Here is a 57,001-nt window from a genome sequence, read left to right on the forward strand (position 1 = left end):
CCTGCGGCGCGCCGGCCGATTCCAGCCGCACCGTGCCTTCGGTGACCACCACGCGCAGCGCATCGGCCTCGCGGCGCACCGCGAAGCGCGTGCCCACCGCCACCACCCGGCGCGCGCCGCTGTCGACCACGAACGGCCGGCCCGGGTCCTTGCTCACCGCGAAGAACGCCTCGCCGCGCTGCAGGTCGATGCGCCGCTGCGCGCGCGACAGCGCCACCGCGATGCGGCTGTCGCTGCTCAGCGTGGCCTGCGAGCCATCGGCCAGGGCCACCGGGCGCAGCTGGCCGGTGACGCTGGCGTAGGCGGTGGGGACCGGTTCGACGGCATGCCGCCAGAGCAGGGACAGCACCGCGACACCCAACAATGCCGCTGCCAGTACGGCCGGCCAGCGCCGTCGCCGTTGCGTGCGCGGACGCGGAGCGAAGCGCAGCCCGCGCAGGTCCGGCGCGGCCGAGGCCGCCGGCGCGACTGCGCGGCCGCCCAGGCCCTGCCAGCGGCCGCGTTCGGGGATCTGCCCATCGCGCTGGCCTGCGCCCAGCGCCTGCAGGCGCCCGCTCTCCTGCCAGGCGGCCTGCAGGCGCAGGAACGCCACCCGGTGCGCGGTGGCCGCGGCCAGCCACGCATCCAGGCGCGCCTGCCGTGCGTCGGTCCAGTCGCCGCGGTCGCGCCGCGCCAGCCAGGCCGCCGCACGCGCCTCAATCCACCTGCTGTCCATCGCGTGCCCGCGCCTGCAACGGCCTCGCCGGCGCGGCCGCGCCCTCGTCGCCATGGAAATGATCGGCCAGCAGGCGCATGCCGCGGGCCACCTGCTTCTCCACGCTCTTCTCGCTGATTCCCAGGCGCACGGCCACCTCCTTCTGCGGCAGTTCCTCGACCCGCCGCAGCCAGACCACGCTGCGGCAGCGGTCCGGCAACCGGTCGAAGGCCGCCGCCAGCCGACCCAGCACCTGCCGTCCGCCGCACCAGCGTTCCGGCGACAGCTCGTCTATCAGGACGTGCATCGACTCCAGATCCCCCACCGCCTCGATCGACACCACCCGGTTGCGGCGCAGCCGGTCGGTCATCAGGTGTCGCGCGGTGGCGAACAGGAACGACTTGGGCAGGCTCGGCCGCGCCTTGCCGGCGGCCTCGTAGACGCGCACGTAGATCTCCTGGCGCAGGTCGTGCCACTCCTCGCGATGCGGCCAGCAGCGGCGCAGGTAGCCGCTGAGCGCCTGCTCGTGGACGAGGATTTCTTGGACGAACCAATCGTCGAGGGAAGCGGACATGGATCCCACATTAGCCGATCGCCGGCGCATGCGGGCAAGTGCCGCGCGCGCCGACGTGGGAGGGTGGGGCGGCGGGGGGAAACCGCGCCGCCGTTCGTCCCCTCTCAGCAACGAGCCGCACGCTCGCCTGCCCGCCCCGTTCCCGAGGAGATCCGCATGACCCGTTCCGTCGGCATGTTCCGGCCCTGGCTATCGCTGCTGCTGGGCCTGTGCCTGGCCACGCCCGCCGTCGCGCGCGATTACCGCCAGTACCTGGTCGGCGATCCGGCCGCGCCCACACCCGGCCCGGTGTCGCCCGGCCTGCTGCTGATGGGCGGCGGCGACCGCAACTACGACGCGCTGCGCTGGTTCATGGCCAAGGCCGGGCATGGCCACGTGGTGGTGCTGCGCGCCTCGCAGGCGGGCGAGGTGGGCGAGGAGTTCTACCGCAAGGTCGGCGGCGTGGCCTCGGTAGAGACCTTCGTGTTCAGCGGCCGCGGCGCGTCCAACGATCCGGCGCTGCTGCGCGCGCTGGCCCGCGCCGATGGCATCTTCATCGCCGGCGGCGACCAGTCGCGCTACGTGCGCTACTGGAAGAACACCCCGGTGGCCGACGCGCTGGACGCGCACGTGCGCGCCGGCAAGCCGCTGGGCGGCACCAGCGCCGGCCTGGCGATGCTGGGCGAGTACCTGTACGGCTCCATGGACGGCGGCAGCATCACCAGCCCGGCGGCGCTGGCCGATCCGCTGGGGCCGGCGGTCACCATCGAGACCGACTTCCTGCACCTGGACCTGCTCAAGCGGGTCATCACCGACACCCACTTCCGCGAGCGCGACCGCCTCGGCCGCCTGTTCGCGTTCCGCGCCAAGGCCGCCACGCTGGCACCCAAGGGGGAACCGCTGATCGGCCTGGGCGTGGACGAGAGCGCCGCGGTGGCGGTGGAGGGCGACGGCACCGCGCGCGTCTATGCCACCGATCCGCAGGCCGTGGCCACCGTGGTCGCCGGGCCGCTGCAACCGTCCACCCCGGCCGGGCAGCCGCTGCAGGCCGCCCGCATCGAGACCGTCGGCGTCGGCCCCGGCTCGACCCTGCACCTGCCCGATGGCCGCGTCGAGGCGCCGGTGTTCCATCGCTACTACGCGGTGCAGGACGGGCGCATGCGCGAGATCCCGGCCACCACCCTGGTGATCCATGGCGGCGCCGGCGTCGAGCGCGCCAGCAGCAGCGCCGCCGACCTGGCCGAGGCGCGCGCGGCGATGGAACAGGCGCTGCGCACCGGGCAGGCGCTGCTGGCGCAGGGCAAGCCGGCGGTGGATGCGGTCGCCGCGGCGATCGCCGTGCTGGAGGACTCGCCGCAGTTCAACGCCGGCAAGGGCGCGGTGTTCACCCACGACGGCCGCAACGAACTGGACGCGGCGATCATGGATGGCCGCACCGGCAAGGCCGGCGCGGTGGCCGGCGTGCACCGGGTCAAGAACCCGATCGCACTGGCGCGCGCGGTGATGGACCAGTCCGAGCACGTGATGCTGGTCGGCGATGGCGCCGAGGTCTTCGCAAAGCAACACGGGATCACCCTGGTCGCGCCGTCCTACTTTCGTACCGAGAAGCGCTGGCAGCAACTGCAGCAGGCGCTGAAGGAAGAGGCCAACAAGCAGGCGCACGCCGATCTGGAAACCGCCAAGCACTTCGGCACGGTCGGTGCGCTGGCGCTGGACCTGCAGGGCAACCTGGCCGCCGGCACCTCCACCGGCGGCATGACCAACAAGCGCTACGGCCGCGTCGGCGACTCGCCGATCATCGGCGCCGGCACCTTCGCCGACAGCCGCTGCGCGGTGTCCGGCACCGGCTGGGGCGAGTTCTACATCCGCGCGGTGGCCGCCTACGACATCTGCGCGCGGGTGAAGTACGCCGGGCAGAGCCTGGCCCAGGCCGCCGACGCGGTGATCGACCAGCAGATCCCCAAGGCCGGCGGCGACGGCGGCGCGATCGCGCTGGGTGCCGACGGCAGCGTGGCCTTCCCGTTCAACACCGAGGGCATGTACCGCGGCTGGATCGGCGCCGATGGCGTGCCGCACGTGGCCATCTTCAAGGACGAGGCGTTGCCGCTGCCAGGCGGGCAGTGAGTCCGGCGCGCCGGCGCTCCCTGCGGGGCGCCGGCCGTGCAACCCGTCGCGCGGTCGGCACCGTGATCGGGACGCCGGCGCCATGCCGCGCCCGGCGATCTGTACGCCGGCTGGCTGCCACGCCGGGCCGAGCCAATGGCACATGCCGCTGCCATGCAAACCCGGTAACGTGGGCGGCTGTCTTGGCCCCAAGGTCCTCCCAGGAGTTCCACCTCATGTCGCGTAACGTCGTTCTGGCCGCTGCCATCAGCCTGGCGCTGGCCGCCTGTTCCGGTAAGGAGTCCACCCCCGTGCCCGCCGCCCCCGCTGCTCCGGCCGCCGCGCAGCCCGCCGCCGCCGCCAACCCGCTGCTGACCCCGAGCACGCTGCCGTTCCAGGCGCCGCCGTTCGACAAGATCAAGGACAGCGACTACCTGCCGGCCTTCGAAGAGGGCATGAAGCAGCACCTGGCCGAGATCCGCAAGATCGCCGACAACCCGGAACCGGCCACCTTCGCCAACACCCTGGAAGCGATGGAGCGCAGCGGCGAGACCCTGACCCGCGTGTCGCGCATCTTCTTCGGCCTGGTCCAGGCCGACACCAACGATGCCCGCCAGAAGATCCAGGAAGAGATCGCGCCCAAGCTGGCCGCGCACCAGGACGAGATCAGCCTGGATCCCAAGTTGTTCGCGCGCATCAAGAGCCTGTACGACCAGCGCGACACGCTGACCCTGGACCCGGAGCAGAAGCGCCTGGTCGAGTACGAATACCAGGAGTTCGTGCGTGCCGGCGCGCAGTTGTCCGACGCCGACAAGGCCACCCTGCGCAAGCTCAACGTCGAAGAGACCACCCTGGCCACGCAGTTCCACACCAAGCTGGTCGCGGCCACCGCCGCCGGTGCGGTGGTGGTGGACGACAAGGCCAAGCTCGACGGCATGTCCGATGGCGACATCGCCTCGGCCGCGCAGGACGCCACCGCGCGCAAGCTCGACGGCAAGTACCTGCTGGCCCTGCAGAACACCACCCAGCAGCCGGTGCTGGCCTCGCTGAAGGACCGCGACCTGCGCCAGCAGGTGATGGCCGCCTCGCAGTCGCGCGCCGAGAAGGGCGATGCCAACGACACCCGCCAGACCGTGCAGCGCCTGGCGCAACTGCGCGCGCAGAAGGCCAAGCTGCTCGGCTTCGACAGCTACGCCGCCTACAGCCTCAGCGACCAGATGGCCAAGACCCCGGATGCGGCGCTGAAGCTGCTCACCGACACCGTGCCCGCCGCCACCGCCAAGGCGCGCAGCGAAGCGGCCGAGATGCAGAAGGTGATCGACGCCCAGAAGGGCGGCTTCAAGCTCACCGCCGCCGACTGGGACTTCTACGCCGAGCAGGTGCGCAAGGCCAAGTACGATCTCGACGAGTCGCAGATCAAGCCGTACTTCGAACTGGACAACGTGCTGCAGAACGGCGTCTTCTACGCCGCCAACCAGCTCTACGGCCTCACCTTCAAGGAACGCACCGACATCCCCACCTACCACGACGGGATGAAGGTCTATGAAGTGTTCGACAAGGACGGCAAGTCGCTGGCGCTGTTCTACACCGACTACTTCAAGCGCGACAGCAAGTCCGGCGGCGCCTGGATGGACGAGTTCGTCGGCCAGAACGGCCTGACCGGCACCAAGCCGGTGGTCTACAACGTCTGCAACTTCACCAAGCCCGCCCCGGGCCAGCCGGCGCTGCTGAGCTTCGACGACGTCACCACCATGTTCCACGAGTTCGGCCATGCGCTGCACGGCATGTTCTCCAACGTGAAGTACCCGACCCTGGCCGGCACCTCCACCTCGCGCGACTTCGTCGAGTTCCCCTCGCAGTTCAACGAGCACTGGGCGTCGGATCCGAAGGTGTTCGCGCACTACGCCAAGCACTACCAGACCGGCGAGGCGATGCCGGCCGACCTGGTGGAGAAGATCAAGAAGTCGCGCACCTTCAACCAGGGCTACGCCACCACCGAGTACCTGTCGGCGGCGCTGCTCGACCTGTCCTGGCACACCCTGCCGGCCGACGCGCCGCTGCAGGACGTGGACAAGTACGAGGCCGACTCGCTGAAGAAGTACAAGGTGGACCTGGCCGAAGTGCCGCCGCGCTACCGCACCACCTATTTCGACCACATCTGGGGCGGCGGCTACTCGGCCGGCTACTACGCCTATTTCTGGTCGGAAGTGCTCGACGACGACGCGTTCCAGTGGTTCAAGGAAAACGGCGGCCTGTCGCGCAAGAACGGCGACATCTTCCGCGCCAAGATCCTCTCGCGCGGCAACACCGTCGACCTGGCCACCCTGTACCGCGACTTCCGCGGCAAGGACCCCAGCGTCGAACCGCTGCTGGAAAACCGCGGTTTGAAGAACTGATCGGCGCTGCGCCGATCGGGTGTGTGGAGAACGGGATGGCCTTGCGGCCATCCCGTTTTTCGTTGGGGTGATCTGGACGTGCCTTTGCGGCGCAGGTATTGACTCACTTCAAGGCAACGAGGAAGCCGGATGTCATCGCCGTGGCGACGTGCTGGCTAGCGTCGAAACTCGACCATCCATTCCGCTGGGGTGGTAATAGCGAATATGCGTCGTCCTCTTGTACATGTTCGCGCGTCCTGCCATGGAAGGCGCAATCCTCAATGCAGGCGGACTTCTCAGCCGCGCCAGTAGCGAAGACCTGAAATTTTTGTCTACGAGCATGGACGGTTCGAAATCAACTTTTTATCGATCCAAACCTGTCAGACCTTAGGCTTTAAATCTCTCACGGCGCAGCAGGGTTCGCATTGATGGATTCCAAGACCTGCGTAAGAGTTGCAGCGACGGATCGCCTATGTACCATCAGGGCGTGGTCCGAAGAGTCAACCAAATCCACCACGAGGAGAGGACGATGAAAGGAAACTGGATTGTGAGCGTCGCGATGCTGGGCGCTTGCTTTACGGCATCTGCTGCAGGACAGCTGGACATTCGGCTGGAGCATGCGCAGGTTGCCAGAGCTAGCGCTGGCGGAGCGGTCATTACGATGACCTTGACTAATGCGGGGAATCAACCTATCGCGGTGCCTGATGCTTATGTTCCCGCGGTAAGCCGCGCTGGGGTAATGCAAGCGAATCTGTTCCGGGTACTGCAGGAAGATGGAAGCCCGGTGGACTACCGCGGCATTTACGTAAGCAAACTGCCAGGTTCGACGCCTGACGTCATCCTGCGTCCGGGTGAGTCGAAATCCGTGACGGTGGATCTGTCCCTGAGCTACCAGATCATGCCTGGCCGCCACTACTCTGTAACAGTGCAGCCTCTTTTGCGGTACCGCGAGCTTTCGACAGCCGCTGCAGCGAACGCTTCCGATCAACCGAGTCAACTCAAGGCCGCCACATCCAACCGTATCGAGGTCACACCGCAGGCATCGGCCGAGCCTCAATCCGATGCTCGAACCCTTGAGGCCGCACAGGCTGTTGCCTGTAGCGCCGAACAGCAAAGCGCGATTCAGGAGGCGGTACTCAACGCCGGCGACCTCGCCCTTGCAACCTCGAACTACACGCAGTCGCTTCTTCAATCCGACGGGAACGGAAACCTCACCTTCAACCAGACTCCGCGTTACACGAAGTGGTACGGGCAGTACGGCGACCCGAACGACATGTCCAGCCCGAATGGCACGGTCAACGGAAAGATCGCGTGGAGGATCCACGTCAATGCAATACGCCTTGGGAAGGAAGAGAACCAATTGCCGAACCCACCTACGTTGTCCACGCAATGCAATTGCGAAAAGCAGGGTAAGGTCGATCCGGCGAACACGGTCGCATGGGTGAACCCTTCTGAGCCCTACGCCATCAACATCTGTCCGCTGTTCTTCTCCCTTCCGGCCATCAGCAACGCGCAGAACACGTATTCCAAGGCGGGGACGATCCTGCACGAGATCTCGCACTTCAACGATGGGTACACGACGGGCACGGACGATCTTGGTAACCCCAATCAGCCTGTCGAGGACGCGAAGCTTCTGGCCGAATCCGCAAGAGATTTGGCGGCCGACGCCGCGAATAACATCGAGTTCTACAGCGTCAATCTGGAAGGCGATCAGTAGCAGTTGCAGACTGCTGGGCTTGCGATGCAAGGTTGTCGTGACATGAATGCGGACTTCGTAGGCTGATCCGTCGAAGCCAGCTACTCGTGGCGACTTGGGGCAAAAGCCGCACAACCTGACAACCTGTTTACCGCTGCTCCTTATGCTCGCATACGGGTGCGTGGTGTAGCCCGGGCCGACCCGCAATGCGAGGCCAGCCCTCACCGGCGAAACATCCTGCCTCACCCAACCCTGCCGGGATCAATGCAGTCGCCCACCTTTCGCAGGCAGCGCATAGACCGCCCGATCCTCGCGTACGCCCTTGGGCGTTGGCGCGCGCAGCGGCTGGCGCACGATCTGCAGCAGCAACGCCCTCATCGCGTTCGCTGCATCGCAGAGCGTGTCGGCCTCCGGTAACGCTTGGCCGGCCCGTTCTGTCGTATCGCCGACTGGCGCTGCGCGGGTATGCGTTGAGACGGTCTCGGTCAACAGCGTGAGCCGGTCGACCTGCTCACGCGTCACCCGGAACGCGCCGCTTTCGACGTCCGGGCCCATCTCGGTGGCGGCATAGCGCCGAGCGCCACAGGTCGTATCGGTCCGCTGAGCAGGATAGGACAGCGCGTCCAGCACCAGGTCCACCTGGTCGGCCAATAGCTCCAGACACAGCGCCAATTCGCCCATGCGCACCTTGGGTTCGGCGGCACGCTCTTCGTGCTGCGTCCGTGGCTGCGCCAGCCGGGTCAGGAACCGCACGTGATCGCGCAGCTTCGCCAGCCGGAACTGGCTGTCCTCCGGCAAAAAATAGCCGGGCATGTCTTCGTCGTCCAAACGATCGTGCGACATCGTTGCCTCCTCGTTCCATCAAGGGGTACGCCCGCCACGCATGGCGGACGGGAAGTCGGGAGGTTCGAAACCGCACGTAGCCGGCGGGCATATTTCCCCGAAGGGTGTTGTATTAGCCGCCCTCCCGACGCAGGCATCGCGTCGGCTTGCGCTTGCAAAGCATGCAGGCACAAAAAACCCACCGGTTTGTCGGAGGTGGGTACCGCTACGTGAGGAGTTTCGACGCTCCTTGGGTCAAGAGTGCGACTGCCTAGCGTGCGTGTCAATAGCGGAAGTGAGAGATTTTCGCTAGTGACATCTACCATTTCGCTGTGCCTTGGTTGCCATCATCTTTGAGCTGCCTACACGGCAGTGAACTTGCCGGATGTCTTGGAACAGCAGTTCTTCGTTTTCTGAGCTGCCCACACGGCAGTGAACGGTGCTCATTGCACACCGCCTACGCGAGCCAGTTTCTGAGCTGCCTACACGGCAGTGAACACCGGCAAAGCTGCGCTGGTCCTGCGGAACAATTTCTGATCTGCCTACACGGCAGTGAACCGGCGCGCCCTGGATCGGTTCGTGGGCTACATTTTCTGAGCTGCCTACACGGCAGTGAACACGGAACGGTCGAGGTGTCGGCCGGTGCCTACTTTCTGAGCTGCCTCCACGGCAGTGAACCCCGCGACTGGACGGATGCGCAGCATCCCAGTTTTCTGAGCTGCCTACACGGCAGTGAACGCATCCGGCTGCTGCTCCCACACACGGTTCTTTTTCTGAGCTGCCTACACGGCGGTGAACTCTCGGTCATAGCTCGGCCTCGGCCACCCACTTTTCTGAGCTGCCTACACGGCAGTGAACGGATCAACTCAACAGCCTGCGCGAGTGGTACATTTCTGAGCTGCCTACACGGCAGTGAACGAAGATGTCCTTGCGCCGCTCGAACACGATCCTTTCTGAGCTGCCTACACGGCAGTGAACCTTGTGCAGCGTCGCGCCGCCCCGGGCCGGGATTTCTGAGCTGCCTACACGGCAGTGAACGTGCCCCATCAAGGCAATCAAGCGCTGTTCTGTTTCTGAGCTGCCTACACGGCAGTGAACGAAGCCGGCCCGGCGCTGCTCAGGCGCCCGCGTTTCTGAGCTGCCTACACGGCAGTGAACCTCCTGTGGAATGCGGGGCGGTGGTGGGTTAATCTCTGAGCTGCCTACACGGCAGTGAACGAGATCCCGAACGTCTCCGCAAAATCCGTGGCTTTCTGAGCTGCCTACACGGCAGTGAACGGTGACAGGTCCCCCGGCGGTAATCCTTTCCATTTCTGAGCTGCCTACACGGCAGTGAACACGCGGATCAGGTAACGCGGTTCGTTCGACATTTTCTGAGCTGCCTACACGGCAGTGAACGCGTAGGTAGTAGCTGAGCCGCGCGGCCTTTTTTTCTGAGCTGCCTACGCGGCAGTGAACGTCATGGCGCAGGCCGTTGAGGTGACCTGTCTATTTCTGAGCTGCCTACACGGCAGTGAACTGTTCATCGGCCTGGAAATCAAATCTCAGACCTTTCTGAGCTGCCTACACGGCAGTGAACGATGCGGCGATGGTCTTCATCACGCCGCTTGCTTTCTGAGCTGCCTACACGGCAGTGAACGCTGCGGAAGGCGTCGGCGGTCCAGCGCTGCATTTCTGAGCTGCCTACACGGCAGTGAACTTCGCAGCCGAAGCGCAGCGCGCGGCCGTCATTTTCTGAGCGCCTACACGGCAGTGAACACCAAGCGCCACCGCCTCCTGCCCCACCGGCTTTTCTGAGCTGCCTACACGGCAGTGAACTTCCTCTTCGCTGGCGTCTTCGGTCGACTTCATTTCTGAGCTGCCTACACGGCAGTGAACGTTGCTGATGCTTACGGCCTGACGGGCACGTGTTTCTGAGCTGCCTACACGGCAGTGAACCGTTCGCGCGATGCACCAGTGAATCCACGTAATTTCTGAGCTGCCTACACGGCAGTGAACGACACGGGGCCTTGGTGTATCCCTATCTCTTGTTTCTGAGCTGCCTACACGGCAGTGAACACGAGTGGCGCGCTCAAGCGACGGCAGGTAGTTTTCTGAGCTGCCTACACGGCAGTGAACATCGGAATCATTAATCCCCTCCCGGCGGCTCATTTCTGAGCTGCCTACACGGCAGTGAACAGCCAGTAGCTGGGAGAACGACGTGACAGCCATTTCTGAGCTGCCTACACGGCAGTGAACCATTCACGTCGTTCTCCTTGTCGATGGGTGGATTTCTGAGCTGCCTACACGGCAGTGAACAAGTAACTGCCGCACAGTTGCCTTGCCGAGTGTTTCTGAGCTGCCTACACGGCAGTGAACGCGCGACGCCGCGGACGACCACGGCGACTTCTTTTCTGAGCTGCCTACACGGCAGTGAACCGCGTGCGCAGAGATTCGTGCCACTGCGGACGTTTCTGAGCTGCCTACACGGCAGTGAACGTCAACAACGAGGACGCGTCTTCCGATGCGAATTTCTGAGCTGCCTACACGGCAGTGAACCGCATCGCAGCCTTCTGCTGCGTCCTGCAGGTTTTCTGAGCTGCCTACACGGCAGTGAACGATGATCAGAAGCGCCAGGCACAGCGCCAGAATTTCTGAGCTGCCTACACGGCAGTGAACGCCACGCCGGCGTTGGACCGAGGCGGTGACGCTTTCTGAGCTGCCTACACGGCAGTGAACTCGGAGCGCGGACCTTGACCAAGGCGTGTAGCTTTCTGAGCTGCCTACACGGCAGTGAACGTGGATGGCCTTGTGGAGATCAAATGCCCATCTTTCTGAGCTGCCTACACGGCAGTGAACAGCGTGATGCTGGTAGCTGAGGTGGACGGCCATTTCTGAGCTGCCTACACGGCAGTGAACGCCAACGTCGAACTTGATGGTCTGCGGGTTGATTTCTGAGCTGCCTACACGGCAGTGAACGGCCTGGAAATCGAATATGTGCGCGCCGACCTTTTCTGAGCTGCCTACACGGCAGTGAACTAGCCGCACCATTCTCCAAGCCTTTGACGGAGAAAGGAAACCTGCAAAGAAAAGCAGCCGACCCCTTTGCTGGAGCCGGCTGCCAAGTGTTTGATTTCAATGGAGCGTTCGAAGCACCAAGGAAAAAGGGTCAGAACCAGGGAATGGTGGCCCCAGTACTGAGTCCATAACTGTTGAACGTGCCTGCTATCGGTTCCTGCAGGAAGGGCCCATGGCGCACGAAGAGCGGGAACGCGGCCTGGCCGGTGCTGCGGCTACCCAGCACCACGAACGGCAGCCGCAATCGTTCGGCCGCGGTGTCCGGAATGCGTTCGGCTGCCGCGTCGGCGCTCAAGCCGTGCCGACGCATGGCGCGTCGGCGCAGGCGTTCGGGGCTGCTCTTGGCCTGGACGCGCGTCACCTGCCGATACTGTGCCGTGGCGGGCACCTCGGCGATCTCGGCAATGTGCAGGTGATCGTGCATGCCCCGCAGCCAGGCCGTCGCCATCAGGCTGCGCAGTGCGCTGTCGTTGCCGTGCAGGCGCAGCTGCGTCCCCAGGCTTGGCAGTGCGTCGTCATGCGTCGGGAAGCTGACGCCGATGCCGCTACTGGGCAGTTCCACCAGGGCGCGGTGCAGGCGTGCGTACAGCGCGCCCAGCAGTTGGTGCGGTGCCAGATCCGGATCGGGCCGAAGGCGGAGATCGAGATAGTGCTGCATGGCCGTGCCTCAGTTCGAGTCGCCGAACACGCCGCCGCGGATCAGCGTGGCGATGACGAAGTGCTGTTGCTCCACGCTCGGGACTTTGTCCTTGATCACCCAGGCGTCGAGCAGGGTGTAGAAGTCCTGCTTGTCCTTGGGCTGCCGGTAGGCCTTGCCTTGGGTGGTGACCGAACCATACGGCTCGACGGCGATCGCGCCGTTTTCTTCCACGCCGGGGTACCAGGTGTCGATGGTGCGCAAGGCATTGCCGATCTTTTGCGAGTGGATGGCGGCCACGGCCTTGTCGCCTTCGCCAACGGCGTAGAGGGTCTTGCTCTTGTCGCCGCGGCCGCGCTCCAGGATCAGTTCCTGCGAGGGGAACACTTCCTGGCCGGCGCCGATCCGCACGAAGGCGGTGACCTGCAGCAGCACATGCGCGGTGCCGGCCAGGCCATCGGCGATGGTGGAGGCGAGAGTGTCGAGGTGCTCGGAAGCGTTGGCCGGCGCGGCCAGGTCGCGCAGGCCATGGTCGTGCGCATGGAAGGTCCATTGTGCGCTCGGCTCGCCGTTGCGCAGGTGGGTGACGTGGATCTCCACCTGCTCGGCACCTACACGGTTGCGCCACAGGAAGCGGCCGTTGGCGAGATTGGCCGCGTAGCGGCGCGCCAGTTCGCCGAAACCGTGCTGGTGGCGGTAAGCCTCGACGGTGGCGCGGAGTTTGGCGCGGTAGTCGGCATCGTTGCAGGCGGACGGCGCGCCGGTGCCCCCGAGCACGCGCAAGGTGAACTGGACCTTCAGGGTGTCGGCGTCCAACGGCAGCGCGGCCACGTCCACGGTCTGCAGGTTGGGGTTCTGGATGGCGGCATCCAGCTTGGTGGGGTCGGATTGTTCCTTGCTCTTGTCCTTGAGCCGATTGGAGATGGTGCCGCGCACCGATTTCTCGCGGACGCGGACCGGTTGCCAGTCGCCGGCCGCATCGCGTGCGGACCAGGCGCCGGCGAAGAACAGCGCATCGGAGGGGTCCAGCTTGCGCTCGAAGGCGAGGACGGAGGCGGTCTTGAGGGTGTCGTTGGCCATGATGGAATTCCTTGTCGTGATGGGCGATCAATCGAAATCGTCAGCCGTCGGGATGACGGCGGGGCGGTAGTCGTTGCGGCAGCGGTACAGTCCGGTGTCGGGTTGGCTGTCGACGTACCAGAGCAGGTGCTGCGGCGTCGGTAGGCGGTGCGGGCTGATCCACTCGCCCACCGAGTACAGGCTTTCGACGAAGCGGAACGGTATCTCGGCGTCGCGGGCGTTGGCGACGCTGCCAGGCGCATGTACCTCGCCGAGCGCGCCGTAGCCGACCGGGATCGGCACGATCCAGCCGCGGCCGCTGCGGTCGTTTTGCCACTCGCCCTTGCCATCGGCCGCGTCCACGTAGCGCCAGTTGATGCGCGACAGCGAGAGCCACGCATCCAGGTTGGTCGCATCGGGTGTGTGCTGCCGCAGCTCGGTCCGCCGGGCATCGAGCAGGTCGTCGCGTGCCACCAGGGCAAAGCCCGGCAGCAGTCGCAGTTGCAGGTTGCGGAACAGCGCCTGCTGGTCGGTGGTCGTACCGGTGAAGGGGATCACCTGCGGCTGGTGGCGGGGGCGTGCACGTTGCTGCATCGGCAGCAGGCTACCGCCGGCGATGCGCATGCCGGCGAGCAGGTCGGTCACCACGGCCAGATCCGCCGCGTGGCTCGCCGGGTCGCGCAACCAGCGTTCGCTATGCACCGCGAAGACCAGGCTCAGCTCAAGGTGGATGCGGCCTTCCTCGACGATGGCCGCGGTCTTGCCGTCCCTGTCCACCGGGTTGCGGGTCAGCCGGAACGCCTTGACGAAGCCGCCCTCGGTGACCTGTTCCTGGTGGTCGTGGCAGATCACGCCGACGGCATTGAAGGCCAGATCCAACCCGGCTTTGCGTGTCTTGCGTTCCAGCGCCCACATCAGCCCGAGGAAGGCGGTGATCGACGGGAAACCATGCGTGAGCGGGCTGGACACGGCATTGGCGTTCTGCACGTGCAGGTGCGGGATTACCAGCAGGTGGTCGAAGGGAGGACAGTCGCTCATGCCGTGCCTCCCGCCTGTGCGAGCCGTTGCATCGGCACCGGCCAGGCGGCGTCGACGATGGCCACCCCTACCCAATGTCGCCATTGGTCGTCGCCCAGGCCGACGATGCCGGTGTCGCGCAGGCGGTCCTTGATCCAGGTCGCGAACTGCCCGGCGATCTCGTTCGGCCAATCGGCAACGTCATAGGCCTTGATGAAGTCGCGATCCTGCTGTTCCCATTGGGGATGTTCGGGGTCCACCCGGACTGGCAGCGCCACGCGCTCCGGATCCAGCCAGAGTTGTTGGCACTGCGGCAGCACGCAGTCCGGATCGCGGCTCCAGCCCGGTTCGAACCGCACCGTGGTCTCGGCGGCGAACAACACCAGCTTGTCGACCAGGTCATATTCCATTTCCTCGCGGATCTTCCGGGTCGCCATGGTCTGGGGTGGATCGGTAGCCAGGAAATCGGCCAGCGCCTTGATCAGCTTCGGGACGCCCTCGAAATAGGCGAACCGTTCCAGCGCCGAGTCCAGCCGCAACAAGGTGCGCGGGCGCTCGCCGGTCCAGCGCGGCGGCAACGAGGCCAGCAGGTAGTTGATGCCGCCGCGCTCGCTGTTGAGCTGGCTGATGTTCTGCGGTTTGGTACCGCCCAGCTTGCGGGCCACGAGGTTGCGGTAGTCGCGGTAGTCGCCGTCGAATGCTTGTTTGGCGCGGAAGGCCTGCCGTGCCTGCGTGTTGCGCTCGCCGAAGCGCGCCTCGCGGATGTCTTCATGCACGGCGTGGGCCAGGCTGCTGGAGAACAGCGGCTGCAACAACTGGTAGTGGCTGTCGTCCTCCGGTTCCTCGCCGACCAGCCAGTAGACCTGTTTGGCGGCTTCGTGCGAGGACGGCTGCGCGTCGTGGCGGACCAGATTACGGAAGGCGCCCATCCAGCGGCTGGCGACCTCGGCATCGGCATGCAACGCCGCGCGCAGGTCGTCGTCACCGTCCTTCATCCAGTCGAGCAGGCGTCGGCCATCGACCTCCAGTTTGAGGAACTTGAACACATCCAGCGCCGCGGCGTTACCGACCACGTCTTCGGCGAAGCCGGGACGGAGCAGATGGCTGCCGACCTCGGGGTGCGCCGGCAAGTCGGCGGGATCGACGTGTAGGCTGCTGCCGCGTGCGTCGGGGTGAGTGGCCTTGAGCACATGGGTCACGGCCTGGATCTGACCGACCCGCCGGGCCGCGTCCGCCAGCCAGGTTTCGTAGTCGTACTTGGATGCCGTCCCGGCATCGTCCTCCTTGCTCTTCAGCTTGGCCTCGCGCCGCCCGTCGATGAAGGCGGCGATGGCCGAGCGGAAGCGTTCGGAGCGTTTTGCAGGTTCCGATTCTTCTGTCATTGCGAGTCCTTTCGTTCGTTGAAGTGAACGTGCATATAGAATCCCCACGGCAGCACGAACCGTGGGGTGTGTAAGGGGTCTCCCCTTCAGCCGACTCTTCTGAAGAAGCGTCGTTTACAGAGCACTTCCTGCATCCACCTTCGCACAGCAGTCCTTTGTGCGTAGGTACCGGGGTCCAACCGGCGTTGCTGCATCTAGGCCCGTTCCTGTTCTCAGCAGGAACGGGCCTTCTCATCGTCCGAAATTTTCATCCAGTTGTATGAGAGAAGAATGGATTTTTTGAATGCTGCTACTCTATCCGAAGCGGTGTCAAACGCAACTCTGCTGGTTTCACTGCCGCGCAGGCAGCTCAGAAAAGCTGGATGAGTGAAGACATCGCGTCACTGCCGCGTAGGCAGCGCTCGGACATGGATGTCCTCATTCCTTGGACTTGAAGCCCAGCAATGGATGCCATCCCCATTGCTTCCCCTTTTGCCGCTCCCGCACGTTCACCGTCATCAACCGCTCCGCGCAGTCCCGCAGCGTCAGGTCGAGTTGCCCGGCCTGCTCGGCGAGCAGAGCCATCAGGTCGAACGCGCCCCACGGGCTGACGCCCAGTCCGTGTTCGAGTGAGATGCGGACGTACTCGCTCTGTTCCACGGCCGTGTACAGCGGGGCGCCGCGCCGCGCGTCGTCGCGTTCGATGCGATGCAGGACCAGGCGTTCCTCGTCCTCGTCCGGTAGCAGCACCAGGGTGACCTTCCCCATGGTGTCGTGGCGGAACGGCTGCTGTTGCGACATGACGCCGGTGAGCATGGCCTGCGGGGTCTGCCAGGCGGAGGCGGCATTGAGCACGAACGGCGCCGCACTGCGCCGCGACTTCTGCGTCGGGGAGTGCGGTTTGCACTGCATCGCCTCGAGTAGCCGGGCATGTTCCAGATCGCAAAGGCGTTCGCGCGGAAGCAAGGGGGGTTCCGGCACCTGGATGCGCGGCAGCGCGGTCAGCACGCGGTACTCGTCCTCGCGCAGCAGCTTGCCGAGCCTGTGGGTCTGCAGGCGGAAGCGGTCGGTGGGGTGGCCGCTGGCGTCCTGCTGCTCGAACCCGGGGCGCACGTAGGCCAAGGTGTCGCTGCCGTTGCCGCGGTAGTGGCGCAGATTGGTATCGAAGATCAGCAGGTTCGGCGCAGTGCCGGGCATGCGTCGATGGCGTTGCACGCGACCGCCCAACTGGATCAGCGAGCGCAGCGAAGATGGCTCTGCCACGGCCCAGTCCGCGTCCCAGTCGCGGCCTACCTCGCACACCGGCGAGGCGAGGACCATGAACACCTGCTCCGGCTCCGGGTGCGCGTCGATCGCCCTGCGGATCGCTGGTGCGCGATACACCGCGTCCGGCTGACGCCGGTCGAACGCGGTATCGAGCAGGTGCTCGATCGCCGAGCGCTGCAGCAGCGGAAAGCGCGCGTGGTAGACGCACAGATGCAGCCTGACGCCAGGCGGAGCGCCAAGCCGGGACAGCGCACGCGCCACGTCGATCAGCGGGTCGATGTTGGCCATTCGCACCAAACCGAAGCTGACGCGATTGCCGCTGACCGGGTCGGACTGCGCATGCGCGCTGTGCAGTTGCAGGATCGCCTCGCGCACGTGCTGGGCGAACTCGGCGGCGATCTGCTCCGGTTGCCGGCCCTGGATCCGCAGTGCGATCAATTCGCCGCGGCGCAGTGGCGCCGCTTGGCGCAACTTGCCCGCACGCCTGGCGACGAACTGGGCATGCTGGGCGGCAAAGGCGGCCGTATCGGCGCAGGGGCCACCGTGCGTGCCGAACTCGTCGGCCCACAGGCAAGGGACCTCGATCGGCGCATCGGCGCTGCCCCCATCCGCACCGCGGTTGCGCCGGTAGTGCGCACGCCCGGCGCGGTAGGCGGCGTACATGCCTTCGACCAGAGCCGGCGGCAGCGTGGCCGACGACAGCAGCACGCGGCTGCCGAGCATGCCGGCCCAGTGCACGAGCCGCCCGAGCGCAGGCAGGTCGTCGATGTCGTAATCGTCCAGTTCGTCGAGGATCAGGTCGGCGCTCATCAATCGCAGCATCGGCGCGATCTGACGGCCACCGCGCAGCGATTCGGTGGCCGGCACCATGTGGTCGACGGTGCAGACCAGCATCGGCGCGGACAGCAGCTTGCGCATCTTCGGGTCGTGCAGTGCCCGAGACAGCAGCGGGTGCTGGGTTACCGCGCCTTCGTAGACGAGGTGGCTGCCTTCCTCCAGCAACGACTGCGCCGAGGCAGAGCCGGTGGCCGCGGCCTGCCGTGCGTGATGATCGAACAACGGTGTGCTGGCGGTGCCGCCGATCAGCATCGCCAATTCGTCGTCGCTCAGATGCAGGTCGGTGCGATAGCTGTCGGCGGTCTGCCGGGTGAGCGTGCGCAGGCCAAGCGCGTAGGTCATGCGCAGGCCCAATTGCGGGTCCGCCAAAGCGTAGAGAATGCGCGCGTTGGCCAGGGTCTTGCCGCAACCCGTCGAGGCCATGTTGACGATGAAGGCGCCATGCGCGCGTGCAGGCTCGCGCAGCGCCGTTGCATGATCGGCCGCCTTGTCCTGCCAGGCGAAGCGGGGATCGGCACTGCGCTTGCGCAGGCCGCGGTGCTGCGCCAGCCGCGGCAGATGCCGTTCGACGCCGGGCAGTGCATGCGCGATCAACCCCGCTGTATGGGCGACGCCGAGTAGATGCTCGTCCAGGGACTGGTTGCGCACGATGGTGCCGGCCCGGTTGCGGGTGGTGTTGGCAGCCAGCACGGCCCCTTGCTGCAGATGTCGCGTCCGTTCGGCGACGGGCTGGTCGTTGCGGTCCAAGCCCAGGCGGGAATAGCTGTGGTCGGCGAGCATCAGGCTGAGTCGCGCCAGGTGCATGACGTAGGGGTTGTCGAGCCAGCCTTCGGGGCGGCGCACGCGTAGGGCGTCCAGACGCCTGACCAGGCGCGCCGCTTGCGTGCGCCATGCCGGTGTGGCGACCGGCAGGGGACTGGCGAGCATCCAGTATGTCGCCACGTGGGCGCGATCGGCCTGGTCGCGCTGCTCGTTCCAGTCGTGCTCGACAAGCGAAAGCGGCAGATCCAGCCAGGTCGGCGTGGCGACCGGCACCCGCCGGCCAAGCCGCTCCTGGCTGCCGTCCGTTCTGAAGAGCGGCGCCAGCGGCAGGCGGTGATGGGTCAGGATCAGCCAAGCGACGGCGGCAGCCAGGGGCGGCAGCTCGCGGAAAGGGTAGCCAGGAGCCTCATCCAGCCCGTCGCGCCGGTAGCGTCCTTCGGCTGTCCAGAGAGGCGCGTGATCGACCTCGGCATCGGCCAGGCGCCGCAACCAGCCAGCATCGTCGTCCTCGCCGACGAAGGCCTGGAACAGCCGCAGTGACACCCATTCGTGGCGATACAGGTTGCGCTCCTGCAGTGCGCCGCGCAGCCGCGCCTGGAACGCGATGCTGGCCTTGCCCAGGTCGTGCAACAGCGCCGCAAGTTGCGCCAGCAGACGGATGTCCTCGGCGCAGTGCCAGTCGTTCTCGTCTTCGCGGCGCAGGATGTTGCGCTCGGTGCGGTTGGTGGGCACTGCGCCGTAGAGATTGAAACGGCTGGCGTCGCCGACTACCCACAGCAGTTCGCTATGGTCCAGGCCGCGAATCCAGTGGCAGGCCACCGCGGTGTTCTTGCGCGCGGTGCGGCGCAGCAGCTTGCGTAAGGTATCCAGGCCGGCGCGGGTGATCGGCGTCTGCCAGGTGCGGTCGCCACGCCGTTCGGCGAACTGGTCCAGGATGCGGCGGCTTTCCTTGAGGGCGCGCTTGTCGCACTGGGAGACCAGCAGGACGTTCATTGCGCCTGCCCGTGTTGCAGCGCCTGGGTTGCCAGTGCCACGTTCTTCAGTGTGTCGATCATGAAGTCCAGCGACTCGCTGCGCGCGAGCGCTTCGATGCAGTGTTGCCGGAACTCCTGCTCGTCGTCGCCGCGCATGGCGGAGAGGAAGGCCTGCGGCAGGATGCTGGCATCCTTGACCAGGTCGGCAGCATCGAACACCAAGCCGCCGCGTCGGGTCTTGCCGTGGAGCACGGCCAGACCGTGCGGCAGACCGAGGACCCAGGTCGCGCTCGCCGCCAATCCATAGGCCAGGTAGTTGCCGTGATCGAGGAAGCGATTGGCCGCATCGGTGCCGGTTCCGCGCTTGGCGCGGGTGAAATCACCGTAGCGGACGGTGTCGACGGCCAGCTTGAACAAGGCTTTGGTCAACCGCGCTTCCTCGGTGAGCAGGGCCGTATTGTCCTGTGCGAGGTCGATGGCGCCGGTCGAGCGCGCCAACAGCGTCTGCAGCCGCGCCGGCTCGGGGGCGAATCCGGCATCTTTCAACGCACGCTGCTGCCACTGCTCACCGATGCGCTGCGCACGTGCGCGCTGGAACGCCTTGGCCGCGCTCAGGCGCAGCTCGTCGTCGAACCAGAATCCGACCCATGCCTGCAGATATTCCGTCGGGCGGTACTCGCTCTGCGGCGAGAACCAGGCGACCTCGACGTCTATTTCGTTGGCAGAGAACAGGGGAGTGCCGCCACCGCCACAGAACCCGACCAGGACACCGGCCTTGGCCAGCTCGCGCATCGCCGTCTGGGTGACCGATGTGCCGGTCCCCAACAACAGCGTCGTGGTGTTGGCGATCGGGATGTTCCAGTAGAGCGAACGCTTGCCGGCATCGGTGACGTACTCGACGCGGCCGCCATTCACCAGCACACGGCAGTGCTGCAAGTAGTAGAGATTGGCGCGCTTTGAATGCAGGATCGTTTTCAGATCCGATGGCGAGAGATCATCCATGTCGTCCCCTGCGGGTCCTGGAGCGGATTGGTATGTCCGATAAGCAGGCCCGCCCTCCACATACTAGCGGCGAATGCAGTTGTCCGGCGCTCCCTCCAGTGTACAAATCGAAGGCCGATGCCCCAGCCGGAATTCGTCTTGGCGTTCCCGGATGCTCTTCGCCTGCCATGGCCTCTCAGTACGCGACGCCACCAAAGGCGGCGGTGCCATGCCTTTCGTCACTGGCCCCCCGAGCCGTCGAGCGCGCACTGTCGCGATGGCACAGCCCGTGCCGCCTCCGCTCATCCCAGGTGCCCCATGACCCACGCCGATCCGCATGCCACCCGCCTGCAGCGCGCCGCGCGCTGGACCCGCAAGGAACTGGTGCCGATGGCGGTGATGCTGTTGCTGCTCACCGCCGCGCGCTCGTCCTTCGCCAATCACTACGTGGTGCCGTCCGGTTCGATGCAGCCGACGCTGCAGCCCGGCGATCGTGTCGCCGTGGACATGAGCGCCTACGGGCTGCGCGTGCCGTTCACCGAGTACCGCGTGCTCGAACGCGGCCGCCCGCAGCGCGGCGACGTGGCGGTGTTCGATTCCCCGCACGACGGCACCCGCCTGATCAAGCGCGTGGTGGCGGTGGCGGGCGATCGCGTCGACGTGCGCGATGGCCATCTCTCCATCAACGGCCAGCCGCTGCAGGTGGACGCCGCAGGCGATCAGGAGCGGTTCGACGCGCGCATCGCGCGGCTCGACCTGGATGCGGGTGGCGGCCCGGACCTGCACGGCGTGCGCGTGCCGCCCGGCAAGCTGCTGGTCATGGGCGACCATCGCGGCGACAGTTTCGATGGGCGTTACTTCGGCTTCGTCGATGCCGACAGCGTCTATGGCAAGGCGCTGGCGGTGTTCTACCGTCGTGGCGAGGGGTTGGAGTGGGCGCGGCTGTAGGCGCCGCTCGCAACGACTGGACGTGATCCGTAGGAGCGGCTTCAGCCGCGACGGGCGTTCCCGGTAAGGCCTGTCGCGGCTGAAGCCGCTCCTACAAGGGGGCGATCTGGTTCTGCTGGGACATGGCGAGTGCAGGCCTTCAGTCGGCGGGCAGGAGCTGCTGCCCGTGGTGCGCTCAGAACGCCACGCCCGTCAACGTGCACGCCACGTCCCACAGCCGCGCGGCCACCTGCGGATCGCGTGCCTGCCGGGCGATCCTGGCTGGCGCCGGGTCGCCTTTCAGTTCGAACGGGCCGTCCGGTCCGTAGTACGCGCCGCCCCGCACCTGCGGCGAGGTCGCGGCGTAGAGCGTGGGCAGCGCCCCGGCGGCGGCGGAATGGCTGATCAACGGGGCCAGCCATCTGGTCGCCGTGCCCACCACACTGCGGCGGCCGTCCGCGTCCGGGCCATTGGCGACCAGCGCGGTCTGCGCGATGCCGGGATGCGCGGCGACCGCGCACAAGCCCCATCCCTGCGCGTCGCTGCGTCGCTGCAGTTCCAGCGCGAACATCAGCATCGCCAGCTTCGATTGCCCGTAGGCCTTCCAGGGGCGGTACGGGCGTTCGCACTGCAGATCGTCGAAGTCGATCCGGCCTTGGCGGTGCGCCAGGCTCGACAGGTTCACCACGCGTGCGGCTGGCGCGTCACGCAGTAGCGGCAGCAGCCGCGCGGTCAGCGCGAAGTGGCCGAGGTAGTTGCTACCGAACTGCAGCTCCAGGCCGTCGGCCGTGGTCTGCCGCTGCGGCGGCGCCATCACCCCGGCGTTGTTGATCAGCAGGTCCAGCCGCGGGGAGCGCGCCGCGATGCGCTCGGCGAAGGCAGCTACCGACGCCAGTTGCGCCAAGTCCAGGGCTTCCACGCGTACGTCGGCCGCCGGATGCGCGGCGAGGATGGCCTGCCGCGCGGTCTCGCCCTTGGCCGCGTTGCGGGCGGCCAGCACTACGCCGGCGCCTGCGCCGGCCAGCGCCAGGGCGGTTTCGTAACCGAGGCCGCCGGGGCTGGCACCGGTCACGATCGCGATCTTGTCGCGCTGCGACGGCAGGTCGGCCAGGGTCCAGCGGCTCACGGCGTCACCCCCTGCGCCAGCGCGCGCCACCAGCGCTCGCCTTGCGCGGGCTGCGCCAGGTCGACGCGCTCGCCCATGCGCGGCGTGACCAGCGCCACGCCGGCGGCGTCGGCCAGTGCCGCTAGGCGCTCGAAGGGTTCGTGCCAGGCGTGCATGGCCAGGTCGAAGGTGCCGTTATGGATCGGCAGCAGCGTGCGTCCACCGATGTCCAGATGCGCCTGCAGGGTCTGCTCCGGCTGCATGTGCACGTGTGGCCAGTCCACGTCGTAGGCGCCGTTCTCGATCAGGCTCACATCGAACGGGCCCAGCCGCTCGCCGATCGCCTTGAAGCCGTCGGAGTAGCCGCCGTCGCCGCTGAAGAACAGCTTCAGTTCGGGCGTTTCGATCGCCCACGAACACCACAGCCGGCGCCCGCGGTCGAACATGCCGCGCCCGGAGAAATGCTGCGCCGGGGTGGCGGTCAACGTCACCCCGTCCACCGTGGTCGACTGCCACCAGTCCAGTTGCCGCACCTTGTCCGCGGTCACGCCCCAGCGCAGCAGCAGGTCGCCCACGCCCAGCGGGGTCACGAAGGTCCCGACGCGCTCGGCCAGGTGGCGGATGCTGGCGCGGTCCAGGTGGTCGTAGTGATCGTGCGAGAGGATCACCCCGGCGATCGGCGGCAACGTGTCCAGCGCGATCGGCGGTGCATGGAAGCGCCGCGGGCCGGCGAACGGAAACGGCGAAACGCGCTCGGAGAACACCGGGTCGGTCAGCCACAAGCGTTCGCGCAGCTTGAGCAGCACGGTGGAGTGGCCCAGCCGGTACAGGCTGCGATCGGGCGCGGCCAGCAACTGTGCGGCGGTCAGCGGCAGCACCGGCAGCGGCTGCGCGGGCACCGCCTCGGGCGACTTGCGGGTCAGCAGATGCCACATGATCCGCAGGGTCCCGGCCAGGCCGGGCATGCCGCTGGTGCCCGGGGTGGCGTTGCGGAAGCGACCCTGGCGGTACTGCGGCGACGCCAGATGCGAGGACGGAACAGGGGACAGCAGGGAAGCGGACGCGGACATGGCAGCAATCCTTGGAAGGCGGTCTTGCATGGAAATTACACTGCACAGTGTAGTTTCCTTTTCGTGAAAGTAAACCGGTCGGTGTAACATCGGTTCATGGCTTCCCTTTCCACGCCCGCTCCGACCCGGCTGACCGAACGCAAGCGCCAGGCGATCCTGGAGGCGGCGATCGCCGAGTTCCGTGGCCACGGCTTTGAGGCCACCAGCATGGACCGCATCGCGGCCAGCGCCGGCGTGTCCAAGCGCACCGTCTACAACCATTTCCCCAGCAAGGAAGCGCTGTTCGACGCGATCCTGGTGCAGCTATGGCAGCGCAGCCTGGACACGGTCGGTGTGCCGTACAGCCCGCAGCAGCCGCTGCGCGCGCAATTGCTGCAGTTGCTGGAGCAGAAGCTGCGGCTGTTCGACGATCCGGCCTTCGTCGACCTGTCGCGGATGGCGATGGTCGAGGGCATGCGTGCGCCCGAGCGTGCACGCGACCTGGTCGCGCGCTTGGGCAGCAAGGAGGAAGGCACCCTGGTGTGGCTGCGCGCGGCACTGGCCGATGGCCGGCTCAAGCCCATGCAGCCGGAGTTCGCCGCGCAGCAATTGCAGGCGCTGATCAAGGGCCTGGCGTTCTGGCCGCAGGTGAGCATGGGCCAGCCGCCGCTCAGCCCCGCGCAGCAGGCCGAGGTCGCCGCGTCGGCGGCCGACATGTTCCTCGGGCATTACGCGCGGGAACCGGACTAGAGACGGCGATTCCGCGCGTCAGCGGCGGGATCAGCCCTCGCACCACACCGCCAGCTCGTAGCCGTCGCGGTCGGCGAAGTGGAAGCGGCGCCCGCCCGGGAACGCGAACACCGGGCGCACGATGCGGCCGCCAGCGGCTTCGATGCGGGCCTGGGTGGCGGCGAGGTCGGTGGAATACAGCACCACCAGGGCACCGCCGGGCTGCGCGGTGCCGTGGAAGAAGCCGCCGCTCAGGCGGCCGTCGCGGAACTCGCAGTAGTCCGGGCCGTAGTCCTGGAAGCTCCAGTCGAAGGCCTGGCCGTAGAAGGCCTTGGCCGCATCGATCGAGTCGACGGCGAATTCCAGGTAGTCGATGCGGTGATGCTGCTCGGCGTGGGACATGGGCGGCTCCTGTGGACGAGCCGCCAGTATCCCGCGCCGCGGCGCGCCGGGCTTGGCGAAAACGGCCAGCTCAGCGCGCGTGCCGCTGCACCAGGTCGCGCGGGCTGAGCCCGGTCAGTTGCCGGCTGTCGTGCACCAGGTGCGAGGCGTCGCCGTAGCCGGCCTCGAGGGCGGCCGCGGTCAGGCTGGGATGCTGGCGCACCAGGCCCAGAAAACGTTGCAGACGCAGGATGCGCTCCAGGGTCTTGGGGCCGTAGCCGAAGGCATCGTGGCTGCGCCGCCGCAGGGTGCGCTCACTGACGCCGAGCGTGCGGGTCAGCGCGGCCAGTCGCGGTGGCGTTCCGCCGGCGAGTTGTGCGAACAACCAGGCCATCTCGCGGTCGGCCTGCAGCGGGCGGCTCGCGCACAGCGCGTGCAGCGCCGCCAGCGGATCGGCGGCATCCTCAAGCCGCGCCTGCCAGTCGCGGCCGCGCACGCCCCACAGCGCGTCCAGCGGTATGCGCTGGTCGGCGACGGCCTGCAGCGGCACGCCGAGCAGGCTGGCGCCGGCCCCGGCCGCCAACCGCACGCCGGTCAACATGCTGCCGGCGGCCAGCGTGGCGTCGGTGGCGCGTCGATCCGGCCCGGCCACGAACAACGCACGGCCGTCCCAGATCAGGTCGACGCAGCCGTCGGGCAGCACCTGCGTCGCGGCGGTCTGGGCTTCGCCCTGGCGGAAACGCCAACTGCAGCGCAGGCGCTCGCGCAGCGCCGGTGGCGGGTCGCATTCGGCGTAGCGCGAGGGCAGGGACATGCGGTGCTGACAGGGCGGCGGGGCCAGCCGCCACGGTAGCAGGCCCCGTCGCCGCTTGATGCGATCGCACCGTCGCGTCGCGTCGCACCGCGCCGCGCGGGCGGATCAGGCGCTCACGGGCGGCGTCGGCGCCAGGTGTGCGACGAACCAGCCGCGCGCAGCGTCGCTGGAGGCATCGAACTGCTCGACGTACGGCACGAAGTGGCCGCCGCGCAGCATCAGCAGCCGCTTCGGTTCCAGCGCCTGCGCATAGGCCTGCAATTGGAAGTCGGTGCCGGAGATGTAGTCGCGGTCGGCGACGATCATCAGCAACGGGGTCGGGCTGATCGCGGCGGCGAAGCTCGCCGGCTCGTAGCCGCGGCTCCACTCCGCCGAGCGCAGCGTGGTCCAGTTGCGCCAGTTCGGTGCGATCGCGGCGGCGCCCTCGAAGAACGCGCGCGCGTCGTCGCTGGAAAAGATCGCATCGGCGGCGCCGACCACGGCCTTGCGCGCGGGCTCGGCACCGCGCAGCACCGCCAGGCGGTCGGCGGCGAACGCCGCCTGCAGCGCGTCGGCGCGTTCGTAGCTGCCGCGGCGCAGCCCGTTGCGGTAGCCGGCCAGGCCCGGCACCTGCGCGACCACGGCCTTGACCCGCCGGTCGGTAGCGGCCACCTGCATGGCATGCGCGCCGCTGTAGCTGGTGCCCCACAGGCCGATGCGGGTGGTGTCGACGCCGTCCAGGCTGCCGGCGAAGGTGATCGCGTGGCGGCAGTCCTCGATCTGGCGCCAGGGATCGATCTCCTGCCGTGGCGTGCCCTCGCTGTCGCCGAAGCCGCGGTGGTCGTAGACCAGCACGGCCAGGCCGGCGGCGGCGAACACCTCGGCATAGCGGTCCAGGTAGGCCTCCTTGACCAGCGACCAGCCGTGCGCCATCACCACGATCGGCGCCGGCGTATCTGCGGCCGGGCGATACAGCCAGCCGCGCAGGGTGGCGCCGTCGGCGGCGAAGGCGATGTCGGTGCGGGAGAAGGTGTGCATGGGAACTCCTCGGAGACGGCCGCGCAGCGGCGGCGGGGCGCCCACGATGCGCGCGCACCGGCGCAATCCGGCTTTGCGTAAACTGCAACGATGGACGATTTCCAGCGCTTGTTCGGCCAGCTGCAGCTGTTTGTCGATGTGGTCGAGGCCGGCAGCCTGTCCGCCGCGGCGCGCCATCGCGGCGTGGCCGTGTCCTCGCTCAGCCGCGGGCTGGATGCGCTGGAACAGGCGCTGGGCGCGCAGTTGCTGGTCCGCTCCACCCGCAGCCTGACCCTCACCGAAGCCGGCCGTGTCCTGCAGGGGCGTGCCGCCGCACTGCTCGGCGGCCTGGCCGAGACCCGCGCGGAGCTGGCGCAACTGCAGGGAGAGGTCGCGGGCACGTTGCGGCTGAGCTGCCTGCCGTCGTTCGGTCGCACGCAACTGATGCCGTTGCTGGCGGACCTGTCGCGGCGGCATCCGCAGTTGCACGTCGATCTGGACCTGGTGGAGCGGTTCGACATCCCGCTGCGCCGGCGCCTGGATGCGGTGATCCGGCTCGGTCCGGATCCGGCGCCGGCCGGCGCGCTGCGGCTGGCCCCGTTGCGGCGGGTGGTCTGCGCCAGTCCTGCCTACCTGCATGGCGCCGGGCCGGTCGAGCGCCTGCCGGCGCTGGCGACGCACGCGCTGCTCGACAAGCGCCACGACGACACGGTCATCAGTTGGCGGCATGTGCTCGGCGCGGACGCGGCGCTGCCGCCGCGGCGACTGCGTTGCGACGACCTGGAAACCCTGCGCCTGGCCGCGCTGGATGGGTTGGGCGTGGCCTGCCTGCCGACCTGGCTGGTCGGGGAGGACCTGCGCCGGCATCGCCTGCGCGCGTTGTTCCACGAGGCGGCGCTGCCGTCCGGGCCGCAGCAATGGTTGTGGCTGGTGCCGAGCCAGACGCCGCTGCCGGCGCGGGTGGCGCGTCTGGCGCAGGTGCTGCGGCAGGCGATCGGGCAGCCGCCGCATTGGGATCGCCCGGGTTGAGCCGCGTGAGAGGCCCGCGCGGGCGTGCTGCTTCGCTCAGCGCTCCGATGGCCCGCTCTCGTCGTAGCCGCGCGGGGTGAACAGGTCCGGCTGGATCAGTTCGATGAAGGCGCGCGCCTGCGGCGACAGGTACTTGCCCTTGCGCACCACCACGCCGTAGCTGCGCGCCGGGAAGTAATCGCCCAGCGCGCGGGTGGCCAGACGCGCATGGTCGGCATCGGTGAGGCAGATCGAACTGACGATGGACACGCCCATGCCCATTGCCACGTACTGCTTGATCACCTCCCAGCCGCCGACCTCCAGCGCCACGGTGTAGGGCACGCGCGCCTGCTGGAACACCAGGTCGACCAGGCGATAGGTGACCTGGCGCCGCGGCGGCAGGATCAGCGGGTACGGCGACAGGTCTTCCAGGGTCAGCTTGGGCTTGCGGGCCAGCGCGTGGTCGCGCGGGGCGATCAGCAACTGTTCGAACCGGTACACCGGGGCGTAGCTGAGGTCGGCCGGCACGTCGAGCATGGAGCCGACCGCCAGGTCCACCGCGTCCTCGCGTAGCAGGTCGGTGCCGTCGGCGCTGATCGCGTTGTGCAGGGTCAGCCGCACCTGCGGGTGGCGGGCGCGGAAGGCCTCCACGATCTTCGGCAGCAGATAGAGGATGGTGGAACTGTTGGCGGCGACGTTGAGCTCGCCGGCGTCCAGTCCGCGCGCCTTCTCGCGAAAGTCCGCCTCCAGCCGGTCCAGGCTCTCCACCAGCGGCTGCGCCATCTCGTACAGCAACTGGCCCTCGCGGCTGGGCACCAGGCGCCGGCCGCTGCGCTCGAACAGCACCACGCCCAGCTCCCGTTCCAGCGCCTGCAACTGCAGGGTCACCGCCGGCTGGCTGACGAACAAGGCCTCCGCGGCCCGCGACACCGCGCCCAGGCGCACCGTCTGGCAGAACGCGCGCAGCGGCTTTAGCCGGTCGGATTTGTAGGGAAATCGCGGGGTTGCAGTGTGTCCCGTGGCCATGACGTGATGGATATAAGTTCTACTTATATAAAGCATTGACAAAACTGCTTTGTCAAATACATGCCCTGGAAGCACGGTGGAGCCCCGGAAACATCGAGGAGTCCCCACATGTCCGCCCCCGCTTTCGCCACCGTTCCCGACCCCTCCACGCGTTCCACGCCGGGCATCGCCCTGACCGCCTCGCTGGCCGGCCAGGACGCGCTGCTGCCGCCGCCGCTGCTGGCCCTGCTGGTGTCGCTGCACCGGGCGATCGAGCCGGAGCGGCAGGCGCGGCTGGCGGCGCGGCGCGAGCGTCAGGCGTTCTTCGACGCCGGCGGCCTGCCGGACTTCCGCGACGACACCCGCGCGATCCGCGAGGGCGACTGGCAGGTGGCGCCGCTGCCCGAGGCGCTGCAGGACCGCCGGGTCGAGATCACCGGCCCGACCGACCCGAAGATGGTCATCAACGCGCTGAACTCCGGCGCCAAGGTGTACATGGCCGACTTCGAGGACTCGACCGCGCCGACCTGGCGCAACCTGGTCGCCGGCCAGCGCGCGCTGGCCGAGGCGGTGGCCGGCACCCTGACCTTCACTGCGCCGGCCGCGCGCGACGGCAGCCCGGGCAAGCGCTATGCGCTGCGTCCCTACGAAGAGCAGGCGGTGCTGATCGTGCGCCCGCGCGGCTGGCACCTGGACGAGAAGCACGTGCTGGTCGACGGCCAGCCGCTGGCCGGCGGCTTGTTCGACGCGGCGCTGTTCGCCTTCCACAACGGCCGCGCGCTGCAGGCCAAGGACCGCGGCCCGTACCTGTACCTGCCCAAGCTGCAGTCGATGGAGGAAGCGGCGCTGTGGGAGACCGCGCTGGCCCACATCGAGGACATGCTCGGCCTGCCGCAGGGCCAGATCAAGGTCACCGTGCTGATCGAGACGCTGCCGGCGGTGTTCGAGATGGACGAGATCCTGCACGCGCTGCGCGGCCGCATCGTCGGCCTGAACTGCGGCCGCTGGGACTATATCTTTTCCTACCTGAAGACCTTCCGCCGGCATCCGGACCGGGTGCTGCCCGAGCGCGGCCAGGTGACCATGACCCAGCCGTTCCTGAAGGCGTATTCGGAACTGCTGATCCGCACCTGCCACCGCCGCGGCGCGCATGCGATGGGCGGCATGGCCGCGCAGATCCCGATCAGCCACGACGAGGCGGCCAACGAGCAGGCGATGGCGCGGGTGCGCGCGGACAAGCTGCGCGAAGTCACCGCCGGCCACGACGGCACCTGGGTGGCGCACCCGGCGCTGATCCCGATCGCACGCGCCGTGTTCGACGAGCACATGCGCACGTCGAACCAGCACGCGGTGCGGCGCGAGGACGTGCAGGCCGACCGCGACACGCTGATCGCCCCGTCCACCGGCACCATCACCCGCGCCGGCTTCGAGGGCAACATCGAAGTGTGCGTGCGCTACCTGGCGGCGTGGCTGGACGGTAACGGCTGCGTGCCGATCCACCACCTGATGGAGGACGCCGCCACCGCCGAGATCAGCCGCAGCCAGTTGTGGCAGTGGCTGCACGTGGGCGGCCTGCACCTGGACGACGGCACCGCCATCGACTTCGCCCTGTTCGACGCCTGCCTGCGGCAGTTGCCGGCACGGCTGGGCGAGCGCGCGCTGCTGCCGGGCGGGGCGCGGGTGGACGAGGCCATCGCCTTGCTCGACAAGCTGACCCGCGACGAGGAACTGGCCGACTTCCTGACCTTGCCGGCCTATCAGTTGATCGATTGATGGGAAGCCGGGAGTGGGGATTCGGGAATGGGGAATCGTGAAAGCGGTGTCCCTGCGGCGGATCCCTTCCATGCCGACCAAGCCTTCAATCCAGCCACACCCCCACCGTTTCATCGCTGCATCCATTTCGAGGAGAACGCCAGATGAGCACCACGTTGCAGACCGCCGAACAACTCCAGCGCGACTGGGACACCGATCCGCGCTGGGCCGGGATCACCCGCAACTACACCGCCGCCGACGTGGTGCGCCTGCGCGGCACGGTGCACGTGGAGCATTCGCTGGCCCGGCTCGGCGCCGAGAAGCTGTGGAAGTACCTGCACGAGAAGGACTTCGTCAACGCGCTGGGCGCGCTGACTGGTAACCAGGCGATGCAGCAGGTCAAGGCCGGGCTCAACGCCATTTACCTGTCCGGCTGGCAGGTTGCCGCCGACGCCAACCTGGCCGGGCAGATGTACCCGGACCAGTCGCTGTACCCGGCCGACTCGGTGCCGGCCGTGGTCAAGCGCATCAACAACACCCTGCTGCGCGCCGACCAGTTGCACCACGCCGAGGGCAAGGACGAGATCGACTTCCTGCAGCCGATCGTGGCCGATGCGGAGGCCGGCTTCGGTGGCGTGCTCAACGCCTTCGAGCTGATGAAGGCGATGATCGAGGCCGGCGCCGCTGGCGTGCACTTCGAGGATCAGTTGGCCTCGGTGAAGAAGTGTGGGCACATGGGCGGCAAGGTGCTGGTGCCGACCCGCGAGGCGATCGAGAAGTTGAACGCCGCGCGCCTGGCCGCCGACGTGATGGGCGTGCCGACCCTGCTGGTGGCGCGCACCGATGCCGAGGCCGCCGACCTGGTGACCAGCGACATCGACCCCAACGATCGCCCGTTCACCACCGGCGAGCGCACCGTCGAGGGTTTCTTCCGCACCCGCAAGGGCCTGGACCAGGCGATCAGCCGCGGCCTGGCCTACGCGCCCTATGCCGACCTGATCTGGTGCGAGACCGGCAAGCCGGACCTGGAGTTCGCGCGCAAGTTCGCCGAGGCCATCCACGCCAAGTTCCCGGGCAAGCTGCTGGCCTACAACTGCTCGCCCAGCTTCAACTGGAAGAAGAACCTGGACGACGCCACCATCGCCAAGTTCCAGCGCGAGATCGCCAGCTACGGCTACAAATTCCAGTTCATCACCCTGGCCGGCTTCCACGCGCTGAACTACTCGATGTTCAACCTGGCGCACGGCTATGCGCGCCGGCAGATGAGCGCCTTCGTCGAACTGCAGGAAGCCGAGTTCGCCGCCGCCGACCGCGGCTTCACCGCGATCAAGCACCAGCGCGAGGTCGGCACCGGCTACTTCGATGCGGTGACCCAGGCGATCCAGCAGGGCCAGTCCTCGACCACCGCGCTGACCGGCTCGACCGAGGAAGAGCAGTTCCATGGCGAGAAAGCGGCCTGACCTGCAGCCAGGCGCCGATCGATCGCCCCTCCCTGGCAGGAGGTGGGAAGCCCGGGTTCGCCCGGGCTTTTTTTGCCCGCGCCGCGGCGGCGGCCGGAAGATGTCTACCGCCTGCGACAGATCCACACGGCAAGGCCTTGCAGGTCTCTTGCGGGCACGAGATTCGCTGTGAAACGTATCGTGAGCGCCATGTGTAGGTGATATGCTCCGCGGACAGGGGCCAGCGACGTCAGATGAGGGGGCCGGATGAGCTGCGACAGCGCCGCATCCACCGCACGCGGCACAATTTCCAATGCTGCGGTCGCTCCGAAGCCGAACGAGGTGGCGGTGCTGACCGCCGCGGAATTGCGCCTGTTTTCCGAGTTCGGCCGCGCCCGCACGGTGCGCGCCGGCGACGTGCTGTTCCGCCGCGGCGACGGCGGCAGCGCCATGTTCGTGATCACCAGCGGCGTGATCGACCTGGATTTCGGCGAGGACCTGGTGGTCAAGCACCTGGGCCACGGCGAATTCTTCGGCGAGCTGGGCCTGCTGATCGGCAACCACATGCGCAGCGCCGACGCGCTGGCCGCCAGCGATGGCGCGCTGGTGGAACTGGATCACGACGACTTCCAGCGCCTGGTCGAGCGCGACCCGGGCGTGGTCGCCTACTTCCTGCGCCGCACCATCGTGCGGGTGGTGATGAACGAGCAGACCCTGATCCGCCAGCTGCGCCGGCGCAACCGCGACCTGGAAGCGGCGCTGGACAACCTCTACGCCACCACCCACCAGCTGACCCAGACCGAAGAGCTGGTGCGTACCGACGAACTCACCGGCCTGCACAACCGCCGCGGGCTGATCCTGCGCCTGCAGGAGTGCCGCCGCGACGGCCGCTCGCCCGGTCCGGGCCTGCTGCTGATCGACTGCGACCGCTTCAAGCACATCAACGACGCCCACGGCCACCTGGTCGGCGACCGCGTGCTGCAGAACGTCGCCAACATCCTGCGCTCGGTGGCCGGGCCGGACGACATCGCCTGCCGCCTGGGCGGCGACGAGTTCTGCCTGCTGGTGGCCGCCGGCAACGTCGAGGACCTGCGTCGGATCGGCGAGTTTGTGCTCGCCACCGTGCAGAACCTGCTGGGCGTGCCGCATCCGGCGCCGCATATCTGCCCGGTCAGCATCGGCATCAGCCGGGTCGATCCGCACTCGGACTGGAACGACTGGTACGCCAACGCCGATGCGGCGCTGTACGAGGCCAAGCGCCAGGGCGGCAACCGCCTGTACTGGCACGACCTCGCCTCTGCCCCCTGCTGAGCCACCGCGTCCCGCCGAGCCGCCGCCATGACCGACGCCATCGCACCGCCGCCCGAGGTCCCGCAGCTGCGCACCCTGCTGTTGACCGACCTGTGCGACTCGGTGGCGCTGGTGGAAAAACTCGGCGACGCCACCGCGGCCGAGCTGTTCAAGCGGCACGACTCGCTGGTGCTGGAACTGCAGCAGCGCTGGCGCGGCCGCCTGATCGACCGTTCCGACGGCCTGCTGCTGTTGTTCGAACGGCCGATCGACGGCCTCGGCTTCGCCCTGGACTACAGCCGCGGCCTGCGCGACCTGGGCGCGCAGCGCAAACTCGACCTGAAGGTGCGCGCCGGCCTGCACGTGGGCGAAGTGCTGACCTGGCGCAACAGCGATGCCGCCGTGCAGGTGGGCGCCAAGCCGCTGGAGGTGGAAGGCCTGGCCAAGCCGACCGCAGCGCGGCTGATGACCCTGGCCCGGCCCGGGCAGATCCTGCTCTCGGCGGTGGCCGAGTCGCTGACCCATCGCGCCGCCCGCGAGCTGGGCGAACGCGGCGAGCGCCTGCTGTGGAAATCGCACGGCCGCTGGCGCTTCAAGGGCGTGCCGACCCCGCTGGAGATCTACGAAGTCGGCGAGATCGGCCACACCCCGCTGCGCGCGCCCAAGCCCACGCCCAAGGCCTGGCGCGACATCCCGCTGTGGCGCCGGCCGGCGGCGCTGGCCGCCGAGGTCGCGCTGATCGCCGCGTTCGCGGTCGGCGCCTGGTTCGTCACCCGCCCGCAGCCGGCCATCGCCTTCGCCGAACGCGACTGGGTGGTGGTGGGGGATTTGCGAAATCTGACGGGGAACGCGGTGCTCAACGAGACGCTAGAGCAGGCATTCCGTATCAGCTTGGAGCAGTCGCGCTATGTGAATGTAGTGAGCGATATGAAAGTGCAAGATACTTTAGTGCGCATGCGTGAAAGTCCGACCGCAATGCTTGATAGAGCGATCGCATCCGAAGTTGCCGAACGCGATGGTGCGAGAGCGGTATTGCTACCCACCGTAGCGGAGATCGGTGGTCGGCTCAGAGTGAGTGTGGACGTAGTTGATCCCTCGAGCGGGACGACGGTACTAGTCGTGTCCAAAGACGGCAAAGGCTTGGACTCGGCGTTGGCATCTATCGATGATGTCGCAGCGCAACTAAGAGGGAAGCTGGGTGAAGCAATGGACTCGATCGCCCAAAGCTCACAGCCGCTGCCTCAGGTCGCCACACCCAGCATCGATGCGTTGAGAGCGTATTCGCTCGGCGTGACGGCATATGCCAGAAAAGAAAACGATCTGGCGATTGAATTCTTCACGAAGGCTCTGGAAATGGACCAGGGATTCTCACTTGCCCATGCCGCGATCATGAGAATTTATACGAGCCGTGCGGATTTCGTGGCTGCCCAAAAACATCTTTCAGCGGCATTGAGTCACATCGAAAGACTGCCAAAGAGAGATCAGCTGTATCTTCAGGCATGGAAAGCCCAGTATTTCTCTGCAGATCCGCAAGAGGCTGCACGTCGCTGGAAGCTGCTGTCGCAGATGTATCCGGACTATTACGCCGGTGCGGCCAATTACGCTTGGTTGTCGATGGTCAAGGGCGACTACGCGGAAGCTGCGAAATACTCAAAAATCGCCGCGACTCCTCAAAATCCGCTGAGAGGCTACGCACTTGAACAGCTTGCTAGAGCCGAACTCGCCAACGATCGAGTGCAAGAGTCGCTTGAGAATTTTCAGCAGGCCGAAAGAGAGTTTGGATCTGCGGCGGGGATGGGGAGCGCCCTTGCGCTCGCCGCGTCCGGCGATCTCACGGCTGCGCAGAAGATTGTCGAACAAAGGACCAGCGGCCATACGGGACAGCTTTTTTCCTCAGACATCGCGATCAGCGTCGTGGTCGCTACGCAGAGTGGAAATCTGCAAAAAGCGGAATCGCTCGCGAACGAGCAAGCAACCCGCGTTAAGGATGAGTCCGAACTGCTTTATCAGGACTTCAAGTTGCTGTCGCTGTCTGTGCAAGTGCTAGATGCGCCGAACAAGGAGCTGAGAAACGAGTTGTTCGACTACTCGAGTGCGCTTATCTCGAACCTGCGTTGGAAGCCTGACACTGATAAAGCGGAGTACGCAGTCTTCGCGCTCGCGTCGGTGTACTTGTTACAGAGGGCTGGGGGCGAGCGTCTGCCTAGCAACTTTAGCGAGTTAATCAAGCTGGCGACAACGTCTAATGATGCCACGGTGCGTAGGTTGGCAACCCTCGTTCAAGCGCGGCAGTTGGTAAGGGAAGGGCAGCCGCTGCAGGCGGCGGCTCTGCTCCGACCTGGCTTGGATGGAAGCGAACTGTTCCAGGCGAGGATTGTGATGCGCGAGGCCCTGGCAGCGATGGGCGACACCACCGCTGCCCGCATCCAAGACAATGCGATAGCTAGAACGCGTGGACGTGCTTACGCGGAAGTAGCGGTAGGATCCATATTCCAGCCACTCAATATCGCCGACATAGAAGATTCAACCAGGCGCATCAGGGAGCTGGAACATGGCCCTAGGCGATCAACCCCCGGACTTTAGAAAGTTCCCAACCTGGTTCGCTTCGAAGCAGTGAGGGTTTTGAAATACGGCCTCGGAGACGAGATATTTGAGTAGCAGCTCCATAGCGGCAAGAATTTCTTCTTTGGACGCTAACGTCTGGACTTGCATGCAGCAAACTTCTGCATTGCCCTCCAAAGAAACGCCTATCGATGTCAAAGCGGTCGCCGCGTCTTTCTGGAACGCTGCGCGAAAAGCGTCATCGGAACTCAATAGCTCCAGAAGCTTAGCTGCAGCTGCCGGATCGATCGGATGAGGCGTGGAGTTCTCGCGATTTGTCATATTTGTTCTCTCTGGTTGTAATGAACTGTACTCGAAGTGTCGAACCCGCTGCGGTATGGGACGTAGAACAGCTACTATATCGGCAGCGTCTCTGAAGAATTTAGCCCTTTTTTGCAATAAAAATTAGCGAGAAAACCATGCGTATCCGCCGATGTGGGATTGTACTTTTTGAACCTAGGGAGTCAGTGGAATTTGACCTGATGTCATTGTTCAAGGGCGGCGCTGGGTTGAGCCGTAGTATTCGCTGGCTCGCACTTGCTCCACATCTGGATACCGAGGTGGAGGTTACTGAACTCGAACGAGAGATTCTGGGGTGCGTCAGTCCCGAAGAATGGGTGGACAAAAAGTCGTTGACGCACGATGCTTCGGCTATCGATGCACTATTGAAAAAAGGTCTGCTCATTGGTGATGCGAAAGCGCATGCCGTTGCGCGCGAGAAGGACGAAAAACTGCGGTCGTTATACTGGTGGCCTATTGCAGCGCTCGCGCATAAGTTTGGACGTTGGGAGGGGCTGGATAGCGTGGCAGCGATGGAGTCAAACAAGATGACGACTGCGGCCGAGTTGAGAGATAAATTGGGGTCTCCTCCACCGGAGGTGGTATCTAGAGCGGTGGAGGATAAAAGCCTTCCGCTCCCGAGGCAGGATGTCGACGCATATGAAAAAGTAATGAGTGCGCGCGTTACTTGCAGGAATTTCGATAAGGAGCGATCGCTCTCAATCAATATGTTCGCTCGTATGATGCAGAGAGTTGTGATGGCTCAAGGCATAGTACGCGTCCAAGACGATACCGCTTTTATAAAAAAAAATGTCCCTTCTGGCGGCGGTTTGCATCCCAGCGAGGCTTATGTCATCGCGCAGCGAATAGAAGGGGTCGCGCCCGGAATTTATCATTACCATCCTGTAAACCATGCGCTCGAGCCCATTGCCACTCCACCAGGGTCATTGGCCGATTTGACTAAAGAAATGTTGGCGGGCCAGCATTGGTTTGCCGATGCTCCGGTTCAACTGATTCTGGCTCCACGATACAAGCGAAGTTTTTGGAAGTACAGGATGCACGCAAAAGCGTATCGAGCCGTGATTCTCGACGTTGGGCATATATCGCAGGCCATCTATATGAGCGCCACGGAAATGGGTTTGGGTGCGTTTGTCACTTCGGCGATAAATGAAGTGAACATAGAGAAGGCCTTGGGGCTTGATTCTCTGGCAGAAGGCCCTCTTGCAATATGTGGATTCGGCTGGAGGGCCGAATCAATGGTCACTACGGAATTTGATCCATTGAATGGAGTTTGGAATAAAATAGATTAAAAGGCGTGCCATCCGAGCATCGGATGGCACGTGGACTTTCAAAACATCAGCGGCTGCCAAAAAAACTTTCTATCTTGCCGGACTCCAGGGCATGCACCACAGTATGGGTGCCAGCGCTTGTAAGGAATCCTCTGATCTGTTCGCGTGAACGTGAGATCTCTTTTTTGCTAGCAAGCTTTCCTACGATTAGACAGCGCAAAAAAGGTAAGAATTGGACTTCGTGCTGCCTGTTGTTCTCACTTTGTATTGCGAAAACGTATCCCGCCTGTACAAGCGCGGCAAGTGGATCCTTTTTGAAAAGTCTACGGAACGTATTGTCAGTGCTGAGAAGGTCCAATAGACGTTCTGCTACGTTGGCATCGAGTGGGCTCTTTCCCTGGAGCGGAGTGCTAAAAAGCTGGGTGGGAGTCGATATCGGCGAAAGTGCCTGTGCAGCGTTCATGTCTAGCCTTTTTGATCATAGAGAGGGCGTGATTGCGCGATTGAATGAAGCCTAATCCGTAGCCGCATCCAGCATGGAGAAGTCGGTTGCTAGATGTATTTTCTTTCGCTCGCCTTGCTTATGAATATTTGGGTTTTGCCGGACTCGAAAGCAAAGATCACGTGATGATTTCCGCTGCCAGTCAGAAACTCTAAAATCTTGGACCTAGACTTTGCTATCTCTTTCTTACTTGCCAATTTTTCGACAAGCAGGCAATTCAGCGGTGGCAGAAATTGCACTTCTCGGTTTGAATTCTTTATGTTGTTAATGTCAAAGGTGTATCCGACTTCAATGAGCGCGGCAAGTGGATCATTCTTGAATAGCCTGCGGAACCGATTATCCACGCTAAGGAGATCGAGAAGTTTTTCTGCGACCTTGATGTCCAATGGATGCTTTCCCTGTAATGGTTTTGTAGGAAAAGCCAAATCGTGATCAACTGTTGCTAGTCCAGGCTTCATGGCTGACTCATCAGTGGGCTTCGGTTTGAAGCCACCTTGATGCTAATGGGGTCACAGCATTTGTCAACGCTCCGCAGATGGCTCGGCCACTGACAGGTCGGAATTGATCTCAGCAAATGGCGGCTTCCAGGCTGCCGGTGATCTTGTTTGAACAGAAGAGAGGGGCATGAATTTCCTCGTCTTCAACCAGAATCGCTTCACGGCTTGCATGGCACTGATGCTGGATCGCCAAGAGGTGACTGTATTGTTTCAGTGCCGCTTCCAGTGCAGCGAGGGTGGCGCCGTTATCGGCACATGCCGTACGAGTGTTGTCGTCGCTGCGGATGAAGCTCCAGCGGCGATAGGTGCTTACAACCTTTAGCCTCATAGCGCCACGCATTGCTTCCTGATCCCACGCGCCCTACGTTGCATAGAATGTCAAGGCGGTGCTTTAGAGCCGTCTGAGGTCGCTGCCGATATCGGCTTAAGCAATTAATGACCCGTCCTGCCCTAGGTTGACACCTGTGGCAGACGATCCGGCCGCCGTCAGGCGGCCAGGGACGCCCGATGCACCGCATCGGGCGTCTTCATTTTAAGCGACAGGTGGGGGGGCTCCTCGTTATAGAGCGCGACCGCCTCTGCCACCATTTTGCGAGCCTGCTTCAGGTCCTGCGGGCGGTGAAGCAGATACTCGCATTTGAGGATCCCATTGATGCGCTCAGCCAGCGCGTTCTGGTAGCAGTCATAGCCATCGGTCATCGAGTAGGTCAGTCCATGCCAAGCGTGGATCTGTTGGTAGTGATCCGAGCAGTACTGGATGCCGCGATCGGAGTGATGGATCAGGGGGGCCGATGTTTTGCGTTCTTTCAGCGCCATCTCCAGTGCTTGCGCAACCTGTTCTGTCTGCAGGGTCTCGTGCACGCTCCAGCCCACGATCTTGCGTGACCACGCATCCGCGGCCAGGCTCAGGTAAACAAATTTCCCCTGCGTCGGCAGATAGGTAATGTCCGCTACCCAGACCTGCTCGCTACCGGTTGGTACGACAGGGCCCTCGCCGGGTTTGAGCAGGTTTGGGTGGCGCCGGAAGCGATGATGGCTATGGGTCGTCTCGTGTTACGCACGCCGCGTCGGCACCAATAGGCGCGCTTCACCAAGCACAGCAAACAGGCGGTCGCGCCCCAAGGCGATTCCCGCCGCTCACAGTTGCGGCCCGATCAGATGATGGAGCTTGCGCGTCCCAAGCCGCGGCTGCCGCGCCCGGTACCCGCCCACCAAGGCCAGCACCTTGGCAGTCTCGGATTGGCGCCGTTGATGGCGATGGCCGGCCTGATAGAACGCCTGCCGACTGATGCCGAAATAGCGGCAAGCCCTCGCAACGCTTACGCCTTGAAGGCGCCTTTGCGTGAGGACTTGCCGGAAGGCTTTTTTACGATGCGCACTCCGTAGTCCTCCTTGAGAACGTCCACGATGGCCTCGAACAGCTGCGCCTTCTCGTTTGCCTCCCGCAATTGAACCTGCAGGGCCTTGATCTGTTGTTCCGGCGTCGGCGGCTTGGTCGATCCTGGTTTGGGGGCAGTGCTATCGCGCCATTGTTCTGGAAGCAGGGCATCTCTCGCAGACGCTGTACCTCTCCGCAACGGAGGCGGGGCTGGGTGCGTACGTTACTGCGGCGATCAACGAGTCAACTCTGGAGAACGCATTCGGTCTTCAGTCTGCCAGTCAAGGCGTGCTCGCAATCTGTGGGTTTGGCTGGCGGGCGAACGAGATGGCGACTATGGAATTGGATCCATGTTGCAAGGTCTGGGGCTGAGGTAGCAGTAAATGTTGTCAACTTTCTGATACGTCCGGAGTTCTGTAGACACTGAGGCCTTTCGTTGCGCCTGGCAGAGGCAGCAACGACCGAGTTCGATCCGGCGGGTGACGTCTGGGCAGCGGAGCCAACTTTGCGGCAAGCGTGATCCCGTGCGACGACGCGGTCATTCGACGTCGACAGGTCTCTTCCAATGACTCTGCAACGGCCCCTCCGCCCCGAGCAATGGATCGCTGCATGGAAACGGCACTTTGGCGATCCGTTGCAGCATCTCGGCCGTAGGTGCCTCCCGGCAGATATCCCAGTCCTGCCCGTCCGGATAGGCGCCGACCACCATGAAGTCGGTGCTGGCCGACAGCCGGCAATGGCCGGTCCCGGCTGGCAGCAGCAGGGCATCGCCGGGCGCGAGCGCGACCTCGATGCCGCCCGGTCCGCCAAGCAGCACGCGGGCGCTGCCGCGGGCGACGCCGAGCACCTCGTGCGCGGTGGAGTGGTAGTGGTGGTAGTCGTAAATGCCGTCGCGCCATTGCGGCGGCCAGCCGTGCGCGGCGAAGCGGCGTTCGAAGTCGTCGGCGTCGATGGCGCCGAGGCACTGCCGGTAGTGCAGCACCGGCAGGAACGGATGGTTGGGCACCCAACCGTGTGGCGGCAGTTGCCAGTGGTCCAGCGGCATCGGCGGATCTCCTGCATGGCCGTTAGCAGTTCGATGCTAATCGGCCGATGTCGTCGCCGTGTCGGTACGCGGGACGGCGCGCGGCGTGGCCGCGCGCTGCGCCGTGTCGCCGTGGCGACACGATCACCCTGGCCGCGCCTCAATGCAGAGGAACGCTTTCCACGTCGTCGCGCTGGTGCCTGCCCAGCCGCCCGACCATCGCCGCACTGTCAGGATTCAGTCCGACCACGTGGACCTGCGCGCCATGGCGACGGAATTTCATCACCACCTGGTCCAGCGCGCCGATAGCGCTGATGTCCCAGACGTGCGCCTGGCTCAGGTCCAGGGTGACCCGCGCCGGCGCATGGGCGAAGTCGAAGGCGCCGGCGAAGCTGCCGGCCGAGGCGAAGAACAGTTGGCCGCGGATGCGGTAGGTGTGGCCGCCGTCGGGGTCTTCGCTACGCGCGATGTCGAGCATGCGTCCGACCTTGCGGGCGAAGAACAGCGCCGACAGCAACACGCCGGTGAGCACGCCGCGCGCCAGGTCGTGGGTGGCCACGGTCACCGCGACAGTACCGAGCATCACCACGCTGGAACTGGTCGGGTGGGTGCGCAACTGCACCAGCGAGCGCCAGTTGAACGTGCCCACCGAGACCATGATCATCACCGCCACCAGCGCGGCCATCGGGATCTGCCGCACCCAGGCGCCGGCGAACACCACCAGCAGCAACAGCACGCTGCCGGCGACCAGCGCGGACAGGCGCCCGCGCCCGCCGGACTTCACGTTGATCACCGACTGCCCGATCATCGCGCAGCCGGCCATGCCGCCGAACAGGCCGCTGACGATGTTGGCCACGCCCTGGCCCACGCACTCGCGGTTCTTGTCGCTGGGCGTGTCGGTCATGTCGTCGACGATCTGTGCGGTCATCATCGACTCGAGCAGGCCGACCACCGCCATCGTCGCCGAGACCGGGAACACGATCCGCAGCGTCTCCAGCGTCCACGGCACAGACGGCAGCAGCAGGCTGGGCAGGCGATCGGGCAATTGCCCCTTGTCGCCGACGGTGGGCACGTGGATGCCGAAGTACAGGGCAAGCCCGGTCAGCAGCACGATCGCTACCAACGGCGGCGGCACCGCCAGGCCGCGCGTCCAGCGGTGCCCGAGCAGCAGCGCCGCGGCGCCGCCCACGGCGACCGGCAGCAGCGTCCACGGCGCCATGCTGCCCGCGGTCAAGGCCGCGCCCAGCACCAGCAGCCACAGGCCGATGCCGGGGAAGCTGCGCCGCGACAGCCAGGGCAGGCCGTAGATCAGCAGCAGGCCCAGCGCCACCAGCGGATACACCGGCACCGGCACGCCGATCAGCTCGGGCAGTTGCGCCATGAAGATCAGGATCGCCAGCGCGTTGACGAAGCCGGTGATCACCGAGCGCGAGACGAAGCGCATCAGTGCACCGAGCTTGAACAGCCCGGCCAGGATCTGCAGTACGCCGGTCAGCAGCGTGGCCGCGAGCAAATAGGGCACGCCGTGCTCTTTGACCAGGCCGATCATCAGCAGCGCCATCGCGCCGGTGGCGGCGGAGATCATGCCGGGGCGTCCGCCGGCGAAGGCGATGGTCACGCAGATGCAGAAAGCGGCATAGAGACCGATCCTGGGGTCGACCCCGGCGATGATCGAGAACGCGATCGCCTCGGGAATCAGCGCCAATGCCACGACCAGGCCGGCGAGCACGTCGCCACGGAGATTGCCGCACCAGGACTGGCGCAGGGAAGAGGAAAACTTCAAGGTAAACGCTCCTGACACCGCCCTGTCGCAGGGCCGTGCTCGCTAGAGGCAAGGGAAAACCAGCAACCTTCGGCCTGCCGTCGAGGGCGGCCGATGCGTGTCGCGGGTGTCAGGGTGGCGTCATGGGAGAGCGTGCTGAGCGGGCGCGCGCCAGCCGGGCGCGGTGCGCAAGTATACGTGATGCCTGTCCGGGGACCCAGCCGCGCCGCGCGCCATGTGACTGCACGCACGTCGATGCCGCCGCACGACTCACGTTGCGCTCACTTTCGCCGCGCAGAATGTGCGGATCGCAACGCCGTATCGTGGAGTCGGCCATGCAGGATCTTCGCATCGATCATGTGGATGGCGCCTTGTCCGCCCTGGACCAGGCCGACCCGCAGTACAAGGCCGCGCTGTGGCAATGGGCGTGCCTGGAAATGCTGCACGAAACGCTCAGCGCCATGCACCAGCTCTCGCACCGTGCCGGCGTGGCCGAATTGGTCGCCGACGCCTGGCTGGCTCCGGTCGACGTCATCGCGCCGGAGCAGCCCTTCATGGAGCGCGCCGCCCTGGCCGATCCTCGCGTGCCGGCCTTCGCGCTGGCGCTGAATGCGGCGGCGTCGCGGCAGTCGCGCGCGGAGCTGTGGCGCAGCGGCTATGCCAGTGCGGTGCAGGCCACCCTGCAGGGCATGCAGGCGCTGGCCGGCAAGCACCGGATCGACGCGCGGCTGCCCGCGCACCACGCTGCGGCGACGGCTGCGGCCTGAGCGCGGCGCCGGGCGCAGCCTGCGTGCGCTGCTACGCGTTCTGGTGATCCTGATGGCGCGGCCCGTTTTCTGTTCGCACCGACGTGCTGCGCGCACTGCGTCGGCTTCGCCGCGGCGACGCCGTTACCCGGCTGCAGCCGATGCTCGTGCTCGCGCGATGACGCGCGCACCACGGCGCGTTCACCCGCGTGCGACAGCCTGCGCGACAGCCTTGGGCCATGCGCCACGACGATCGCCACTCTGCGGCTTCCCCTCCAGCGTCCGCGCCTACGCCGCAGCGCGCCCGGGATGCCAGCGGCACGCCCGAGGCGTCGGCCTGGTGGAAGCAACTGTGCGCCAGCCGCTGGCTGCGCGTGGTCGTCTCGCTCCTGGTGATCGCCGTTGCCGTGGCCGTGCTGCTGCGCTGGTACGGCCATGGCTGAAACGTCGCGTCTTGCCCATCCGCACGGAGCGCCCGCCATGGCCCGATTCGCTGCGCATGCCACTGTCCGCGCCTACCGCGTACGCGATGCGGCGTCCGGGGGCCACGAGGCCGCCACGCATGCCTGGGTAGTTGCCGAGGTCGCGCGATTGATGCGCCTGCCGGTGCACGACGCATGTCTTGCCGCCGGGTCGGATGCGCTAGCGACGGGTGCGTTCTACGTGCCCGACGAGACCCTGACGGAAGCGCAGGCCGCGCAACTCGGCGTGCACGGCGCCGCCGATCTGCTGGGTGGCGTGGTGCCGCATGCCTTCGTCGCCACCAAGGCGATCAGCCATCCGCTGGTCGATGGCGATGCGCAGGCGCCGGAGGGATGGCAGCCGGACCTTGGCGTGGCCCTGGCGTCAGCCACGTTGCCGGGCTACACCGCCTTCAGCGCCGCTGACGCCCGGCATGCGTTCGCGCGCCTGTGCGATGACGGCCAGGTGCGGCTGAAGCCGTGCCACGGCGTGGGCGGGTTGGGGCAGATCCTGCTGCACGATGCGACGGCGCTGGACGCGGCGCTGTCGGCCTTGCCCGGGCACGAGTTGCAGCGGCATGGCGTGGTGCTGGAACGGCACCTGCACCAGCCGACCACCTTCAGCGTCGGCGAAACGCACTGCGCCGGCATCACCATCGCCTACTGCGGCACGCAGTCGGTCACCCGCGACGGCAGCTGCCGCGAGGCCTACGGCGGCTCGGAGTTGCACGTGATCCGCGGCACCCTCGACACGCTGCTGGCGCAGCCGTTGCCGCCGCGCCAGCGCACCGCGGTGCTGAAGGCGCGCGACTACGACCGGCTGGTGGCCGCGGCCTATCCGGGATTCTATGCGTCGCGGCGCAACTACGACGTGATCGAAGGGTTGCTTCCCGACGGCAGTGTCGCCTGCGGCGTGCTCGAGCAGTCCTGGCGCGTCGGTGGCGCCACGCCGGCGGAACTGGCCGCGGTCGCCGCGTTCCAGCAGTCGCCGACCCTGCAGCGCGTGGTCGCCGCCACAGTCGAGCGCTACGGCGCGCATCCGCCGCCGCCGGCTGGAGCGCAGGTCTACTACGTCGGCGAGGAGCCACGCACTGGCCTGTTGACCAAGTACCGCCATATGCGCAGCGTGACCTGACCATGGAAGCCGAACTGTCCAGCATCGACATCCCGGTCGACGGCGCGGCGCTCAGCGGCACCTTGCTGACACCGACCAGCCGCCTACCCGGCGTGCTGTTCGTGCACGGCTGGGGCGGCAACCAGCATCACAACCTGGTGCGCGCGCGCGAAGCGGCCGGCTTGGGTTGCGTGTGCCTGACCTTCGACCTGCGCGGCCACGAAGGTCTGGCGGCGATGCGCGAGACGGTGACGCGCGCGCAGAACCTAGACGACATCAAGGCCGCCTACGATCGCCTGGCGGCGTCGCCGCAGGTGGATCCGGACGCGATCGCGGTGGTGGGGCTGAGCTACGGCGGCTACCTGGCCGCGTTGCTCACCCTGGAGCGGCCGGTGGAGTGGCTGGCCCTGCGCTCGCCGGCGCTGTACAAGGACGCGCACTGGGACGGGCCGAAGGTCGCGCTGAACCGCGATCCGGACCTGATGCCGTACCGCAACCGGGTGGTGACGCCGGCGGACAACCGCGCTCTGGCGGCCTGCCAACGCTATCGTGGCGATGTGCTGCTGGTGGAGGCCGAGCGCGACGTGATCGTGCCCGGGCAGGTGCTGCGCAACTACGCGGCAGCATTCTCCAACGCGCGCTCGCTGACCACGCGCACGATCGCCGGTGCCGATCACGCGCTGACCGAGAAGGCGCACCAGGCCGCCTATACGCGCCACCTGATCGACTGGCTGACCGACATGGTGATCGGGCGCCGCGTGGCGCTGGCCAGTAGCGTGGTCGAACAACGCAAGCAGCGGCTCAAGCGCAGCGAGGGCGAGTCGGCGACGGCGCCGGGCAAGGGGTCGAACGTGTTCCACGGGCGCCTGGAGGCGAAGGAGCGCAGCGCCTCGCCACCCACGTCGTCGCGTTGAGCCGCATGCAGGGCGGGAGGCGTACGAAAGCAACCCGCGGCGCAGGCCGCAGATGTGCCGTGCACGCGATGGTGCGCTATCCGGTTGTCGCCTCTGCCCCGGCAGCCGGCACCTCGGGACGCCTTCAGTAATGACCGAAGACGCGTCGTAGGAGCGGCTTCAGCCGCGACCGGCATTCCCGGTAACGCCCGTCGCGGCTGAAGCCGCTCCTACGCGGGCAATGACGATATGCCCGCTGCACGAGTCGCTCTTCAGTGACAACGCCCCGAATGCGCCAAGTGTTGCCACGCATGCCGCACCAGCCAGCGCGCCTCGTCCCACGGCACCGACAGCATCGGCGCACACTGGTGATAGGCGTCCTGCAACACCCGATACAGTTGCGCCTCGCTGGCGCGCGGGTAGGCCAGGTACACGTCGTAGCCGATCTTCAGCAACTGCGCGTAGTCGGCGAAACCCTGATGGCCGAGGCGGCCTTCGGCGTGGGCCTGGCGCCAGTACGCCATTTCGGCGTCTAGATCGACAGTGCGGTGTGGTTGGACAGGCTGGGCAAGTGCGGAGGCGGTGTGCATGGACATCACTCCGGTGTCGGCGATCCCCTGTGACCCGATCTTAGCCGATGAACGACGGCTGACCGTGAGGGACCCGTTTGCTACATGTGAAGCGCCGCCGCCGTCGGTCTGACTCCCGGCATCGCGCTGGAATCGCCTGCCCTCGCGGTCACGTGGCCCTTTGCCTGCAGGCCTGTCCGGCGGTGCCCGACGCCTGTCCGTCATGCCTGCCGGCCATGCTGCACTGCAGCTTGCGCCGAAATAATGATGATCTATAACTATTATCAGTCCTAAGTGATCCGCTCTCCCCCCTCCCCATGCAGGCCTATCCATGAGCAACTACCAAGACCGCTGGCAGACCGTCCAGGTCGAGATCGACGCAGGCATCGCCTGGGTCACCCTGAACCGGCCGGACAAGCGCAACGCGATGAGTCCCACCCTCAATCGCGAAATGATCGACGTGCTGGAGACGCTGGAACTGGACAGCAGCGCGGAAGTGCTGGTGCTGACCGGCGCCGGCGAATCCTGGTCGGCCGGCATGGACCTGAAGGAATACTTCCGCGAGACCGACGGCAAGGAAGAGATCGTGCAGGAGCGCATGCGCCGCGACTGCTCGCAGTGGCAGTGGCGCCTGCTGCGCTTCTACAGCAAGCCGACCATCGCCGCGGTCAACGGCTGGTGTTTCGGCGGCGCGTTCTCGCCGCTGGTCGCCTGCGACCTGGCCATCGCCGCCGACGAGGCGGTGTTCGGGCTGTCGGAGATCAACTGGGGCATTCCCCCGGGCAACCTGGTCAGCAAGGCGGTCGCCGACACCATGGGCCACCGCAACGCCATGCTCTACATCATGACCGGGCGTACCTTCACCGGCACCGAGGCGGCGCAGATGGGCCTGGTCAACGCCAGCGTGCCGCGTGCGCAGTTGCGTGACGAGGTGACCAAGCTGGCGCAGGAACTGCAGCAGAAGAACCCGGTGGTGCTGCGCTTCGCCAAGCACGGCTTCAAGCGCTGCCGCGAGCTGACCTGGGAGCAGAACGAGGACTACCTGTACGCCAAGGTCGACCAGTCCAATCACCGCGATCCCGAGAAGGGCCGGCAACAGGGCCTGAAGCAATTCCTGGACGACAAAACCATCAAGCCCGGTCTGCAGACCTACAAGCGCTGACCCGTCGCGTCGCCTGCGGCCCCGCGGGGGCCGCGGCGGCGCTGCCGCACGCCGTGCCGTCTCTCTCCCCCGGATGGTTCCGATGAATGCCGCTGAGTCCGTTGCCACCGCCGCGCGCTACCGTCCTGTCGGACTGAGCCACGCGGATACCGAGGTCCACCGCGATGCCGACGGCGTGCTGCGCCTGCGTGCGCGCGAACCGCTGGCGCCGCTGCCAAGGCACCTGCTGCAGCGCCTGCAGCACTGGGCGCTGCACACCCCCGATGCGACCTTCGTGGCGCAGCGCGACGAAGCCGGGCAGTGGCGGCGCCTGAGCTACGCACAGATGCTCGAGCGCACCCGCCGCATCGCCGCGCACCTGCTGGACATGGGCCTGTCGGCGCAACGCCCGCTGGCGATCCTGTCCGGCAACGACCTGGAGCACCTGCAACTGGCGTTCGCGGCGATGTACGCCGGCATCCCGTACTGCCCGGTGTCGCCGGGCTATGCGCTGCTGTCGCGCGATTTCGCCAAGCTTCGGCATGTGGCTGAAGTACTGCGCCCGGGCCTGCTGTTCGCCAGCGACGGCGCCGCGTTCGCCCCGGCGATCGCCGCCGTGTTCCCTACCGATGTCCCGGCAGTGTGTGTGCGGGGTGCGGTGCGCGACCGCGCCTGCCTGCGCTTCGAGGACCTGCTGGCGCCGCGTGCGCTGGAGGCCGCCGATGCGGCCTTCGCCGCCTGTGGGCCGGACAGCATCGCCAAGTTCCTGTTCACCTCCGGCTCCACCCTGATGCCGAAAGCGGTGATCACCACCCAGCGCATGCTGTGCGCGAACCAGCAGATGCTGCTGCAGACCTTCCCGGTGCTCGGCGAGACGCCGGTCCTGGTCGACTGGCTGCCGTGGAACCACACCTTCGGCGGCAGCCACAACATCGGCATCGCCCTGTACAACGGCGGCAGCTTCTACCTCGACGACGGCAAGCCGACCCCGGCGCTATTCGCGCAGACCTTGCGCAACCTGCGCGAGATCGCGCCCACCGTGTACCTGAGCGTGCCGCGCGGCTGGGAACAGCTGGCGCAGGCGCTGGAACAGGACGCGGCCCTGCGCGACACCTTCCTGTCGCGCATGCGCATGTTCTTCTTCGCTGCCGCGGCGTTGTCGCAGGAAGTCTGGGACCGCCTGGAGCGCATCGCCGAGGCGCATTGCGGCGAACGCATCCGCATGCTCGCCGGCCTGGGCATGACCGAGTGCGCGCCGTCGTGCACCTTCACCCACGGCACCAGCAACACGCCCGGCGATGTCGGTGTGCCGGCGCCGGGCTGCGAGGTCAAGCTGGTGCCGGTCGGCGGCAAGCTGGAAGCGCGCTTCCGCGGGCCGCACGTCATGCCTGGCTACTGGAACGCGCCGCAGCAGACCGCCGAGGCCTTCGACGAGGAGGGGTTCTACCGCTCCGGCGATGCGCTCAAGCCGATCGATCCGCAGCACCCCGAGCGTGGCCTGCTGTTCGACGGGCGCCTGGCCGAAGACTTCAAGCTGTCCTCCGGCGTGTTCGTCAGCGTCGGCCCGCTGCGCACGCGGGTGCTGATGGAAGGCGCCGCCTACGTGCAGGACGTGGTGGTCACCGGCGCCGACCGCGACGCCATCGGCCTGCTGCTGTTCCCGCGGCTGGACGCGCTGCAGGCGCTGTCGGGCCTGCCGGCGCAGGCCGAGGCGGCGCAGGTGCTGCGGGCGCCGCCGGTGCGCGCCTGGCTGCAGCGCCTGCTCGACACGCTCAACCGCGGCGCCACCGGCAGCGCCAGCCATGTCGCGCGCGCGGCGTGGCTGGAGCAGCCGCCGAGCCTGGAGGCGGGCGAAATCACCGACAAGGGTTCGATCAACCAGCGCAACGTGCTGCGCGCGCGCGCGGCGCTGGTCGAGCAGCTCTACGCCGGCACCGCACCGGGCGCGGTGGCGGCGCCGCCGTCATGACCGGACCACCCGGCCGCGCGACCGGATAGCGGATCGCGCTCCTTCGCACCACTGGCTTCGAGACTTGGGAGGGAATCGATGACTGTGCCTCACGCGCGCGCGCGTCGTGCGCCCCGTACCGTGTGCCTGGCCATCTTGTGCAGCGTCGGCTGCGGCCAGGCCAATGCCGAATCCGACGGCCCGCAGGGCAAGCTGCTGCCCGATCAGGAAGATTATTCGGCGTTGGCCGAGCGTCCGCGCCAGGGCTGGGAGAAGTGGAAGTACGTCCCGCTCGGTGACGGCTGGCTCAGCGTCGGCGGCGAGAGCCGCACGCTGTACGACTACCGCGAGCACGCCGGCTTCGGCCGCTTCGCCACCGATCCGCACGGCTATGCGCAGCAGCGCCTGCGATTGTGGGCCGACTACCGGCCCTCGGCGTACCTGCGGCTGTTCGGCGAACTCGCCGACAGCCGGGTCGCCGGCCTGCAGACGCGGCCGGTGCAGGCCACCGACCGCAACCCGCTGGACCTGGCGCAGGGCTTCGTCGAACTGTCCGACGGACAGAAGGCGCCGGCCTGGCGCCTGCGCGCCGGCCGCCAGCAGATCGCCTACGGCTGGCAGCGCCTGCTCGATCCACGCGACCCGGCCAATTCGCGCATGCCGTTCGATGCGGTGCGCCTGCTGACCCGGCAGCCGCGCTGGAGCGGCGGCCTGCTGTGGGGACGCCCGGTGCTGACCCGCACCGGCAGCTTCGACGATCGCGCCAACCGCGACCAGCGGCTGTGGGGCGCGCATGCCGAAGTGCCGCTGTCGCCCAGCCAGCCGAAGGCGGCGCTGCTGGAGACGCTGTACCTGGACACCGTGCAGGACGGGCGCCGCTATGGCGGGGTGGTCGGCGAGGAGCATCGGCACACGCTGTCCACGCGCCTGAGCGGCGCGGTGCAGGGCTGGGACTACGACCTGGAACTGATCGGCCAGCGCGGCCAGTTCGCCGGCCAGCGCGTGCGCGCCTGGCAGGGCACGCTGTTCGGTGGCTACACCTTCGCCACGACGGCGTGGACGCCGCGCCTGGGCTGGCGCATGGAAGTGTCCTCCGGCGACCGCGATCCGCGCGACGGCGAACTGAGCACCTTCAACGGCCTGTATGCGCGCGCCTCGGTGTTCGACGGCAGCATGATCAGCAGCAACGTGCGCGCCATCGGCCCGGAGCTGGTGCTGCGTCCCAGCGAACGGCTGTGGATCGACATGTACGTGCTGAAGCTGCAACGGCAGAGCCTGCACGACGGCGTGTACGCGGCGGGCTGGCGGGTGCTGCAGCCGGGCGACGCCAACGACGAACGCGACATCGGCACGCGCTCGGTGCTGTGGGTGAAGTACCGCTTCAACGCCTTCGCCAGCCTGGACGTGTACGCCCACTACACCCAGGCCGGGCCGTTCCTGCGCGAGGGTGCGGTACGCGGCCGCGACTACTTCTACATCGCCCCCTTCCTGACCCTGCGCTTCTGAGCCGGAGCCTTCCCATGCGCGATCCGCTGTCATCGCCTGCGCCGTACCGCCCGCTGTATGCGTGGTACGTCACCCTCGTGCTGTTGCTGGCCTACACGCTGTCCTTCGTCGATCGGCAGATCCTGGGCCTGCTGGTGCAACCGATCAAGCGCGATCTGCAACTGTCCGACTCGGCCTTCAGCCTGGTCCACGGCTTCGCCTTCGCGGTGTTCTACACGCTGATCGGGGTGATGCTCGGCCGCGTCGCCGACCGCCGCAACCGCCGCAACCTGATCGTGCTCGGCGTGGTGGTGTGGATCGCGGCGACCGCGGCCGGGGCCTACGTCACCAGCTTCTTCACCCTGTTCCTGGCGCGGGTGTTCGTCGGCGTCGGCGAGGCCTCGCTGTCGCCGGCGGCGTACTCGATGCTGGCCGACTACTTCCCGCCGGAAAAGCGCGCGCGGGCGATGAGCGTGTACACCTCCGGCGTCTACATCGGCTCGGCGGCGGCGTTCATCGTCGGCGGCCTGGTGATCGCGGCCACCAGCAAGGAGAGCACGGTGGTGCTGCCGCTGCTGGGCAGCTTCCGGCCCTGGCAGGCGGCCTTCATCCTGGTCGCGCTGCCCGGTCTAGCGGTGATCGCGCTGATGGCCACGGTGCGCGAGCCGGTGCGGCGCGAACAGGCCGCGGCGGTGCCCAGCGTGCGCCCGGACCTGAGCCACCTGCGCGACAACGCGCGGGTGTACGTGTCCCTGTTCCTGGCCAACGGCGTGATCGCGATGATCACCTTCGGCATCACCGCCTGGCTGCCGGCCACCTTCATCCGCCGCTGGCAGTGGACGCCGGGCGAGATCGGCCCGGCCTACGGCATCATCATCCTCACCTTCGGCATCGCCGGCATGCTGTTCAGCGGCTTCCTCGCCGACCGCCTGGCCGCGCGCGGCAGCCGCGATGCAGCACTGAAGATCTCGTTGGTCGGGGCGCTGCTGCTGGTGATCAGCAGCGCGCTGTTCGCGGTCGCGCCGGGGCCGTGGCCGGCACTGGCGGCGATCGCGCTGACCACGTTCGTGCTGGGCATGCCGGTGGCGCTGGCGCCGGCGATCCTGCAGGCGGTCACGCCGAATCGGCTGCGCGGGCAGGTCACCTCGATCTACCTGCTGCTGGTCAACCTGATCGGGCTGGGCCTGGGGCCGTACCTGGTGGCGCTGGGCACCGACCACGTACTCGCCGACGAGCGCCAGGTCGGCCTGTCGCTGGGCGTGGTGTGCATGGGTGCCGCGCTGCTCGGCGCGCTGTGCCTGTGGACCGCGGCCGCGCCGTACCGGGCGCTGCTGCGGCGCGTGGACGCGGCGTTGTGACCATGCGCGGCCATGCCCCTACAATGCAATGGCGACGGCACCGCCGGCCGGCGCCGACGGATGCGTGCGCAGCCGCCGTGGCCTGGCCGCAGGACGCCCCATGCAGGAAGCGCAGTGAGTTCGAAACCGAGTCCCGAGATGTCCAGCAGCGCGTTGCCCGCCGATCCGCACACGGCGGACAGCGTGGACCAGCGGCGCCTGACCAGCCTGATCGGCTACCGCATCACCCGCACCGAACTGCAGGTGCGTCGCCTGTTCCAGGACTGCGTGCGCGCCTTCGAGCTGAAGCCGGTGGAGTATTCGCTGCTGGTGCTGGTGGACGCCAATCCGGGCATCAACCAGCGGCAACTGGGCGAGGTGCTGAGCGTGTCGCCGCCGAACCTGGCCATCGTGGTTGCGCGCCTGGTCAAGCGCAAACTGTTGCGCCAGGTGCGCGGGCGCCAGGACCGGCGCATGCAGCACCTGCATCTGACCGCCGCCGGCACGGCGCTGCTGGCGCAGGCCGAAGCCGAAGTGGTGCGCATGGAGCAGCAGCTCGGCACCGCGCTCGGTACGACCTCGTCGCGCGCGCTGCTGCAGGCGCTGGACCGTCTGGACGCGCTCGAGCGTCTGTAGCGGTCCCCGCCGGCGCGGCGGGTTCTTGTCGTCCGCCCCTCTTTCTCGCTGATTCCCGACCCGCCGCCAGCGTCCCGCTGACGGTGCGCGTCGCCGTGCGGCCGCGCCCTGTGCGCGGCGGCGCCTGTTCGCGTTTCTCTTCCCCCGCACCCCGCCGTTCCCCTTTCGCTTGGAGTGCTTGCCCGTGACCCCTGTCTGCCACCGTGTTCCGTCACCGCCGCGTACCCGCCCGCGGGTGTCCCTGCTCGCCCTGCTGACCATTGCCTGCGCCGCCCCGGCGGCCGCGCAATCGGTGCCGCAGAGCGCCACCCTGCCGACCGGCATCAACACCGGCGGCACCAGCTTCTTCGATGGTTTCAGCAAGCCCAATCCGGGCTGGACGGCGATCCAGTACCTGCGCCGCTACGACTTCGACGCGATCAAGGACGCGCGCGGCGACGACGTGCCGGTGTTCCGCGATCCGCACATCGGCTCCTCGGTGTGGGTGACCCAGGTGGCCTACCTCAGCGACTACAAGCTGTTCGGCGGTTCCCTCGGCATCACCGCGCTGGCGTCACTGGTCGATCTGGACACCTCGTTCGCGTACGACAGCCCGGTGGCGCTGCGCGACAACGGCCTCGGCCTGGGCGACCTGACCATCGGCCCCTACCTGCAGATGGCGCCGGTGATCCGCGACGGCCGCCCGGTGTTCTCGCAGCGCTTCGAACTGGATGCGCTGGCGCCGATCGGCAAGTTCGACCGCAACCGCGACGTGAACCAAGGCTCAGGCTACTGGTCGGTGTTGCCGAGCTGGGCCTTCAGCATCCTGCCGACGCCGCGCTGGGAAATCAGTGGTCGTCTGAACTACATCTACAACTTCCGCGCCGACAAGGCTTCCAACGTGCCGCAGGGGGACGGCTTCGTGTTCCGCAACGGTCAGGCCGGCGACGCCGCGTGGCTCAACTTCGCCAGTTCGCTGGAAGTGGTCAAGGACCTGCACCTGGGCATCAACGGCTACTACCTCAAGCAGTTGCGCGACAACCGCACCAATGGCGAACGCGTGGCCGACAGCAAGCAGACCCAGTTCTATCTCGGCCCTGGCCTGTCGTGGCGGATCGACCAGAAGAACATCTTCAACGCCAACTTCTACATGCCGGTGGAGGTCAGGAACGCGCCCTCCGGCCACAACGTCAACGTGCAATACGTCCACGTCTTCTGACGACCAACCCAGCAACGGAACACGCATTGCCATGAACCTGCACAACAAGACCCTCCTCGTCACCGGCGTGGCCTCCGGCATCGGCGCCGAGGTCGCGCGCCTGGCGCGCTTCCACGGCGCCACGGTGATCGGCATCGATCGCCAGCCGGTCAACATGACCCTGCATGGGTTCCACCAGGCCGATCTCGGCGATCCGGCGGCGATCGACGCGCTGGTGGCGCAGTTGCCCGAGCGCATCGATGCGCTGGCCAACATCGCCGGCGTGCCGGGTACCGCGCCGGTGGACGTGGTGGCCAAGGTCAACTACCTGGGCCTGCGCCACCTCAGCCAGGCGCTGCTGCCGCGCATCGTGCCCGGCGGCAGCATCATCAACATCGCCTCCATCCTTGGCGCGCAGTGGCCGCAACGGCTGGACCTGCACAAGCAACTGGCCGCCGCCGACAGCTACGCCGCCGGCAGCGAGTGGCTGGCGGCGCACCCGGTGCCGCAGGACACCTGCTACCAGTACTTCAAGGAAGCGCTGATCGTGTGGACGCTGCTGCGTTCGCGCGACTGGTTCGCCGACCATTCGGTGCGCGTCAACAGCGTCGCGCCCGGCCCGGTGTTCACGCCGATCCTGGGCGACTTCGTCACCATGCTCGGGCCCGAGCGGGTCCAGGCCGATGCCGGCAAGATGAAGCGCCCGGCCTATGCCGACGAAGTGGCCGAAGCGGTGGTGTTCCTGGCCTCCGATGCGGCGCGCTGGATCAACGGCGTCAATCTGCCGGTCGACGGCGGACTGGCCGCCGCGTCGATCTGAGCACGCCCCTGCCCATCTTTTTCACGAGAGTAGACATCATGCACAGCACCGAACCCCTGGCCGCCGCGTCCACCTGGAGCGAGCGCATCTTCAATGGCGAGTGGATCGCCGCCCAGGGCGGCGTCCTCGAGGTGATCGAACCCGGCAGCGGCACGCCGCTGCACCGCGTCGGCCAGGCCAATGCCGCCGACGTGGCCACGGCGGTGGCGCAGGCGCGCGAGGCGCAACGCGCCTGGGCGGCCACGCCGCCGCGCGAGCGTGCGGCGGTGTTCCATCGCGCCGCCCAGGTGCTGCAGCAGCACGCGGCCGCCGCCGCGGCGCTGATCGCGCGCGAGACCGGCGGCATCCTGCCCAAGGGCGAGCACGAGGTGCGCGAGGCGATCGTGCTGCTGCAGCAGGCCGCGGCGATGCCGCTGCAGGCGCAGGGCCAGGTGCTGCCGACCGCGCCGGGCCGGCTTAGCTTGGCCCGGCGCCTGCCGCTGGGCGTGGTTGGGGTGATCTCGCCGTTCAACTTCCCGCTGGTGCTGTCGCTGCGCTCGGTGGCGCCGGCGCTGGCGGTCGGCAATGCGGTGGTGCTCAAGCCCGATCCGCGCACGCCCTACGCCGGCGGTTTCGTCATCGCCGAGGTGCTGCAGCAGGCGGGTCTGCCGAAGGGCCTGCTGCACGTGCTGCCGGGCGGGGCGGACGCCGGCCAGGCGCTGGTCGAGGCGCCGGGCGTGCCGATGATCGCGTTCACCGGGTCCACCGCCGCCGGCCGCCGCATCGGCGAACTGGCCGGCAAGCACCTGAAGAAGACCGCGCTGGAACTGGGCGGCAAGAATTCGCTGATCGTGCTGGAGGATGCCGACCTGGACAAGGCAGTGTCGGCGATCGCCTTCGGCGCGTACTTCCACCAGGGCCAGATCTGCATGGCCACCGGCCGCGTGCTGGTCCAGCGCAGCATCGCCGCCGAACTCACCCGGCGCCTGGCGGAGAAGGCGCGGCACCTGCCGGTCGGCGACCCGGCCACCGCCCACGTCGCGCTCGGCCCGATCATCGACCAGCGCCAGTTGCAGCACGTCAAGGACGTGGTCGATGCGTCGGTGGCGGCCGGCGCAGTGGTCGAGGCCGGCGGTACGCACGAGGGCCTGTTCTACGCGCCGACGGTGCTGTCGAACGTGCGGCCGGGCATGCCGGCGTTCGAGGAGGAAGTGTTCGGCCCGGTCGCCAACGTGATCGCCTTCGACAGCGACGACGAGGCGGTGGCGCTGGCCAACCAGACCGAATACGGCCTGTCGGCCGGCATCCTGTCGGCCTCGGTGGGCCGCGCGATGGCGCTGGGCGAACGCCTGCACACCGGCCTGCTGCACATCAACGACCAGACCGTGGCCGACGAAGTCACCAACCCGTTCGGCGGCACCGGCGCTTCCGGCAACGGCACCAGCATGGGCGGCCCGGCCGACTGGGGCCAGTACACGCACTGGCAGTGGGTGACGATCCAGGACAGCGCACCGCAGTATCCGTTCTGAGTGTTGATTCGCCGGGCGTCGCATCGGCGCCCGGCGATGCGTCTTGCCGACCAGCACAGGACTCGGGTGCAGGAGTCGTGCCTGATCCGTTCGCGTGTGGGTTTGGAACATCTGGTCGCGGCTGAAGCCGCTCCTACGACGTACGAGCAGGCCAGTCGTAGGAGCGGCTTCAGCCGCGACGAACGAAGCGGGACTGGTCGATCATCGATCACGCGTCGGGGCTGAAGTCCCTCCTATAGTAGAGCGACCGCACCGCCATCTCCGTGCTGGCTGCGAGTCGTGTCATCCCTGCGCCCGCTGCCGGAACTGCACCGGCGAACACCCGGCATGCCGGCGGAAGCAGCGGCTGAAATACGCTGCATCCGCATAGCCCAGGACTTCCGCGAGTTGCTGCACGGTCAAGGTGGTGTAGACGAGGCTGCGTCGTGCCTCGAGCATGATCCGCCGTTGCAGCAGTTCCAGCGCCGAGGCGCCGGCCAGGCGCCGGCACAGCGCGTTGAGATGGCTGCGGCTCAGCCCGAGCCGGTCGGCATAGCGCGCCAGCGGCCAGTGTTCGCGGTAGTGCGCATCGATCAACGCGGTGTAGGCGCGCACATGGCGCGCGCCGCGGTCGGCGTCGTGCGGATCGGCATGGGCCTGCGCCAGCGCGCCACGGGCTGCCCACAGCAAGGCCTGCGTCGCCAGCGCCTGCAGCATCGGTTCTCGGCCGGGGCGGCGCTGCGCGTGCTCGGCGGCGATGGCGGCGAAGCAGGCGTCGAGCATCGGCTGCTGGTCGCCGGCGGGCAGGCACACCGGCTGCGCCAGCGCTTCGTCCAGGCTCGGCCACTGTGCCGCCAGGCGCTGCCGCAGCGGTGCCGACACGGTCACGATGTGGCCGCGCACGTTGCGCTGGAAGCGGAAGCCGTGCACGCACAGCGGCGGCAACAGCAGCAGGCACGGCCCGCGCAGGCGCTGCTGCGTTCCGTCCAAGTGCAGGGCGGCGCTGCCGCGTTGCAGATACAGCAGTTGCAGCAGGTCGTCGTGGCGGTGCGGACGGATGTGCCAGTCGTGCAGGCGGCTGCGTGCGGCGATGGATTCCCAGTGCAACAGGTCCGGTGTCTCGCGGTCGCCGGTCTCGCCGTACAGGCGGAAGGCCGGGACGGTGA

47 protein-coding genes, 2 pseudogenes and 2 CRISPR repeat arrays (2 of these 51 running past the window's edge) are annotated in these 57,001 nt (G+C 66.9%); of the genes and pseudogenes, 25 read left to right on the forward strand and 24 right to left on the reverse strand.

Annotation, left to right across the window (positions count from 1 at the left end; all coding sequences use genetic code 11):
* Both PG878_RS01260 and PG878_RS01265 read right to left on the reverse strand, forming a co-directional pair.
* Positions 1-715 carry the 5' portion of a FecR family protein gene (locus PG878_RS01260; RefSeq protein ID WP_209030422.1) on the reverse strand. It extends 332 nt beyond the left edge of the window, so only the first 715 of its 1,047 coding nucleotides appear in the window; it begins with the start codon at positions 713-715; its stop codon lies beyond the left edge, outside the window.
* Positions 696-1,268, reverse strand: coding sequence for an RNA polymerase sigma factor (locus PG878_RS01265; RefSeq protein WP_209030423.1), 573 nt, complete (start codon positions 1,266-1,268; stop codon positions 696-698). The genes PG878_RS01260 and PG878_RS01265 overlap by 20 nt, the downstream gene beginning before the upstream one ends.
* Before the next feature lie 351 nt (positions 1,269-1,619).
* Here PG878_RS01265 and PG878_RS01270 point away from each other — a divergent pair.
* The 4 genes and pseudogenes from PG878_RS01270 to PG878_RS01285 all read left to right on the forward strand — a co-directional run.
* Positions 1,620-2,141, forward strand: a pseudogene (locus tag PG878_RS01270) (cyanophycinase); the annotation flags it as partial.
* 264 nt (positions 2,142-2,405) lie between these two features.
* Entirely contained in the window at positions 2,406-3,371 is a 966-nt protein-coding gene (locus PG878_RS01275; RefSeq protein WP_311186044.1) for an isoaspartyl peptidase/L-asparaginase family protein, read from the forward strand.
* Positions 3,372-3,586: 215 nt separating this feature from the next.
* Positions 3,587-5,746 carry a peptidyl-dipeptidase Dcp gene (gene dcp, locus PG878_RS01280; RefSeq protein WP_209030425.1) on the forward strand — a complete coding sequence of 720 codons (2,160 nt, stop codon included), beginning with the start codon at positions 3,587-3,589 and terminating at the stop codon, positions 5,744-5,746.
* A gap of 508 nt (positions 5,747-6,254) precedes the next feature.
* The gene (locus tag PG878_RS01285) at positions 6,255-7,442 is read left to right on the forward strand and encodes a M35 family metallo-endopeptidase (RefSeq protein WP_209030426.1); all 1,188 of its coding nucleotides are present in this window, start codon (positions 6,255-6,257) and stop codon (positions 7,440-7,442) included.
* Positions 7,443-7,682: 240 nt separating this feature from the next.
* On the opposite strand, the gene PG878_RS01290 is transcribed toward PG878_RS01285, so the two are convergent.
* The 7 genes from PG878_RS01290 to cas1f form a co-directional block, all read right to left on the reverse strand.
* Positions 7,683-8,264: an XAC0095 family protein gene (locus tag PG878_RS01290; RefSeq protein ID WP_209030427.1), complete on the reverse strand. Its 582-nt coding sequence runs from the start codon at positions 8,262-8,264 to the stop codon at positions 7,683-7,685.
* Positions 8,265-8,593: 329 nt separating this feature from the next.
* Positions 8,594-9,943: a CRISPR direct-repeat array (repeat unit 28 nt; unit sequence TTTCTGAGCTGCCTACACGGCAGTGAAC).
* Between the two features lie 90 nt (positions 9,944-10,033).
* Positions 10,034-11,261: a CRISPR direct-repeat array (repeat unit 28 nt; unit sequence TTTCTGAGCTGCCTACACGGCAGTGAAC).
* Positions 11,262-11,391: 130 nt separating this feature from the next.
* Positions 11,392-11,958: a type I-F CRISPR-associated endoribonuclease Cas6/Csy4 gene (gene cas6f, locus PG878_RS01295; protein WP_209030428.1), complete on the reverse strand. Its 567-nt coding sequence runs from the start codon at positions 11,956-11,958 to the stop codon at positions 11,392-11,394.
* A gap of 9 nt (positions 11,959-11,967) precedes the next feature.
* Positions 11,968-13,017 carry a type I-F CRISPR-associated protein Csy3 gene (gene csy3 / locus PG878_RS01300; RefSeq protein ID WP_209030429.1) on the reverse strand — a complete coding sequence of 350 codons (1,050 nt, stop codon included), beginning with the start codon at positions 13,015-13,017 and terminating at the stop codon, positions 11,968-11,970.
* A gap of 27 nt (positions 13,018-13,044) precedes the next feature.
* Positions 13,045-14,034, reverse strand: coding sequence for a type I-F CRISPR-associated protein Csy2 (gene csy2, locus PG878_RS01305; RefSeq protein ID WP_209030430.1), 990 nt, complete (start codon positions 14,032-14,034; stop codon positions 13,045-13,047).
* A complete protein-coding gene (gene csy1, locus PG878_RS01310) occupies positions 14,031-15,395 on the reverse strand; it encodes a type I-F CRISPR-associated protein Csy1 (RefSeq protein ID WP_209030431.1) in 1,365 nt (454 codons plus the stop codon). Before csy1 ends, csy2 begins: the two co-directional genes overlap by 4 nt.
* Positions 15,396-15,812: 417 nt before the next feature.
* Positions 15,813-19,232, reverse strand: coding sequence for a type I-F CRISPR-associated helicase Cas3f (gene cas3f, locus PG878_RS01315; protein ID WP_209030432.1), 3,420 nt, complete (start codon positions 19,230-19,232; stop codon positions 15,813-15,815).
* Positions 19,229-20,215 (reverse strand): type I-F CRISPR-associated endonuclease Cas1f, encoded by a 987-nt coding sequence (gene cas1f, locus PG878_RS01320; protein WP_209030433.1) that lies wholly within the window; start codon positions 20,213-20,215, stop codon positions 19,229-19,231. Before cas1f ends, cas3f begins: the two co-directional genes overlap by 4 nt.
* A gap of 297 nt (positions 20,216-20,512) precedes the next feature.
* Between cas1f and lepB the strand changes: the two genes are divergently transcribed.
* Positions 20,513-21,142, forward strand: a complete 630-nt coding sequence (gene lepB / locus PG878_RS01325; protein ID WP_209030434.1) for a signal peptidase I — start codon at positions 20,513-20,515, stop codon at positions 21,140-21,142.
* A 175-nt stretch (positions 21,143-21,317) separates the two neighbouring features.
* On the opposite strand, the gene PG878_RS01330 is transcribed toward lepB, so the two are convergent.
* Complete coding sequence (locus PG878_RS01330; protein WP_209030435.1) at positions 21,318-22,247, reverse strand: oxidoreductase; 930 nt, start codon at positions 22,245-22,247, stop codon at positions 21,318-21,320.
* A complete protein-coding gene (locus tag PG878_RS01335; protein WP_209030599.1) occupies positions 22,244-23,278 on the reverse strand; it encodes an MBL fold metallo-hydrolase in 1,035 nt (344 codons plus the stop codon). Before PG878_RS01335 ends, PG878_RS01330 begins: the two co-directional genes overlap by 4 nt.
* A gap of 114 nt (positions 23,279-23,392) precedes the next feature.
* Between PG878_RS01335 and PG878_RS01340 the strand changes: the two genes are divergently transcribed.
* Positions 23,393-24,025 (forward strand): TetR/AcrR family transcriptional regulator, encoded by a 633-nt coding sequence (locus PG878_RS01340; RefSeq protein ID WP_209030436.1) that lies wholly within the window; start codon positions 23,393-23,395, stop codon positions 24,023-24,025.
* A 30-nt stretch (positions 24,026-24,055) separates the two neighbouring features.
* Here PG878_RS01340 and PG878_RS01345 read toward each other — a convergent pair whose 3' ends face one another.
* The 3 genes from PG878_RS01345 to PG878_RS01355 form a co-directional block, all read right to left on the reverse strand.
* Complete coding sequence (locus tag PG878_RS01345) at positions 24,056-24,406, reverse strand: VOC family protein (protein ID WP_209030437.1); 351 nt, start codon at positions 24,404-24,406, stop codon at positions 24,056-24,058.
* A gap of 70 nt (positions 24,407-24,476) precedes the next feature.
* Positions 24,477-25,199 (reverse strand): helix-turn-helix domain-containing protein, encoded by a 723-nt coding sequence (locus PG878_RS01350; RefSeq protein ID WP_209030438.1) that lies wholly within the window; start codon positions 25,197-25,199, stop codon positions 24,477-24,479.
* A 105-nt stretch (positions 25,200-25,304) separates the two neighbouring features.
* Complete coding sequence (locus tag PG878_RS01355; RefSeq protein ID WP_209030439.1) at positions 25,305-26,216, reverse strand: alpha/beta hydrolase; 912 nt, start codon at positions 26,214-26,216, stop codon at positions 25,305-25,307.
* A gap of 90 nt (positions 26,217-26,306) precedes the next feature.
* On the opposite strand from PG878_RS01355, the gene PG878_RS01360 reads away from it, so the two are divergent.
* A complete protein-coding gene (locus PG878_RS01360; protein WP_209030440.1) occupies positions 26,307-27,224 on the forward strand; it encodes a LysR family transcriptional regulator in 918 nt (305 codons plus the stop codon).
* A gap of 36 nt (positions 27,225-27,260) precedes the next feature.
* On the opposite strand, the gene PG878_RS01365 is transcribed toward PG878_RS01360, so the two are convergent.
* The gene (locus tag PG878_RS01365) at positions 27,261-28,229 is read right to left on the reverse strand and encodes a LysR family transcriptional regulator (RefSeq protein ID WP_209030441.1); all 969 of its coding nucleotides are present in this window, start codon (positions 28,227-28,229) and stop codon (positions 27,261-27,263) included.
* Between the two features lie 108 nt (positions 28,230-28,337).
* Between PG878_RS01365 and aceB the strand changes: the two genes are divergently transcribed.
* The 4 genes from aceB (at position 28,338) to PG878_RS01385 (ending at position 35,272) form a co-directional block, all read left to right on the forward strand.
* Positions 28,338-29,981, forward strand: a complete 1,644-nt coding sequence (gene aceB, locus PG878_RS01370; RefSeq protein WP_209030442.1) for a malate synthase A — start codon at positions 28,338-28,340, stop codon at positions 29,979-29,981.
* 143 nt (positions 29,982-30,124) lie between these two features.
* Positions 30,125-31,420 carry an isocitrate lyase gene (gene aceA, locus PG878_RS01375; protein WP_209030443.1) on the forward strand — a complete coding sequence of 432 codons (1,296 nt, stop codon included), beginning with the start codon at positions 30,125-30,127 and terminating at the stop codon, positions 31,418-31,420.
* A gap of 246 nt (positions 31,421-31,666) precedes the next feature.
* Complete coding sequence (locus PG878_RS01380) at positions 31,667-32,710, forward strand: GGDEF domain-containing protein (protein WP_209030444.1); 1,044 nt, start codon at positions 31,667-31,669, stop codon at positions 32,708-32,710.
* A gap of 27 nt (positions 32,711-32,737) precedes the next feature.
* A complete protein-coding gene (locus PG878_RS01385) occupies positions 32,738-35,272 on the forward strand; it encodes a putative peptide modification system cyclase (protein ID WP_209030445.1) in 2,535 nt (844 codons plus the stop codon).
* On the opposite strand, the gene PG878_RS01390 is transcribed toward PG878_RS01385, so the two are convergent.
* A complete protein-coding gene (locus PG878_RS01390) occupies positions 35,255-35,572 on the reverse strand; it encodes an NHLP-related RiPP peptide (protein ID WP_209030446.1) in 318 nt (105 codons plus the stop codon). The genes PG878_RS01385 and PG878_RS01390 overlap by 18 nt on opposite strands.
* A 137-nt stretch (positions 35,573-35,709) precedes the next feature.
* Between PG878_RS01390 and PG878_RS01395 the strand changes: the two genes are divergently transcribed.
* Positions 35,710-36,879: a putative peptide maturation dehydrogenase gene (locus tag PG878_RS01395; protein WP_209030447.1), complete on the forward strand. Its 1,170-nt coding sequence runs from the start codon at positions 35,710-35,712 to the stop codon at positions 36,877-36,879.
* A gap of 46 nt (positions 36,880-36,925) precedes the next feature.
* Here the strand turns inward: PG878_RS01395 and PG878_RS20800 are convergent, their stop codons facing one another.
* The 4 genes and pseudogenes from PG878_RS20800 to PG878_RS01410 all read right to left on the reverse strand — a co-directional run.
* Positions 36,926-37,321, reverse strand: coding sequence for an NHLP-related RiPP peptide (locus tag PG878_RS20800; protein WP_209030448.1), 396 nt, complete (start codon positions 37,319-37,321; stop codon positions 36,926-36,928).
* An 89-nt stretch (positions 37,322-37,410) separates the two neighbouring features.
* Positions 37,411-37,818: an NHLP-related RiPP peptide gene (locus PG878_RS01400; protein ID WP_209030449.1), complete on the reverse strand. Its 408-nt coding sequence runs from the start codon at positions 37,816-37,818 to the stop codon at positions 37,411-37,413.
* 109 nt (positions 37,819-37,927) lie between these two features.
* Positions 37,928-38,197: a hypothetical protein gene (locus PG878_RS01405; RefSeq protein WP_209030450.1), complete on the reverse strand. Its 270-nt coding sequence runs from the start codon at positions 38,195-38,197 to the stop codon at positions 37,928-37,930.
* A gap of 146 nt (positions 38,198-38,343) precedes the next feature.
* Positions 38,344-39,368, reverse strand: a pseudogene (locus PG878_RS01410) (IS3 family transposase); the annotation flags it as partial.
* Between the two features lie 50 nt (positions 39,369-39,418).
* Here PG878_RS01410 and PG878_RS01415 point away from each other — a divergent pair.
* On the forward strand, positions 39,419-39,607 hold the full coding sequence (locus PG878_RS01415; RefSeq protein ID WP_425599387.1) for a hypothetical protein: 189 nt from the start codon (positions 39,419-39,421) through the stop codon (positions 39,605-39,607).
* Between the two features lie 166 nt (positions 39,608-39,773).
* Here the strand turns inward: PG878_RS01415 and PG878_RS01420 are convergent, their stop codons facing one another.
* Positions 39,774-40,280 (reverse strand): cupin, encoded by a 507-nt coding sequence (locus tag PG878_RS01420; RefSeq protein WP_209030451.1) that lies wholly within the window; start codon positions 40,278-40,280, stop codon positions 39,774-39,776.
* Positions 40,281-40,419: 139 nt separating this feature from the next.
* Positions 40,420-42,042 carry a SulP family inorganic anion transporter gene (locus PG878_RS01425; RefSeq protein ID WP_209030452.1) on the reverse strand — a complete coding sequence of 541 codons (1,623 nt, stop codon included), beginning with the start codon at positions 42,040-42,042 and terminating at the stop codon, positions 40,420-40,422.
* A 314-nt stretch (positions 42,043-42,356) separates the two neighbouring features.
* Here PG878_RS01425 and PG878_RS01430 point away from each other — a divergent pair, with 314 nt between their 5' ends.
* From PG878_RS01430 to PG878_RS01445, 4 genes are all read left to right on the forward strand, one after another.
* Positions 42,357-42,788 carry a hypothetical protein gene (locus PG878_RS01430; protein ID WP_209030453.1) on the forward strand — a complete coding sequence of 144 codons (432 nt, stop codon included), beginning with the start codon at positions 42,357-42,359 and terminating at the stop codon, positions 42,786-42,788.
* A gap of 218 nt (positions 42,789-43,006) precedes the next feature.
* The gene (locus PG878_RS01435) at positions 43,007-43,210 is read left to right on the forward strand and encodes a hypothetical protein (RefSeq protein ID WP_209030454.1); all 204 of its coding nucleotides are present in this window, start codon (positions 43,007-43,009) and stop codon (positions 43,208-43,210) included.
* Between the two features lie 37 nt (positions 43,211-43,247).
* Positions 43,248-44,363 (forward strand): DUF3182 family protein, encoded by a 1,116-nt coding sequence (locus PG878_RS01440; RefSeq protein WP_209030455.1) that lies wholly within the window; start codon positions 43,248-43,250, stop codon positions 44,361-44,363.
* 2 nt (positions 44,364-44,365) lie between these two features.
* Positions 44,366-45,256, forward strand: coding sequence for an alpha/beta hydrolase family protein (locus PG878_RS01445; protein WP_209030456.1), 891 nt, complete (start codon positions 44,366-44,368; stop codon positions 45,254-45,256).
* A gap of 251 nt (positions 45,257-45,507) precedes the next feature.
* On the opposite strand, the gene PG878_RS01450 is transcribed toward PG878_RS01445, so the two are convergent.
* A complete protein-coding gene (locus PG878_RS01450; RefSeq protein ID WP_209030457.1) occupies positions 45,508-45,825 on the reverse strand; it encodes a hypothetical protein in 318 nt (105 codons plus the stop codon).
* Between the two features lie 310 nt (positions 45,826-46,135).
* On the opposite strand from PG878_RS01450, the gene PG878_RS01455 reads away from it, so the two are divergent.
* The 8 genes from PG878_RS01455 (at position 46,136) to PG878_RS01490 (ending at position 55,856) form a co-directional block, all read left to right on the forward strand.
* Positions 46,136-46,966 (forward strand): p-hydroxycinnamoyl CoA hydratase/lyase, encoded by an 831-nt coding sequence (locus PG878_RS01455; RefSeq protein ID WP_209030458.1) that lies wholly within the window; start codon positions 46,136-46,138, stop codon positions 46,964-46,966.
* Between the two features lie 82 nt (positions 46,967-47,048).
* Positions 47,049-48,914, forward strand: a complete 1,866-nt coding sequence (locus PG878_RS01460; protein WP_209030459.1) for a feruloyl-CoA synthase — start codon at positions 47,049-47,051, stop codon at positions 48,912-48,914.
* A gap of 78 nt (positions 48,915-48,992) precedes the next feature.
* Positions 48,993-50,399: an alginate export family protein gene (locus PG878_RS01465; RefSeq protein ID WP_244672537.1), complete on the forward strand. Its 1,407-nt coding sequence runs from the start codon at positions 48,993-48,995 to the stop codon at positions 50,397-50,399.
* Between the two features lie 14 nt (positions 50,400-50,413).
* Positions 50,414-51,736, forward strand: a complete 1,323-nt coding sequence (locus PG878_RS01470; RefSeq protein ID WP_209030460.1) for a spinster family MFS transporter — start codon at positions 50,414-50,416, stop codon at positions 51,734-51,736.
* Between the two features lie 138 nt (positions 51,737-51,874).
* On the forward strand, positions 51,875-52,351 hold the full coding sequence (locus tag PG878_RS01475) for a MarR family winged helix-turn-helix transcriptional regulator (RefSeq protein ID WP_209030603.1): 477 nt from the start codon (positions 51,875-51,877) through the stop codon (positions 52,349-52,351).
* A 178-nt stretch (positions 52,352-52,529) separates the two neighbouring features.
* The gene (locus PG878_RS01480; RefSeq protein ID WP_425510484.1) at positions 52,530-53,549 is read left to right on the forward strand and encodes a SphA family protein; all 1,020 of its coding nucleotides are present in this window, start codon (positions 52,530-52,532) and stop codon (positions 53,547-53,549) included.
* Between the two features lie 31 nt (positions 53,550-53,580).
* The gene (locus PG878_RS01485) at positions 53,581-54,348 is read left to right on the forward strand and encodes a coniferyl-alcohol dehydrogenase (RefSeq protein WP_209030461.1); all 768 of its coding nucleotides are present in this window, start codon (positions 53,581-53,583) and stop codon (positions 54,346-54,348) included.
* Positions 54,349-54,386: 38 nt separating this feature from the next.
* Positions 54,387-55,856 carry a benzaldehyde dehydrogenase gene (locus PG878_RS01490; RefSeq protein WP_209030462.1) on the forward strand — a complete coding sequence of 490 codons (1,470 nt, stop codon included), beginning with the start codon at positions 54,387-54,389 and terminating at the stop codon, positions 55,854-55,856.
* Between the two features lie 282 nt (positions 55,857-56,138).
* Here PG878_RS01490 and PG878_RS01495 read toward each other — a convergent pair whose 3' ends face one another.
* Positions 56,139-57,001, reverse strand: the 3' portion of a protein-coding gene (locus PG878_RS01495; RefSeq protein ID WP_209030463.1) for a helix-turn-helix domain-containing protein. 37 nt of this gene lie beyond the right edge of the window; only the last 863 of its 900 coding nucleotides appear in the window; its start codon lies beyond the right edge, outside the window — the gene reads right to left on this strand; its stop codon occupies positions 56,139-56,141.

The organism is Xanthomonas hawaiiensis (genome assembly GCF_031834635.1).
In the GTDB taxonomy this organism is placed as follows: domain Bacteria; phylum Pseudomonadota; class Gammaproteobacteria; order Xanthomonadales; family Xanthomonadaceae; genus Xanthomonas_A; species Xanthomonas_A sacchari.

Coding starts and splice junctions, on each gene's coding strand:
- PG878_RS01485 (WP_209030461.1), top strand. CDS start 53,581: ATGAACCTGCACAACAAGACCCTCCTCGTCACCGGCGTGGCCTCCGGC.
- PG878_RS01350 (WP_209030438.1), bottom strand. CDS start 25,199: ATGTCCCTGCCCTCGCGCTACGCCGAATGCGACCCGCCACCGGCGCTG.
- PG878_RS01275 (WP_311186044.1), top strand. CDS start 2,406: ATGCGCGAGATCCCGGCCACCACCCTGGTGATCCATGGCGGCGCCGGC.
- PG878_RS01265 (WP_209030423.1), bottom strand. CDS start 1,268: ATGTCCGCTTCCCTCGACGATTGGTTCGTCCAAGAAATCCTCGTCCAC.
- PG878_RS01395 (WP_209030447.1), top strand. CDS start 35,710: ATGCGTATCCGCCGATGTGGGATTGTACTTTTTGAACCTAGGGAGTCA.
- PG878_RS01430 (WP_209030453.1), top strand. CDS start 42,357: ATGCAGGATCTTCGCATCGATCATGTGGATGGCGCCTTGTCCGCCCTG.
- csy1 (WP_209030431.1), bottom strand. CDS start 15,395: ATGACAGAAGAATCGGAACCTGCAAAACGCTCCGAACGCTTCCGCTCG.
- PG878_RS01290 (WP_209030427.1), bottom strand. CDS start 8,264: ATGTCGCACGATCGTTTGGACGACGAAGACATGCCCGGCTATTTTTTG.
- PG878_RS01285 (WP_209030426.1), top strand. CDS start 6,255: ATGAAAGGAAACTGGATTGTGAGCGTCGCGATGCTGGGCGCTTGCTTT.
- PG878_RS01405 (WP_209030450.1), bottom strand. CDS start 38,197: ATGCGTGGCGCTATGAGGCTAAAGGTTGTAAGCACCTATCGCCGCTGG.
- PG878_RS01470 (WP_209030460.1), top strand. CDS start 50,414: ATGCGCGATCCGCTGTCATCGCCTGCGCCGTACCGCCCGCTGTATGCG.
- PG878_RS01460 (WP_209030459.1), top strand. CDS start 47,049: ATGAATGCCGCTGAGTCCGTTGCCACCGCCGCGCGCTACCGTCCTGTC.
- aceA (WP_209030443.1), top strand. CDS start 30,125: ATGAGCACCACGTTGCAGACCGCCGAACAACTCCAGCGCGACTGGGAC.
- dcp (WP_209030425.1), top strand. CDS start 3,587: ATGTCGCGTAACGTCGTTCTGGCCGCTGCCATCAGCCTGGCGCTGGCC.
- PG878_RS01420 (WP_209030451.1), bottom strand. CDS start 40,280: ATGCCGCTGGACCACTGGCAACTGCCGCCACACGGTTGGGTGCCCAAC.
- PG878_RS01475 (WP_209030603.1), top strand. CDS start 51,875: ATGTCCAGCAGCGCGTTGCCCGCCGATCCGCACACGGCGGACAGCGTG.
- lepB (WP_209030434.1), top strand. CDS start 20,513: ATGACCCACGCCGATCCGCATGCCACCCGCCTGCAGCGCGCCGCGCGC.
- PG878_RS01450 (WP_209030457.1), bottom strand. CDS start 45,825: ATGCACACCGCCTCCGCACTTGCCCAGCCTGTCCAACCACACCGCACT.
- PG878_RS01465 (WP_244672537.1), top strand. CDS start 48,993: ATGACTGTGCCTCACGCGCGCGCGCGTCGTGCGCCCCGTACCGTGTGC.
- PG878_RS01385 (WP_209030445.1), top strand. CDS start 32,738: ATGACCGACGCCATCGCACCGCCGCCCGAGGTCCCGCAGCTGCGCACC.
- PG878_RS01455 (WP_209030458.1), top strand. CDS start 46,136: ATGAGCAACTACCAAGACCGCTGGCAGACCGTCCAGGTCGAGATCGAC.
- PG878_RS01435 (WP_209030454.1), top strand. CDS start 43,007: ATGCGCCACGACGATCGCCACTCTGCGGCTTCCCCTCCAGCGTCCGCG.
- PG878_RS01445 (WP_209030456.1), top strand. CDS start 44,366: ATGGAAGCCGAACTGTCCAGCATCGACATCCCGGTCGACGGCGCGGCG.
- PG878_RS01440 (WP_209030455.1), top strand. CDS start 43,248: ATGGCCCGATTCGCTGCGCATGCCACTGTCCGCGCCTACCGCGTACGC.
- PG878_RS01345 (WP_209030437.1), bottom strand. CDS start 24,406: ATGTCCCACGCCGAGCAGCATCACCGCATCGACTACCTGGAATTCGCC.
- PG878_RS01400 (WP_209030449.1), bottom strand. CDS start 37,818: ATGAAGCCTGGACTAGCAACAGTTGATCACGATTTGGCTTTTCCTACA.
- aceB (WP_209030442.1), top strand. CDS start 28,338: ATGTCCGCCCCCGCTTTCGCCACCGTTCCCGACCCCTCCACGCGTTCC.
- PG878_RS01380 (WP_209030444.1), top strand. CDS start 31,667: ATGAGCTGCGACAGCGCCGCATCCACCGCACGCGGCACAATTTCCAAT.
- PG878_RS01360 (WP_209030440.1), top strand. CDS start 26,307: ATGGACGATTTCCAGCGCTTGTTCGGCCAGCTGCAGCTGTTTGTCGAT.
- csy3 (WP_209030429.1), bottom strand. CDS start 13,017: ATGGCCAACGACACCCTCAAGACCGCCTCCGTCCTCGCCTTCGAGCGC.
- PG878_RS01490 (WP_209030462.1), top strand. CDS start 54,387: ATGCACAGCACCGAACCCCTGGCCGCCGCGTCCACCTGGAGCGAGCGC.
- cas1f (WP_209030433.1), bottom strand. CDS start 20,215: ATGGATGATCTCTCGCCATCGGATCTGAAAACGATCCTGCATTCAAAG.
- cas3f (WP_209030432.1), bottom strand. CDS start 19,232: ATGAACGTCCTGCTGGTCTCCCAGTGCGACAAGCGCGCCCTCAAGGAA.
- PG878_RS20800 (WP_209030448.1), bottom strand. CDS start 37,321: ATGAACGCTGCACAGGCACTTTCGCCGATATCGACTCCCACCCAGCTT.
- PG878_RS01365 (WP_209030441.1), bottom strand. CDS start 28,229: ATGGCCACGGGACACACTGCAACCCCGCGATTTCCCTACAAATCCGAC.
- csy2 (WP_209030430.1), bottom strand. CDS start 14,034: ATGAGCGACTGTCCTCCCTTCGACCACCTGCTGGTAATCCCGCACCTG.
- PG878_RS01340 (WP_209030436.1), top strand. CDS start 23,393: ATGGCTTCCCTTTCCACGCCCGCTCCGACCCGGCTGACCGAACGCAAG.
- PG878_RS01390 (WP_209030446.1), bottom strand. CDS start 35,572: ATGACAAATCGCGAGAACTCCACGCCTCATCCGATCGATCCGGCAGCT.
- cas6f (WP_209030428.1), bottom strand. CDS start 11,958: ATGCAGCACTATCTCGATCTCCGCCTTCGGCCCGATCCGGATCTGGCA.
- PG878_RS01355 (WP_209030439.1), bottom strand. CDS start 26,216: ATGCACACCTTCTCCCGCACCGACATCGCCTTCGCCGCCGACGGCGCC.